Annotated in this window: 57 protein-coding genes (1 of these 57 only partly in view); 39 read left to right on the forward strand and 18 right to left on the reverse strand. The window is 67.0% G+C overall.

Annotation, left to right across the window (positions count from 1 at the left end):
• The first annotated feature begins 211 nt into the window (after positions 1-211).
• From pyrH to ABIC50_RS22635, 14 genes are all read left to right on the forward strand, one after another.
• Entirely contained in the window at positions 212-925 is a 714-nt protein-coding gene (gene pyrH / locus ABIC50_RS22570; protein ID WP_006752151.1) for a UMP kinase, read from the forward strand.
• A gap of 101 nt (positions 926-1026) precedes the next feature.
• Positions 1027-1587, forward strand: coding sequence for a ribosome recycling factor (gene frr / locus ABIC50_RS22575; protein WP_006752152.1), 561 nt, complete (start codon positions 1027-1029; stop codon positions 1585-1587).
• Between the two features lie 49 nt (positions 1588-1636).
• Positions 1637-2419 carry a polyprenyl diphosphate synthase gene (gene uppS, locus ABIC50_RS22580; protein WP_354166895.1) on the forward strand — a complete coding sequence of 261 codons (783 nt, stop codon included), beginning with the start codon at positions 1637-1639 and terminating at the stop codon, positions 2417-2419.
• The gene (locus ABIC50_RS22585) at positions 2413-3234 is read left to right on the forward strand and encodes a phosphatidate cytidylyltransferase (RefSeq protein WP_175675561.1); all 822 of its coding nucleotides are present in this window, start codon (positions 2413-2415) and stop codon (positions 3232-3234) included. The genes uppS and ABIC50_RS22585 overlap by 7 nt, the downstream gene beginning before the upstream one ends.
• Positions 3235-3249: 15 nt before the next feature.
• Positions 3250-4446 carry a 1-deoxy-D-xylulose-5-phosphate reductoisomerase gene (locus ABIC50_RS22590; protein ID WP_354166897.1) on the forward strand — a complete coding sequence of 399 codons (1197 nt, stop codon included), beginning with the start codon at positions 3250-3252 and terminating at the stop codon, positions 4444-4446.
• Positions 4447-4457: 11 nt separating this feature from the next.
• Positions 4458-5846: an RIP metalloprotease RseP gene (gene rseP, locus ABIC50_RS22595; RefSeq protein WP_175680251.1), complete on the forward strand. Its 1389-nt coding sequence runs from the start codon at positions 4458-4460 to the stop codon at positions 5844-5846.
• 64 nt (positions 5847-5910) lie between these two features.
• Positions 5911-8217 carry an outer membrane protein assembly factor BamA gene (bamA, locus tag ABIC50_RS22600; RefSeq protein WP_011657281.1) on the forward strand — a complete coding sequence of 769 codons (2307 nt, stop codon included), beginning with the start codon at positions 5911-5913 and terminating at the stop codon, positions 8215-8217.
• 63 nt (positions 8218-8280) lie between these two features.
• On the forward strand, positions 8281-8778 hold the full coding sequence (locus ABIC50_RS22605; RefSeq protein WP_041489826.1) for an OmpH/Skp family outer membrane protein: 498 nt from the start codon (positions 8281-8283) through the stop codon (positions 8776-8778).
• A 16-nt stretch (positions 8779-8794) separates the two neighbouring features.
• Complete coding sequence (lpxD, locus tag ABIC50_RS22610) at positions 8795-9904, forward strand: UDP-3-O-(3-hydroxymyristoyl)glucosamine N-acyltransferase (RefSeq protein WP_354166900.1); 1110 nt, start codon at positions 8795-8797, stop codon at positions 9902-9904.
• Positions 9905-10034: 130 nt separating this feature from the next.
• Positions 10035-10502, forward strand: a complete 468-nt coding sequence (gene fabZ / locus ABIC50_RS22615; protein ID WP_041491210.1) for a 3-hydroxyacyl-ACP dehydratase FabZ — start codon at positions 10035-10037, stop codon at positions 10500-10502.
• A gap of 67 nt (positions 10503-10569) precedes the next feature.
• Positions 10570-11358, forward strand: coding sequence for an acyl-ACP--UDP-N-acetylglucosamine O-acyltransferase (gene lpxA, locus ABIC50_RS22620; protein WP_012364129.1), 789 nt, complete (start codon positions 10570-10572; stop codon positions 11356-11358).
• A gap of 3 nt (positions 11359-11361) precedes the next feature.
• On the forward strand, positions 11362-12531 hold the full coding sequence (lpxB, locus tag ABIC50_RS22625; protein WP_011657277.1) for a lipid-A-disaccharide synthase: 1170 nt from the start codon (positions 11362-11364) through the stop codon (positions 12529-12531).
• Positions 12528-13181, forward strand: a complete 654-nt coding sequence (gene rnhB / locus ABIC50_RS22630) for a ribonuclease HII (protein ID WP_354166902.1) — start codon at positions 12528-12530, stop codon at positions 13179-13181. The genes lpxB and rnhB overlap by 4 nt, the downstream gene beginning before the upstream one ends.
• 294 nt (positions 13182-13475) lie before the next feature.
• Complete coding sequence (locus ABIC50_RS22635; RefSeq protein WP_354166904.1) at positions 13476-14258, forward strand: TrmH family RNA methyltransferase; 783 nt, start codon at positions 13476-13478, stop codon at positions 14256-14258.
• A 114-nt stretch (positions 14259-14372) separates the two neighbouring features.
• On the opposite strand, the gene ppsR is transcribed toward ABIC50_RS22635, so the two are convergent.
• Positions 14373-15188 (reverse strand): posphoenolpyruvate synthetase regulatory kinase/phosphorylase PpsR, encoded by an 816-nt coding sequence (ppsR, locus tag ABIC50_RS22640; RefSeq protein ID WP_011657274.1) that lies wholly within the window; start codon positions 15186-15188, stop codon positions 14373-14375.
• A 387-nt stretch (positions 15189-15575) separates the two neighbouring features.
• Between ppsR and ppsA the strand changes: the two genes are divergently transcribed.
• The 3 genes from ppsA (at position 15576) to ABIC50_RS22655 (ending at position 19544) form a co-directional block, all read left to right on the forward strand.
• Positions 15576-17975, forward strand: coding sequence for a phosphoenolpyruvate synthase (gene ppsA, locus ABIC50_RS22645; RefSeq protein WP_006752165.1), 2400 nt, complete (start codon positions 15576-15578; stop codon positions 17973-17975).
• A 165-nt stretch (positions 17976-18140) separates the two neighbouring features.
• Positions 18141-18575, forward strand: coding sequence for an NfeD family protein (locus ABIC50_RS22650; RefSeq protein ID WP_126228085.1), 435 nt, complete (start codon positions 18141-18143; stop codon positions 18573-18575).
• Positions 18576-18608: 33 nt separating this feature from the next.
• The gene (locus ABIC50_RS22655) at positions 18609-19544 is read left to right on the forward strand and encodes an SPFH domain-containing protein (RefSeq protein ID WP_011657272.1); all 936 of its coding nucleotides are present in this window, start codon (positions 18609-18611) and stop codon (positions 19542-19544) included.
• Positions 19545-19767: 223 nt separating this feature from the next.
• Here ABIC50_RS22655 and smpB read toward each other — a convergent pair whose 3' ends face one another.
• Positions 19768-20214, reverse strand: coding sequence for an SsrA-binding protein SmpB (gene smpB, locus ABIC50_RS22660; protein WP_006752168.1), 447 nt, complete (start codon positions 20212-20214; stop codon positions 19768-19770).
• 99 nt (positions 20215-20313) lie between these two features.
• On the opposite strand from smpB, the gene ABIC50_RS22665 reads away from it, so the two are divergent.
• Together ABIC50_RS22665 and ABIC50_RS22670 are read left to right on the forward strand one after the other, a co-directional pair.
• The gene (locus ABIC50_RS22665; RefSeq protein ID WP_011657270.1) at positions 20314-20751 is read left to right on the forward strand and encodes a type II toxin-antitoxin system RatA family toxin; all 438 of its coding nucleotides are present in this window, start codon (positions 20314-20316) and stop codon (positions 20749-20751) included.
• Positions 20752-20755: 4 nt separating this feature from the next.
• Entirely contained in the window at positions 20756-21079 is a 324-nt protein-coding gene (locus ABIC50_RS22670) for an RnfH family protein (RefSeq protein WP_354166906.1), read from the forward strand.
• A 63-nt stretch (positions 21080-21142) separates the two neighbouring features.
• Here the strand turns inward: ABIC50_RS22670 and ABIC50_RS22675 are convergent, their stop codons facing one another.
• Both ABIC50_RS22675 and ABIC50_RS22680 read right to left on the reverse strand, forming a co-directional pair.
• Positions 21143-22114: a DMT family transporter gene (locus ABIC50_RS22675; RefSeq protein WP_354166909.1), complete on the reverse strand. Its 972-nt coding sequence runs from the start codon at positions 22112-22114 to the stop codon at positions 21143-21145.
• Positions 22115-22301: 187 nt separating this feature from the next.
• Positions 22302-22985 carry a Vgb family protein gene (locus tag ABIC50_RS22680; protein WP_354166911.1) on the reverse strand — a complete coding sequence of 228 codons (684 nt, stop codon included), beginning with the start codon at positions 22983-22985 and terminating at the stop codon, positions 22302-22304.
• A gap of 92 nt (positions 22986-23077) precedes the next feature.
• On the opposite strand from ABIC50_RS22680, the gene ABIC50_RS22685 reads away from it, so the two are divergent.
• Positions 23078-24130, forward strand: a complete 1053-nt coding sequence (locus tag ABIC50_RS22685) for an RNA-guided endonuclease InsQ/TnpB family protein (RefSeq protein ID WP_354166913.1) — start codon at positions 23078-23080, stop codon at positions 24128-24130.
• A gap of 47 nt (positions 24131-24177) precedes the next feature.
• On the opposite strand, the gene ABIC50_RS22690 is transcribed toward ABIC50_RS22685, so the two are convergent.
• Positions 24178-25398: a helix-turn-helix domain-containing protein gene (locus ABIC50_RS22690; protein ID WP_354166914.1), complete on the reverse strand. Its 1221-nt coding sequence runs from the start codon at positions 25396-25398 to the stop codon at positions 24178-24180.
• 113 nt (positions 25399-25511) lie between these two features.
• On the opposite strand from ABIC50_RS22690, the gene ABIC50_RS22695 reads away from it, so the two are divergent.
• The 5 genes from ABIC50_RS22695 (at position 25512) to guaA (ending at position 31187) form a co-directional block, all read left to right on the forward strand.
• Positions 25512-26276, forward strand: a complete 765-nt coding sequence (locus tag ABIC50_RS22695) for a DUF899 domain-containing protein (RefSeq protein ID WP_354166917.1) — start codon at positions 25512-25514, stop codon at positions 26274-26276.
• Positions 26277-26306: 30 nt separating this feature from the next.
• A complete protein-coding gene (locus ABIC50_RS22700; RefSeq protein ID WP_354166919.1) occupies positions 26307-27128 on the forward strand; it encodes a copper chaperone in 822 nt (273 codons plus the stop codon).
• 265 nt (positions 27129-27393) lie between these two features.
• Positions 27394-28854, forward strand: coding sequence for an IMP dehydrogenase (gene guaB, locus ABIC50_RS22705; protein WP_006761441.1), 1461 nt, complete (start codon positions 27394-27396; stop codon positions 28852-28854).
• A gap of 6 nt (positions 28855-28860) precedes the next feature.
• Positions 28861-29460: a hypothetical protein gene (locus ABIC50_RS22710; protein WP_354166921.1), complete on the forward strand. Its 600-nt coding sequence runs from the start codon at positions 28861-28863 to the stop codon at positions 29458-29460.
• Positions 29461-29567: 107 nt separating this feature from the next.
• Positions 29568-31187: a glutamine-hydrolyzing GMP synthase gene (gene guaA / locus ABIC50_RS22715; RefSeq protein ID WP_175700498.1), complete on the forward strand. Its 1620-nt coding sequence runs from the start codon at positions 29568-29570 to the stop codon at positions 31185-31187.
• 110 nt (positions 31188-31297) lie between these two features.
• Here guaA and ABIC50_RS22720 read toward each other — a convergent pair whose 3' ends face one another.
• From ABIC50_RS22720 to ABIC50_RS22740, 5 genes are all read right to left on the reverse strand, one after another.
• A complete protein-coding gene (locus ABIC50_RS22720) occupies positions 31298-31618 on the reverse strand; it encodes a gamma-butyrobetaine hydroxylase-like domain-containing protein (protein WP_354166924.1) in 321 nt (106 codons plus the stop codon).
• On the reverse strand, positions 31618-32610 hold the full coding sequence (locus ABIC50_RS22725; protein ID WP_354166926.1) for a HEAT repeat domain-containing protein: 993 nt from the start codon (positions 32608-32610) through the stop codon (positions 31618-31620). Before ABIC50_RS22725 ends, ABIC50_RS22720 begins: the two co-directional genes overlap by 1 nt.
• Before the next feature lie 139 nt (positions 32611-32749).
• A complete protein-coding gene (locus ABIC50_RS22730) occupies positions 32750-32995 on the reverse strand; it encodes a 4Fe-4S dicluster domain-containing protein (protein ID WP_059943129.1) in 246 nt (81 codons plus the stop codon).
• Between the two features lie 11 nt (positions 32996-33006).
• On the reverse strand, positions 33007-34746 hold the full coding sequence (locus ABIC50_RS22735) for a fumarate reductase/succinate dehydrogenase flavoprotein subunit (RefSeq protein ID WP_354166928.1): 1740 nt from the start codon (positions 34744-34746) through the stop codon (positions 33007-33009).
• Positions 34743-35513, reverse strand: a complete 771-nt coding sequence (locus ABIC50_RS22740; protein WP_175714883.1) for a GntR family transcriptional regulator — start codon at positions 35511-35513, stop codon at positions 34743-34745. Before ABIC50_RS22740 ends, ABIC50_RS22735 begins: the two co-directional genes overlap by 4 nt.
• Before the next feature lie 313 nt (positions 35514-35826).
• Here ABIC50_RS22740 and ABIC50_RS22745 point away from each other — a divergent pair, with 313 nt between their 5' ends.
• From ABIC50_RS22745 to ABIC50_RS22800, 12 genes are all read left to right on the forward strand, one after another.
• On the forward strand, positions 35827-37044 hold the full coding sequence (locus ABIC50_RS22745) for an MFS transporter (RefSeq protein ID WP_354166931.1): 1218 nt from the start codon (positions 35827-35829) through the stop codon (positions 37042-37044).
• 283 nt (positions 37045-37327) lie between these two features.
• Positions 37328-37729 carry a DnaJ family domain-containing protein gene (locus ABIC50_RS22750; RefSeq protein WP_006760552.1) on the forward strand — a complete coding sequence of 134 codons (402 nt, stop codon included), beginning with the start codon at positions 37328-37330 and terminating at the stop codon, positions 37727-37729.
• A complete protein-coding gene (gene tadA / locus ABIC50_RS22755) occupies positions 37726-38307 on the forward strand; it encodes a tRNA adenosine(34) deaminase TadA (RefSeq protein ID WP_175762894.1) in 582 nt (193 codons plus the stop codon). Before ABIC50_RS22750 ends, tadA begins: the two co-directional genes overlap by 4 nt.
• A 109-nt stretch (positions 38308-38416) precedes the next feature.
• Entirely contained in the window at positions 38417-39355 is a 939-nt protein-coding gene (gene ldcA, locus ABIC50_RS22760; protein ID WP_175655556.1) for a muramoyltetrapeptide carboxypeptidase, read from the forward strand.
• 309 nt (positions 39356-39664) lie between these two features.
• The gene (locus ABIC50_RS22765; protein WP_354166934.1) at positions 39665-40369 is read left to right on the forward strand and encodes a GntR family transcriptional regulator; all 705 of its coding nucleotides are present in this window, start codon (positions 39665-39667) and stop codon (positions 40367-40369) included.
• Positions 40370-40518: 149 nt separating this feature from the next.
• Entirely contained in the window at positions 40519-42003 is a 1485-nt protein-coding gene (locus ABIC50_RS22770) for an NCS1 family nucleobase:cation symporter-1 (protein WP_354166937.1), read from the forward strand.
• A 10-nt stretch (positions 42004-42013) separates the two neighbouring features.
• Positions 42014-42850, forward strand: a complete 837-nt coding sequence (locus ABIC50_RS22775) for an aspartate/glutamate racemase family protein (protein WP_354166940.1) — start codon at positions 42014-42016, stop codon at positions 42848-42850.
• A gap of 150 nt (positions 42851-43000) precedes the next feature.
• The gene (puuE, locus tag ABIC50_RS22780) at positions 43001-43954 is read left to right on the forward strand and encodes an allantoinase PuuE (RefSeq protein ID WP_041491208.1); all 954 of its coding nucleotides are present in this window, start codon (positions 43001-43003) and stop codon (positions 43952-43954) included.
• Positions 43951-44472 carry a 2-oxo-4-hydroxy-4-carboxy-5-ureidoimidazoline decarboxylase gene (gene uraD, locus ABIC50_RS22785; RefSeq protein WP_011657193.1) on the forward strand — a complete coding sequence of 174 codons (522 nt, stop codon included), beginning with the start codon at positions 43951-43953 and terminating at the stop codon, positions 44470-44472. The genes puuE and uraD overlap by 4 nt, the downstream gene beginning before the upstream one ends.
• Before the next feature lie 69 nt (positions 44473-44541).
• Positions 44542-45555 (forward strand): allantoicase, encoded by a 1014-nt coding sequence (gene alc, locus ABIC50_RS22790; protein WP_354166943.1) that lies wholly within the window; start codon positions 44542-44544, stop codon positions 45553-45555.
• A complete protein-coding gene (locus tag ABIC50_RS22795) occupies positions 45552-46064 on the forward strand; it encodes an ureidoglycolate lyase (RefSeq protein ID WP_175737627.1) in 513 nt (170 codons plus the stop codon). The genes alc and ABIC50_RS22795 overlap by 4 nt, the downstream gene beginning before the upstream one ends.
• A 131-nt stretch (positions 46065-46195) precedes the next feature.
• Positions 46196-46606: an ACT domain-containing protein gene (locus ABIC50_RS22800; RefSeq protein ID WP_212071701.1), complete on the forward strand. Its 411-nt coding sequence runs from the start codon at positions 46196-46198 to the stop codon at positions 46604-46606.
• Between the two features lie 96 nt (positions 46607-46702).
• Here ABIC50_RS22800 and ABIC50_RS22805 read toward each other — a convergent pair whose 3' ends face one another.
• Positions 46703-47896, reverse strand: a complete 1194-nt coding sequence (locus ABIC50_RS22805; protein ID WP_006754395.1) for a urate hydroxylase PuuD — start codon at positions 47894-47896, stop codon at positions 46703-46705.
• A 53-nt stretch (positions 47897-47949) separates the two neighbouring features.
• Entirely contained in the window at positions 47950-48303 is a 354-nt protein-coding gene (gene uraH, locus ABIC50_RS22810) for a hydroxyisourate hydrolase (protein ID WP_011657188.1), read from the reverse strand.
• A 510-nt stretch (positions 48304-48813) separates the two neighbouring features.
• Here uraH and ABIC50_RS22815 point away from each other — a divergent pair.
• Positions 48814-50226, forward strand: a complete 1413-nt coding sequence (locus tag ABIC50_RS22815; RefSeq protein WP_006762468.1) for an 8-oxoguanine deaminase — start codon at positions 48814-48816, stop codon at positions 50224-50226.
• Positions 50227-50332: 106 nt separating this feature from the next.
• On the opposite strand, the gene ABIC50_RS22820 is transcribed toward ABIC50_RS22815, so the two are convergent.
• Both ABIC50_RS22820 and ABIC50_RS22825 read right to left on the reverse strand, forming a co-directional pair.
• On the reverse strand, positions 50333-51262 hold the full coding sequence (locus ABIC50_RS22820) for a LysR substrate-binding domain-containing protein (protein WP_006762467.1): 930 nt from the start codon (positions 51260-51262) through the stop codon (positions 50333-50335).
• A 214-nt stretch (positions 51263-51476) separates the two neighbouring features.
• Positions 51477-51686, reverse strand: a complete 210-nt coding sequence (locus ABIC50_RS22825; protein WP_006755984.1) for a dodecin — start codon at positions 51684-51686, stop codon at positions 51477-51479.
• 141 nt (positions 51687-51827) lie between these two features.
• On the opposite strand from ABIC50_RS22825, the gene ABIC50_RS22830 reads away from it, so the two are divergent.
• Positions 51828-52718 (forward strand): NAD(P)-dependent oxidoreductase, encoded by an 891-nt coding sequence (locus ABIC50_RS22830; protein WP_354166945.1) that lies wholly within the window; start codon positions 51828-51830, stop codon positions 52716-52718.
• A 77-nt stretch (positions 52719-52795) separates the two neighbouring features.
• Here the strand turns inward: ABIC50_RS22830 and ABIC50_RS22835 are convergent, their stop codons facing one another.
• The 4 genes from ABIC50_RS22835 to ABIC50_RS22850 form a co-directional block, all read right to left on the reverse strand.
• Positions 52796-53242, reverse strand: a complete 447-nt coding sequence (locus ABIC50_RS22835; protein WP_175656186.1) for a hypothetical protein — start codon at positions 53240-53242, stop codon at positions 52796-52798.
• A gap of 356 nt (positions 53243-53598) precedes the next feature.
• On the reverse strand, positions 53599-54030 hold the full coding sequence (gene mscL, locus ABIC50_RS22840) for a large conductance mechanosensitive channel protein MscL (protein WP_006760677.1): 432 nt from the start codon (positions 54028-54030) through the stop codon (positions 53599-53601).
• A 258-nt stretch (positions 54031-54288) separates the two neighbouring features.
• Positions 54289-55479 (reverse strand): tetratricopeptide repeat protein, encoded by a 1191-nt coding sequence (locus ABIC50_RS22845; protein WP_354166947.1) that lies wholly within the window; start codon positions 55477-55479, stop codon positions 54289-54291.
• Positions 55480-55556: 77 nt separating this feature from the next.
• Positions 55557-55749: the 3' portion of a PspA/IM30 family protein gene (locus tag ABIC50_RS22850; RefSeq protein WP_012364094.1), read on the reverse strand. The gene runs 488 nt beyond the window's last position; only the last 193 of its 681 coding nucleotides appear in the window; its start codon lies off the right edge, out of view; its stop codon occupies positions 55557-55559.

Raw genomic sequence — 55749 nt, forward strand, 5'->3', positions numbered from 1 at the left:
CACGACGCGCTGCCCGGCGCGCTGGGGGGGGCCCCAATGGGGGGGCCCCCCGCGGCGGCCCCCCCGCCCCCCCCGGCGGGCCCCCCCCCCCCCGCGCCCGGCGGCGCCGCCGGCCGGCCGGGAACCCCGGTCCGACCGTCGGCGCTTGCCCGAATCAGTATTTCGCCCCTACAGTTCGTGGTTGTCATCCTCTCGTCGCTCGGAAGCCCCTATGTCCAATGCCTATAAACGCGTCCTCCTCAAACTCTCCGGCGAAGCGCTGATGGGCGACGATGCCTTCGGCATCAATCGCGCGACGATCGAACGGATGGTGGCGGACATTGCCGAAGTCGTGGGTCTCGGTACGCAGCTTGCGGTCGTGATCGGCGGCGGTAACATTTTCCGCGGTGTCGCGGGCGGTGCGGCCGGGATGGACCGCGCGACGGCCGACTACATGGGGATGCTGGCGACGATGATGAACGCGCTGGCGCTGCAGGACGCGATGCGCCACGCCGGCATCGTCGCGCGCGTACAGTCCGCGCTGCGCATGGATCAGGTCGTCGAGCCGTACATCCGGCCCCGCGCGATCCGCCAGCTCGAGGAAGGCAAGGTCGTGATCTTCGCGGCCGGCACGGGCAACCCGTTCTTCACGACGGACACGGCCGCCGCGCTGCGCGGTTCGGAAGTGGGCGCCGAGGTCGTGCTGAAGGCGACCAAGGTCGATGGCGTATATTCTGCCGATCCGAAGAAGGATCCGTCGGCCACGCGCTACGCGACGATCAGCTTCGACGAGGCGATCAGCCGGAATCTGCAGGTGATGGACGCGACGGCCTTCGCGCTGTGCCGCGACCAGAAGCTGCCGATTCGCGTGTTTTCGATCAACAAGCCGGGCGCGCTCAAGCGTATCGTGCTGGGCGAGGACGAAGGTACGCTCGTCCACGTGTAAACTCCCGCGGATGCGGGCAAGCGGCGTGGGTCGCCGGCCGTGGTGCGTCGCGCGCCGGGCGGGGCCCGCGTTCTTTGAAGGTTGAAGGTTTGGAGGTTGAAATGAGTGTCGCTGATGTCAAGAAGGGCGTAGAGCAGAAGATGCAGCGCTCGATCGAAGCGTTCAAGAACGATCTGGCGAAGATCCGCACGGGCCGTGCGCATACCGGTCTGCTCGATCACGTGCAGGTCGACTACTACGGTTCGATGGTGCCGATCTCGCAGGTCGCGAACCTGACGCTCGTCGACGCACGCACGATCGGCGTGCAGCCGTGGGAAAAGAACATGGTCGCGAAGGTCGAGAAGGCCATCCGCGAAGCCGATCTCGGCCTGAACCCGGCGACGGCCGGCGACCTGATCCGCGTGCCGATGCCGGCGCTGACGGAAGAGCGTCGCCGCGAGCTGACCAAGGTGGTCAAGAGCGAAGGCGAAACGGCGAAGGTCGCGATCCGCAACCTGCGCCGCGACGCGAACGAAGCGCTCAAGAAGCTCGTGAAGGACAAGGAAATCTCGGAAGACGACGAGCGCCGTGCGAGCGACGACGTGCAGAAGCTGACGGACAAGCACGTTGCCGAAGTCGACAAGCTCGTGCAGAGCAAGGAAGCCGAGATCATGACGGTCTGACGACCGTCCTCGCGCGCCGCCTTCTTTCCGCATTACTGTCTCAACGGCCATGACCTATACAAGCTCTACTGTTCGCGTGCCTGACGTCGGCGCCGTGCCGCGTCATATCGCGATCATCATGGACGGCAACGGCCGTTGGGCGACCGAACGCCGCCTGCCGCGCGTCGCGGGGCACACCCGCGGCGTGGATGCCGTGCGGGCGGTGGTCGAAGGCTGCGCGCGCGCCGGCGTCGAATACCTGACGCTGTTCGCGTTCAGTTCGGAAAACTGGCGCCGGCCGAACGACGAAGTGTCGTTCCTGATGCGGCTGTTCATCACCGCGCTCGAGCGCGAGATCGGCAAGCTGCATGCGAACGGGATCCGCCTGCGGGTGGTCGGCGATCTCGAGCGCTTCGAGCCGCGCATCCGCGAACTGATCCGCCGCGCTGAAACCAAGACGGCGCGCAACACCCGCCTGACCCTGACGATCGCCGCGAACTACGGCGGCCGCTGGGACATCCTGCAGGCGACGAAGAAGCTCGTCGAGCAGGCCGTGCGCGAGGGCCGCGAGGTCGACGTGACCGAAGACGCGTTCGCGCCGCACCTGGCAATGGCCTATGCGCCGGAGCCCGATCTCTTCATCCGCACCGGTGGCGAGCAGCGCGTCAGCAATTTCCTGCTGTGGCAGCTCGCATACGCGGAATTCTATTTCACCGACAAATACTGGCCGGACTTCGACGGCGCGGCGCTCGCCGATGCGATCGCGTCGTATACCGAGCGCGAGCGCCGTTTCGGGCGCACCAGCGCGCAGCTCGAACCGCAAACGCAGAACGCCGATTCCCTTTCATGCTGAAGACCCGTGTGATCACGGCGGTCGTGATGCTGGCAGTGTTGCTGCCGGTGACGCTGTTCGCGCCGCTCACCGCGTTCGGCGCGCTGATCGGCGTCGTGCTCGTGTTCGCCGCGTGGGAATGGGCGCGCCTGCTGAAGCTCGGCGCGACCGGCGCCATCGTCTATGCGATCGTCGCCGCGGCCGCGCTCGCGGCGACCGCGCCGCTCGGCGTCGGTGCGTCGTCGTCCCGTCCCCTTTTCATGGCAGCGGGCGTGTTCTGGCTGCTGGTCGGCCCGTTCTCGCTGCGGCGCAAGCCGGAACTCGCGGGCGGCGTGTGGCGGGCGTTCCTGCTCGCGGCCGGGCTCGTCGTGTTCGCGGCCTGCTGGCATGCGCTCGTCGCGGCGCGTGCCGAGGGCGTTCCGTTCGTGTTGTCGCTGCTTCTGGTCGTCTGGCTGGCCGATATCGGTGCATACTTCGCGGGCAAAGCCTTCGGAAAGCGTAAACTGGCCATTACGATCAGTCCCGGGAAGAGCTGGGAAGGTGCGATCGGCGGCTGGTTCGCCGTGATGGTCGTCGCGGGTGTCGCGATGGCGGCGCACTGGTTCGAGCCGACCCTGTTTTCCGCATTCGCCACTCGCTACGGGATGCCCGGCGCGTGGGCCGCGTTGACGCTGCTGGTCGCCTACAGCGTGATCGGCGATCTGTTCGAGTCGCTGCTCAAGCGTCAGGCGGGCGTGAAGGATTCCAGCGGCCTGCTGCCCGGGCACGGCGGCGTGCTCGACCGTGTCGACGCACTGCTGCCCGTGCTGCCGCTCGCAATGCTGCTGCTTGGTTAAATCACTATTTCTGTTATGCAAAAACGTCTGACACTGCTCGGTTCCACGGGCTCGATCGGAGACAGCGCGCTCGACGTGGTCGCCCGCCATCCCGAGCGTTTCTCGGTCTATGCGTTGACCGCGCACCGCAACGGCGACAAGCTCGTCGAGCAGTGCCTGCGCTTCGCACCCGAAGTCGCGGTGGTCGGCGATGCGAACACGGCGGCGCACGTCGAGGCAAAGCTGCGCGCGGCGGACAGCAAGACCATCGTGCTGTACGGGCCGCAGGCGCTCGTCGACGTGTCGAAGAGCGACGGCTGCGACACCGTCGTCGCGGCGATCGTCGGCGCGGCCGGCCTGGCGCCGAGCCTCGCGGCCGCGCGCGCCGGCAAGCGCATCCTGCTGGCGAACAAGGAATCGCTCGTGATGTCGGGCGCGATCTTCATGGACGCCGTGCGCGACCATGGCGCGATCCTGCTGCCGGTCGACAGCGAACACAACGCGATCTTCCAGTGCATGCCGCGCGACGAGAACGAGCACGGCGGGATCTCGAAGATCATCCTGACCGCATCGGGCGGTCCGTTCCGCACGCGCGAGCCGGCCACGCTCGCCGACGTGACGCCGGACGAAGCCTGCAAGCACCCGAACTGGGTGATGGGCCGCAAGATTTCGGTCGATTCCGCGACGATGATGAACAAGGGCCTCGAGGTGATCGAGGCGCACTGGATCTTCGGTTTGGCCGGTGACCGGATCGACGTGCTGATCCACCCGCAGAGCGTGATCCATTCGCTCGTGTCGTACCGCGACGGCTCGGTGCTCGCCCAGCTCGGCAACCCCGACATGCGCACGCCGATCGCGCACGCGCTGGCGTTTCCGGAGCGCGTCGACGCCGGTGTCGACCAGCTCGACCTCGCGCAGATCGCGCAGCTGTCGTTCGAAAAACCCGATTACACGCGCTTCCCGTGCCTCGCGCTCGCGCTGAAGGCGCTTGAAGAGGGCGGTATCGCGAGCGCCGCGTTGAACGCGGCGAACGAAATCGCGGTCGAAGCGTTTCTCGAGCGCCGGATCGGCTTCATGGCGATTGCGGCCACCGTCGACGCGGTGCTCAATGCGCTGCCGAACCGCAGCCCGAACGGGCTCGACGACGTCCTTGCGGCGGATGCCGAGGCACGCCGCCTCGCCGCCGAGATCATTGCGAAAGCGCCTGCGCCACGCGTGGAGCGTACTGTCTGAATGAGGTGCTCATGAACGTGCTGGTCGAACTGATCGCGTTTGCGGTGGCGATCGGGGTGCTGGTCGTCGTGCATGAGTACGGACATTATCGCGTCGCGCGCTGGTGCGGCGTGAAGGTGCTGCGTTTCTCGATCGGTTTCGGCCAGCCCGTCGCGCGCTGGGTCAGCCGCCGGACGGGCACCGAATGGACGCTCTCCGCACTGCCGCTCGGCGGTTACGTGAAGATGCTCGACGAGCGCGAGCCGGGGGCGGACATCAAGCCCGAGGAGCTCGCCCAGGCGTTCAACCGGCAATCGGTGTTCAAGCGCATCGCGATCGTCGCCGCCGGCCCGATCGCGAACTTCCTGTTGGCAATCGTCCTGTTTTCCGTCGTATTCGCCACCGGGGTGACCGAACCGGCCGCGGTGCTCGCGCCGCCGGCCGCCGGCACGGTGGCGGCGCGCGCGGGCTTCGACGGCAACGAGACGATCGTCTCGATCCGTGACGTGCACGCAGGCGACGCGCAGGGCAGCGAGGCCGTGCCGGTGCGTTCGTGGTCGGATCTGCGCTGGAAGCTGCTAGCCGCCGCGTTCGATCATCGCGAGATCGTGCTCGGCGCGCGCGACGGCGGCGCGTCGACGTTCGACTTCCGCGTCGACCTGCGCAACGTTCCCGAAAGCGCGCTCGACGACGATTTCATGACGCACCTGGGCTTCGAGACCGGCGGCGGCACGCTGTCGGTGGCGTCGGTGCAGCCCGGCAGCGCGGCCGAGCGCGCGGGCCTGAAGGCCGGCGACAAGCTGCTCGCGCTCGACGGCAAGCCCATCGGCGGCGCCTCGCGCTTCATCGACGCGGTGAAGCACCACGCGGGGCAGCCGGTCGACTTGCGCGTGGAGCGCGGCGGTGCCACGCAGACGGTGTCGATCGTGCCGCAGGCGCAGCGCGACGACGAGACGGGCCAGCAGGTCGGCCGCATCGGCGCGGCGCTGTCGATGCACACGCCGTCGGTCGACGTGCGCTACGGGCCGATCGAGAGCCTGCGGCTCGGCGCGCACCGCACGTGGGACATCGCCGTCTATTCGCTGAAGATGTTCGGGCGCATGATCACGGGCAACGCGTCGCTGAAGAACCTGTCCGGTCCGGTGACGATTGCGGACTACGCGGGCAAGAGCGCGCGGCTCGGTCCGTCGGCCTTCCTGTCGTTCCTCGCCCTTGTCAGCATTAGCCTCGGGGTGTTGAACTTGCTGCCGATTCCCGTTTTGGACGGGGGGCATCTGTTATATTATCTGGTTGAAGCCGCGACCGGGAAAGCCGTTTCGGAGCGCTGGCAGCTGATTCTGCAAAGAGCCGGGTTGATCTGCATCGTCGCATTGTCGGCGATCGCGCTGTTCAACGACCTGGCTCGGTTAATCCATTTCTGAAGCGTCAGGCGGCGGCCAGTCGGCCGCCGCCTGATTTGATGCAGCTAAATATTGGGGATGCACGTTGTTCAAACCTCATCGCTTTGTACCTAAGACAGTTGCAGCGGCCGCGCTCGCCGCGCACGGCCTCGCGGCGCATGCAGCGGCACCGTTCGTGGTGCAAGACATCAAGATCGAGGGGTTGCAGCGCGTCGAAGCGGGTTCGGTGTTTGCCTACCTGCCGATCAAGCAGGGCGATACCTTCACCGACGACAAGGCATCCGAAGCAATTCGCGCGCTGTACGCGACGGGCTTCTTCAACGACGTGCGCATCGCGACCCAGGGCAACGTCGTGATCGTGCAGGTGCAGGAGCGTCCGGCCATCGCGTCGATCGACTTCACCGGCACGAAGGAATTCGACAAGGACAACCTGACGAAGGCGCTGCGCGCGGTGGGTCTGGCCGACGGCCGCTACTACGACAAGGCGCTCGTCGACAAGGCGGAGCAGGAGCTCAAGCGTCAGTACCTGACGCGCGGCTTCTACGCGGCCGAGGTCAAGACGACGATCACGCCGGTCGACGCGAACCGCGTGTCGATCCTGTTCGCGGTCGCCGAAGGCCCGAGCGCGAAGATCCGCCAGATCAACTTCATCGGCAACAAGGCGTTCAGCACCAGCAAGCTGCGCGACGAGATGCAGCTGTCCACGCCGAACTGGTTCTCCTGGTACACGAAGAACGACCTGTACTCGAAGGAAAAGCTCACGGGCGACCTCGAGGCCGTGCGCTCGTACTACCTGAACCGCGGCTACCTCGAGTTCAACATCGAGTCGACCCAGGTGTCGATCTCGCCCGACAAGAAGGACATGTACCTGACGGTCACGCTGCACGAAGGCGAGCCGTACACGGTGTCGGGCATCAAGCTGTCGGGCAACCTGCTCGATCGCGAAGCCGAACTCACCAAGCTGATCAAGATCAAGCCGGGCGATCGCTTCTCGGCCGAAAAGCTGCAGCAAACGACGAAGTCGATCGTCGACAAACTGGGCGAATACGGCTACGCATTCGCGACCGTCAACGCGCAGCCGGACATCGACCAGGCGAACCACAAGGTGAACCTGAACCTCGTCGTCGATCCGAGCCGTCGCGTGTATGTGCGCCGCATCAACGTGGTCGGCAACACGCGTACGCGCGACGAAGTCGTGCGCCGCGAAATGCGCCAGCTCGAAAGCTCGTGGTTCGATTCGAACCGCCTCGCGCTGTCGAAGGATCGCGTGAACCGTCTCGGCTACTTCACCAACGTCGACGTGACGACGGTGCCGGTCGAAGGCACGAACGACCAGGTCGACGTGACCGTGAAGGTCGATGAAAAGCCGACCGGCGCGATCACGCTGGGCGCGGGCTTCTCGTCGACGGACAAGGTGGTGCTGTCGGCGGGCGTGTCGCAGGACAACGTGTTCGGCTCGGGCACGAGCCTGTCGGTGAACGTCAACACCGCGAAGAGCTACCGCACGCTGACCGTCACGCAGGTCGACCCGTACTTCACGGTCGACGGCATCAAGCGGATCACGGACGTCTACTACCGCACGTACCAGCCGCTCTACTATTCGACGAGCTCGAGCTTCCGGATCATCAGCGCGGGCGGCAACCTGAAGTTCGGCATTCCGTTCTCGGAAGTCGACACCGTCTACTTTGGCGCGGGCTTCGAGCAGAACCGTCTCGATGTCGACTCGAACACGCCGCAGAGCTACCAGGATTACGTGAACCAGTTCGGCCGCGTGTCGAACACGGTGCCGCTGACCGTCGCGTGGTCGCGCGACGCGCGTGACAGCGCGCTGATCCCGAGCCGCGGCTACTTCACGCAGGCGAACGTCGAGTACGGCGTGCCGGTCGGCAAGATCCAGTACTACAAGGCCGACCTGCAGGCGCAGTACTACTATTCGTTCTCGCGCGGCTTCATCCTGGGCATGAACCTGCAAGGCGGCTACGGTAACGGTATCGGCAACCCGTACCCGATCTTCAAGAACTACTACGCGGGCGGTATCGGCTCGGTGCGTGGCTACGAGCCGAGCTCGCTGGGCCCGCGCGACACGAAGACGAACGACCCGATCGGCGGTTCGAAGATGCTGGTCGGCAACATCGAGCTGACGTTCCCGCTGCCGGGCACCGGCTACGACCGCACGCTGCGCGTGTTCACGTTCCTCGACGGCGGTAACGTGTGGGGCAACGCGCCGGGCGGCACGAGTACCGGCGCGAACGGCCTGCGTTACGGCTACGGTGTGGGTCTCGCGTGGATCTCGCCGATCGGCCCGCTGAAGCTGAGCCTCGGTTTCCCGCTGCAGAAGCATGAAGGCGACCAGTACCAGAAATTCCAGTTCCAGATCGGGACGGCGTTCTGATCGAACGCATACAACAGCAACGAGAGGGTAATTTTGCTAACCGGTAAGTTTTCGAAACGAGTGATGTGTGCGCTGACCGTTGCGCTGGCCTTGGGCGCGGCGACGGCGCATGCTCAGGACGTCGCCCGCATCGCGGCGGTCAATTCGGATCGGATCCTGCGCGAGTCGGCGCCCGCCAAGGTGGCGCAGACGAAGCTCGAAGCCGAGTTCGCGAAGCGCGACAAGGAACTGCAGGACCTCGCGGCGCGCCTGAAGTCGATGTCCGACTCGCTGGACAAGAACGGTGCGTCGCTGTCGGCGGCCGATCGTGCGCAGAAGCAGCGCGATCTCGCGCAGCTCGACACCGATTTCCAGCGCAAGCAGCGCGAGTTTCGCGAGGACCTGAACCAGCGCCGCAATGAGGAACTCGCGGCGGTGCTGGAGCGTGCGAACAAGGTCATCAAGCAGATCGCCGAGCAGCAGAATTACGACCTGATCGTGCAGGAAGCCGTATACGTCAGTCCGCGCATCGACATCACCGACAAGGTGCTCAAGGCGCTCGCGTCCGGCTCGACGAACTGAACGGAGCAGACGACGAATGGCATTGACGCTCGAGGAACTCGTAAAGCGGTTCGGCGGCGAGATCGCCGGCGACGCCCAGTGCAAGGTGAGCGGCCTCGCGCCGCTCGACCAGGCAGGCCCTCAGCAACTCGCGTTTCTCGCGAATCCGAAGTACCTGTCGCAGGTCGAGACGACCCGCGCCGGCGCGGTGCTGATCGCGCCGAAGGATCTCGAAAAGCTGCGCGCGGCCACTGACGGCCAGCCGGCCGGCCCGCAGTCGGCCGTCCCCCGCAATTTCATCGTGACGCCGAATCCGTACGCGTATTTCGCGCGCGTCGCGCAGATGTTCATCGATCTCGCCACGCCGCCGCGCGCGCCGGGCGTGCATCCGAGCGCGACGATCGATCCGGCCGCACAGGTTGCCGCGAGCGCGGTGATCGGTCCGCACGTGACGGTCGAGGCCGGTGCGGTGATCGAGGACGGCGTGCAGCTCGACGCGAACGTGTTCATCGGCCGCGGCACGACGATCGGCGCGGGTTCGCACCTGTATCCGAACGCATCGGTGTACCACGGCTGCAAGATCGGCCCGCGCGCGATCATCCATGCGGGTGCCGTGATCGGTTCCGACGGGTTCGGCTTCGCGCCGGATTTCGTCGGCGACGGCGATGCGCGCACCGGCAGCTGGGTCAAGATCCCGCAGGTCGGCGGCGTGACGGTCGGCCCGGATGTCGAGATCGGCGCGAACACGACGATCGATCGCGGCGCGATGGCGGACACCGTCATCGACGAATGCGTGAAGATCGACAATCAGGTCCAGATCGGCCACAACTGCCGGATCGGCGCCTATACGGTGATCGCGGGCAGCGCCGGCATCGCCGGCAGCACGACGATCGGCCGCCACTGCATGATCGGCGGGGCGGCGGGCATCGCCGGCCACGTGACGCTCGGCGACTATGTCATCATCACCGCGAAGTCGGGCGTGTCGAAGTCGCTGCCGAAGGCCGGCATCTACACGAGCGCATTCCCGGCCGTCGACCACGGCGAATGGAACCGGAGCGCCGCGCTCGTGCGCAACCTCGACAAGCTGCGCGAGCGCATCAAGGCGCTCGAAACCGCACTGGCCGCCCACGGCGGCACGGACGCCTGACCGACGCCATGCGAGACCAGAAACCGGGCACGGCCAGCGCTACCGGCCCGGTTTGTCAGACTGGGCCGCGCGGCGGCCCGCTTCAGCCTTTGCATCACCACCGCGCAGCCTCTGCGTGAGACGAACCATCATGAGCACTGAAAAAATCAATCTCGACATCCACAAGATCCTCACGCTGCTGCCGCATCGCTACCCGATTCTGCTCGTCGACCGCGTGCTCGAACTCGAGCCGCACAAGGGAATCAAAGCGCTGAAGAACGTGTCGATCAACGAGCCGTTCTTCCAGGGACACTTCCCGAAGCGGCCGGTGATGCCGGGTGTGCTGATCCTCGAGGCGCTCGCTCAGGCGGCTGCGCTGCTGACGTTCGCGGAAGAGCAGCCGAAGGATCCGGAAAACACGCTGTACTACTTCGTCGGCATCGACGGCGCGCGCTTCAAGCGCGTGGTCGAACCGGGCGATCAGCTGATTCTGAACGTGACGTTCGTGCGTTACATCCGCGGCATCTGGAAGTTCAAGGCGGTGGCGGAAGTGGACGGCAAGGTGGCGGCGGAGGCCGAACTGATGTGCACGGTCAAGACGGCCGACGCGGCGCCCTGAGCGACGCGGCACGCATGGATATCGTAACGCGAGCAACGCGACACATCATATCGAGAGGCAACGGCGCATGACCAGGATTCATCCCACCGCGATTGTCGAACCGGGCGCGCAGATCGACGAGTCCGTCGAGATCGGGCCGTATGCGATTGTCGGGCCGCACGTCACGATCGGCGCGCGTACGACGATCGGCTCGCACAGCGTGATCGAAGGTCACACGACGCTCGGCGAGGACAACCGCATCGGCCATTACGCGTCGGTCGGCGGCCGTCCGCAGGACATGAAGTACAAGGACGAGCCGACGAAGCTCGTGATCGGCAACCGCAACACGATCCGCGAATTCACGACGATCCACACCGGCACCGTGCAGGATGTCGGCGTGACGACGCTCGGCGACGACAACTGGATCATGGCCTACGTGCACATCGGTCACGACTGCCGCGTCGGCAACAACGTGATCCTGTCGAGCAATGCGCAGATGGCCGGTCACGTCGAGATCGGCGATTACGCGATCATCGGCGGGATGTCGGGCGTGCACCAGTTCGTGCGCATCGGCGCGCATTCGATGCTGGGCGGCGCGTCGGCGCTCGTGCAGGACGTGCCGCCGTTCGTGATCGCGGCCGGCAACAAGGCCGAGCCGCACGGCATCAACGTCGAAGGGCTGCGCCGGCGCGGGTTCTCTCCCGACGCGATCTCGGCGCTGCGCAGCGCGTACCGCCTGCTGTACAAGAACGGCCTGTCGCTCGAGGAAGCGAAGGTGCAGTTGCGCGAGCTGGCGGTCGCGGGTGGCGAAGGCGATGCAGCGGTCACCGCGTTCGTCGAGTTCATCGACGCGTCCCAACGCGGCATCATCCGCTAAGCGATGTCGCTCCCGACCAATCAGCTCAGGCTCGCAATGGTGGCCGGCGAGCCGTCGGGCGATCTGCTCGCGGCGTCGCTGCTCGGCGGGCTTCAAGAGCGGCTGCCCGCGTCGACCCGCTACTACGGGATCGGCGGGCAGCGGATGCTCGCGCACGGCTTCGACTCGCACTGGCAGATGGACAAGCTCACGGTGCGCGGCTACGTCGAGGCGCTGGGCCAGATTCCGGAGATCCTGCGGATTCGCGGCGAGTTGAAGCGCCAACTGCTCGCGGAGCGGCCCGACGCGTTCATCGGCGTCGACGCGCCCGACTTCAACTTCAGCGTCGAGCAGGCCGCGCGCGATGCGGGCATCCCGTCGATCCACTTCGTGTGCCCGTCGATCTGGGCGTGGCGCGGCGGGCGGATCAAGAAGATCGCGAAGTCCGTCGACCACATGCTGTGCCTGTTCCCGTTCGAACCGGCGATCCTCGACAAGGCGGGCGTCGCATCGACGTACGTCGGTCATCCGCTCGCCGACGAGATTCCGCTCGAGCCCGACACGCACGGCGCGCGCATTGCGCTCGGCCTACCGGCAGACGGCCCGGTGATCGCGGTGCTGCCGGGCAGCCGGCGCTCGGAGATCGGACTGATCGGCCCGACGTTCTTCGCGGCGATGGCGCTGATGCAGCAGCGCGAGCCCGGCGTACGGTTCGTGATGCCGGCGGCGACGCCTGCGCTGCGCGAACTGCTGCAGCCGCTCGTCGACGCGCATCCGCAACTCGCGCTGACGATCACCGACGGCCGCTCGCAGGTCGCGATGACGGCCGCCGACGCGATCCTCGTGAAGAGCGGCACCGTCACGCTGGAAGCCGCGCTGCTGAAGAAGCCGATGGTGATCTCGTACAAGGTGCCCTGGCTGACCGGGCAGATCATGCGCCGGCAGGGTTATCTGCCGTACGTCGGCTTGCCGAACATCCTGGCGGGACGCTTCGTCGTGCCCGAGTTGCTGCAGCATTTCGCGACGCCCGAGGCGCTCGCCGATGCGACGCTTACGCAGCTGCGCGACGACGCGAACCGCCGCACGCTGACCGAAGTCTTTACCGAAATGCATCTGTCGCTGCGTCAGAACACGGCCGCGAAGGCCGCCGAAGCGGTCGTGCGCGTGCTCGAGCAACGCAGGGGGCGCGCATGACGGCCATCCGTGTGCCACGCCGCCGCGCGTCGGCCGATCTGCAAGGCGGTTTCGACTTCAGTCGGCCCGACGAGATCGTCTGCGGCGTCGACGAAGCGGGCCGCGGCCCGCTCGCGGGGCCGGTCGTGGCCGCCGCGGTGATCCTCGATCCCGCACGGCCGATCGATGGGCTCGACGATTCGAAGGCGCTGTCCGCGAAGAAGCGCGACGCGCTGTACGACCTGATCGTCGCGCGCGCGAGCGCGTATTGCGTCGCGTCGGCCAGCGTCGACGAAATCGACACGCTGAACATCCTGCACGCGACGATGCTGGCGATGAAGCGGGCCGTCGAGGGCCTGTCGGTGCTGCCGACGCTTGCCCAGATCGACGGCAACCGCTGTCCGACGCTGACGGTGCGTGCCGAGGCGATCGTCAGCGGCGACGCGCTCGTGCCGAGCATCTCGGCCGCGTCGATACTCGCGAAGGTCACGCGCGATCGCATGCTCGTCGATCTGCATGAACGCTTCCCGGTGTACGGCTTCAACGTGCACGTGGGTTACAGCACCCCGAAACACCTTGCCGCGCTGCGCGAGCACGGCCCGTGCGAAGTGCATCGGCGCTCGTTCGCGCCTGTGCGCGAGGCGCTCGACCTGATGACCGGTTCCCGCTGAGAACGGGCTTGCGCCGGCCGCCAGAAGGGTCGAGCGCGAGGGAAGGGGCACGGCGAATACCTCGCGTATTCGCCGCGAGCATGACGCCACGATCGGCCTTTCCGGCGGCCCCGCCGGAAAGGGATTTTTTAGTTTCGTGAACGTGCGTTGCCGGCCGCATGGCGACGGCGCGCGTCGCGGGTTCGGCGCGGCCCAACGGCGCGCCGAGCTTGTTACACGCGCCCGACGGCACGCCCTTCGGGACAGCCGGCAACGCACGTTCGCACGCCCGCGATGAGCGGGAACAGGCCCCTGATGAAGAGCATTACATCCCGCGACAACCCGCTGTACAAGCGCCTGAAGGCGCTCGCGGGCTCGACGTCTCACCAGCGGCGCGGCGGCCAGGCGCTGCTCGAAGGTTTCCATCTCGCCGGCGCGTATCTCGATACGGGCGCGACACCGGAGCTGTGCGTCGCGACCGAAGGCGCGCTCGCGCACGCCGAAGCGCAGGCGATCATCGCGCGCATCGACGCGCAGCGGGTCGTCACGCTGCCCGACGCGCTATTCGGCCAGTTGTCGAACGTGGTCAGCGGCGTCGGTTTCCTGCTGCTCGTCGACCGGTCCGTGCAGCCGCTGCCCGAGCGCGTCACGCACACGTCGGTCGTGCTCGACGGCGTGCAGGACGCCGGCAACGTCGGCTCGATCCTGCGCAGCGCGGCGGCGGCCGGCGTGCGGCACGTGTTCTGCGCGCCGGGCACCGCGTATGCGTGGTCGTCGAAGGTGCTGCGTTCGGGGATGGGCGCGCACTTCCTGCTGTCGATCCACGAGGATGTCGAGCCGGATGCGCTCGCCGCGCGGCTCGACGTACCGGTCGCGCTGACGGATTCGCACGGCGCGCAAGCGGTCTTCGACTGCGATCTGGCCGGGCCCGTCGCCTGGGTGTTCGGCAACGAGGGCGCCGGCGTGTCGGCGTTCTGGCGCGATGCGGCCACGCATCGCGTGACGATTCCGCAGCCCGGTGGAATGGAGTCCCTGAATGTCGCGGCCGCGGCGGCGGTGTGCCTGTTCGAGCAGGTGCGGCAGCAGCGGCGCGCATGACATGACGCCGTGACGCACGGCGTTGCTGGCGCGTATCCCGCATCACGAAAAAAGGCCGCGTAAGCGGCTTTTTTGCTGTTGGCGGCGGCCTGACGGCGGCCGGTGCGCCGGTCGTCAGTACGACTGCCGGTCGAGACGGATTTCCTGCAGGATCGTCGTCGCGATTTCCTCGATCGACTTGTGCGTCGACGACAGCCACTTGATCCCTTCGCGTCGCATCATCGCCTCGGCCTCGTTGATCTCGTAGCGGCAGTTCTCCGGCGCCGCGTACTTGCTGCCGGGGCGGCGTTCGTTGCGGATCTCCGACAGGCGCTGCGGGTCGATCGACAGCCCGAACAGCTTGTCGCGATGCGGTGTCAGCGCCGACGGCAGCTTGCCGCGCTCGAAGTCTTCCGGAATCAGCGGATAGTTGGCCGCCTTCACGCCGTACTGCATCGCGAGATACAGGCTCGTCGGCGTCTTGCCGCTGCGCGACACGCCGACCAGGATCACGTCGGCTTCGGACAGGTTGCGGTTCGACTGGCCGTCGTCGTGCGCGAGCGAGAAGTTGATCGCCTCGATCCGCGTCTTGTATTCCTCGGTATCGGCGTTCTGGTGGCCGCGGCCCATCGCGTGGCTCGACTTCAGCTCCAGTTCCTGCTCGAGCGGCTCGACGAAGCGCTGGAACATGTCCAGCACGAGCGCGTTCGAGCGCTTGACGATGTCGTTCGACTCGCTGTCGACCAGCGTCGTGAAGACGATCGCGCGGCGGCCGTCGTGCACGGCGGCGTCGTTGATCTTCTCGACGGTCGCATAGGCTTTCTCGAGCGAGTCGACGAACGGCAGGCGCACGAGACGGAATTTCTGGTCGAACTGGGAGAGGATCGAATGCGCGAAGGTTTCGGCAGTGATCCCGGTGCCGTCGGAGACGATGAAAACGGTAGGCAGCATGAATCTGGGCGTCGAGCGTGAAGGGCGGTTGCGCGGGCGGCTGGAGGTTCGCCTCCAGACGCGGAGACAAGGTCGCGCCACATCCGGCAGCCGGCACGGTAGAATAGCGGCAACCTGTTGGATAAGCAATTGCAGGGGCAGGATACGAACGGCGCCCCAGGCTTGGCCGCTCGATTCGAAAACTCCCGGCAAGTTCGGCGATTCGTCTGAATATATCGCCCTTCTGCCGGGATTTTTGCAAATCGGGTCGGACGATTTTTCGCTGATCTTTCGCCCACGCGATTGTTTCTCCAACAGGTTGCGCAAGACGCGCCGCGCCTTTTTGCAGGCGCCCGCGTCCGAGCCCACTTGCGCAATCGAGCATTTTTTTCACACTTAGGGGCTTGTATGACTAACGCAGCAAACGTCGCAAAGGACCAGGCGTATGTAATCCCGTTCGAGCAGTTGCGGATGACCGATGTGGAGATCGTGGGCGGCAAGAATGCGTCGCTCGGCGAGATGATCAGCCAGCTTTCCGAAGCAGGCGTTCGCGTACCCACCGGTTTCGCCACGACCGCGCTCGCCTTCCGTGATTTCCTCAAGCACAACGATCTGACCGATCGCATCGCCAAGCGTCTCGAGTCGCTCGACATCGACGACGTGAAGGCGCTCGCCGAAGCCGGTGCCGAAATCCGCAAATGGATCGTCGATGCGCCGATGCAGGCACGTCTCGAAGAGGAAATTCGCGCCCAGTTCGAAATCCTGAAGAGCGGCTCGCCGGCCGAGCTGTCGTTCGCCGTGCGTTCGTCCGCGACCGCGGAAGACCTGCCCGACGCGTCGTTCGCCGGTCAGCAGGAGTCGTATCTGAACGTCGTCGGCATCGACGACGTCCTCGATCGCATGAAGCACGTGTTCGCGTCGCTCTACAACGACCGCGCGATCTCGTATCGCGTGCACAAGGGCTTCACGCACGCCGAGGTCGCACTGTCGGCCGGCGTGCAGCGCATGGTCCGCTCGGACGTCGGCGCGGCCGGCGTGATGTTCACGATCGACACCGAATCGGGCTTCAAGGACGCCGTGTTCATCACGTCGAGCTACGGCCTGGGCGAAACCGTCGTGCAGGGCGCCGTGAACCCGGACGAGTTCTACGTGTTCAAGACGACGCTCGCGCAGGACAAGTACCCGATCATCCGCCGCTCGATCGGCTCGAAGCTGATCAAGATGGAATTCACGCAGCCGGGCGAGCCGGGCCGCGTGAAGACGGTCGACGTGCCGCACGAGCAGCGCAACCGCTACTCGATCACCGACGAAGACGTGATCGAGCTCGCGAAGTACGCGGTCATCATCGAGAAGCACTACCAGCGTCCGATGGACATCGAGTGGGGCAAGGACGGCCGCGACGGCAAGATCTTCATCCTGCAGGCACGTCCGGAAACGGTGAAGAGCCAGGCGAGCGGCAAGGCCGAGCAGCGCTTCAAGCTGAAGGGCCAGTCGCAGGTGCTGGCGACGGGCCGCGCGATCGGCCAGAAGATCGGCGCGGGCCCCGTGCGCGTGATCCAGGATCCGTCGGAAATGGAACGCGTGCAGCCGGGCGACGTGCTGGTGGCCGACATGACCGACCCGAACTGGGAGCCGGTGATGAAGCGTGCGGCGGCGATCGTCACGAACCGTGGCGGCCGCACCTGCCACGCGGCGATCATCGCGCGTGAGCTCGGCGTGCCGGCAGTCGTCGGCTGCGGCGATGCGACCGACGTGCTGAAGGACGGCGCGCTCGTCACCGTGTCGTGCGCGGAAGGCGACGAAGGCAAGATCTACGACGGGCTGCTCGAGACGGAAGTCACGGAAGTGCAGCGCGGCGAGCTGCCGGAAATCCCGGTCAAGATCATGATGAACGTCGGCAACCCGCAGCTCGCGTTCGACTTCTCGCAACTGCCGAACGCTGGTGTTGGCCTCGCGCGTCTCGAGTTCATCATCAACAACAACATCGGCGTGCACCCGAAGGCGATCCTCGAGTACCCGAACATCGACCAGGACCTGAAGAAGGCGGTCGAGAGCGTCGCGCGTGGTCACGCGTCGCCGCGCCAGTTCTACGTCGACAAGCTGACTGAAGGCGTCGCGACGATCGCCGCGGCGTTCTATCCGAAGCCCGTGATCGTGCGTCTGTCCGACTTCAAGTCGAACGAGTACAAGAAGCTGATCGGCGGTTCGCGCTACGAGCCGGACGAGGAAAACCCGATGCTGGGTTTCCGCGGCGCGTCGCGCTACATCGCGGAAGACTTCGCGCAGGCGTTCGAGATGGAGTGCCGTGCACTGAAGCGCGTGCGCGACGAGATGGGCCTGACCAACGTCGAGATCATGGTGCCGTTCGTGCGTACCGTGAAGCAGGCGGAGCGCGTGGTCGGCCTGCTCGAGAAGTTCGGCCTGAAGCGCGGCGAGAACGGCCTGCGCCTCGTGATGATGTGTGAAGTCCCGACCAACGCGATTCTTGCCGAAGAGTTCCTGCAACACTTCGACGGTTTCTCGATCGGTTCGAACGACCTCACGCAGCTCACGCTCGGCCTCGATCGCGACTCGGGCATGGAACTGCTGGCCGTCGACTTCGACGAACGCGACCCGGCCGTCAAGTTCCTGTTGAAGCGTGCAATCGATACCTGCCTGCGGATGGGCAAGTACGTCGGCATCTGCGGCCAGGGCCCGTCCGATCACCCGGACTTCGCGCAGTGGCTGACCGACGAAGGCATCGTGTCGATCTCGCTGAACCCGGACACGATCATCGATACGTGGCAGGCGCTCGCCAACCGGAAGTAACGGTCGGTCATGCAGCCTTGACGAAAGGGCGGCCCGCCGCTCTTTCGATGAAGGCAGAATGCAAGGTTCATGCTATAAACACCCCGGTAGGCACCGGGGTGTTTTTGTTTGTACTCACCGAACCGCGAACATGGCGAGCGTGAGGGCGTTTTTCGGGAGACCACAATGATGTCGGGGCATCTGTTCTGGTGGGTCGGAGTCGGCGTGCTGGTCGTCGCCGAATTGCTGACCGGCACGTTCTATCTGCTGATGATCGCGCTCGGCTTTCTCGCGGGCGCGCTGCTGCAGCTCGCCGGTTTCGCGCTGCACGTGCAGGTCGCGGCGGCCGCCGCGGTCGCGATCATCGCGATGATCGTGCTGCGTCGCTCGGGGCTCGGGCGCAAGCAGAAACGCGACACGTCGGCGAATCCGGACGTCAATCTCGATATTGGCTCGACCGTGACGGTCGACGCGTGGCATGACGGCCGCGCGCGCGTGCAGTATCGCGGCGCCGACTGGGACGTCGAGCTCGCGACCGGCGAGCGAGACGATGCACACGAGTATCAGGTGAGTGCCGTGCGCGGCAACAGCCTCGTCGTCGTCGCGAAACCCGCGCGCTGATCATCCACGGATAAAACAAGGAGAGAACATTTCATGGATTCGCTGATCATTTGGGTCGTCCTGCTCGTCATCGCCATCGTGATCGTGTCGAAAACGGTGAAGATCGTGCCGCAGCAGCATGCGTGGGTGCTCGAACGATTCGGGCGCTATCATGCGACGCTGTCGCCCGGTCTCAATATCGTGCTGCCATTCGTCGACCGGATCGCCTATCGGCACGTGCTGAAGGAAATTCCGCTCGACGTGCCGAGCCAGGTCTGCATCACGCGCGACAACACGCAGTTGCAGGTCGACGGTGTGCTGTACTTCCAGGTCACCGATCCGATGAAGGCTTCGTACGGGTCGAGCAACTTCGTGCTCGCGATCACGCAGCTCGCGCAGACGACGCTGCGCTCGGTGGTCGGCAAGCTCGAACTCGACAAGACCTTCGAGGAGCGCGACTTCATCAACCACAATATCGTGTCGGCGCTCGACCAGGCCGCCGCGAACTGGGGCGTGAAAGTGCTGCGCTACGAGATCAAGGATCTGACGCCGCCGAAGGAGATCCTGCACGCGATGCAGGCGCAGATCACCGCCGAGCGGGAAAAGCGCGCGCTGATCGCCGCATCCGAAGGCCGCAAGCAGGAGCAGATCAACCTCGCGTCGGGCGCGCGCGAGGCCGCGATCCAGAAGTCCGAAGGCGAGCGGCAGGCCGCGATCAACCGGGCGCAGGGCGAGGCGTCCGCGATTCTCGCGGTGGCCGAGGCGAACGCGCAGGCAATCCAGAAGATCGCGGGCGCGATCCAGTCGCAGGGCGGGATGGACGCCGTGAACCTGAAGGTCGCCGAACAATATGTCGGCGCGTTCTCGAACCTCGCGAAACAGGGCAACACGCTGATCGTGCCGGCGAACCTGTCGGATCTCGGCACCGCGATCGCGTCCGCGCTGACGATCGTCAAGAACGCGGTGCCCGCCGAGGGCGGGAAGGGCTGAGCGTACGCGCGGTTCCCGACGCCGACGGGCGGGGCATGGCCCGCGCATGCGGCGAATCGTCGCACGGCGGAATCGCGATCCCTTTTGCGTGGTGACGGGCGGCGCAGGGTGTCATCCGGGGTGCTGATCGGCCGCCAGATCGCCACCCGCCCGAATCACGCGATACAAAGCAACACGGCCCGCTTCGAGCGGGCCGTGTCGTTTGCGATGCGGATCGGGTGCGTCAGGTACCGGCGCGCATGATGCGGGCCTTTTCGCGTTCCCAGTCGCGCTTCTTCTCGGTTTCGCGCTTATCGTGCAGCTTCTTGCCCTTCGCGAGCGCGATGTCGCATTTCACGCGACCGCCCTTGTAGTGGAAGTTCAGCGGCACGAGCGTGTAGCCGCGCTGCTCGACCTTGCCGATCAGTTTCTTGATTTCCTCGCGGTGCAGCAGCAGCTTGCGCGTGCGGACCGGATCGGGGTGGATGTGCGTCGAGGCTTCGGGCAGCGGGCTGATATGGGTGCCGATCAGGAAGATCTCCGCGTTCTTGACGACGACGTAGCCTTCCTTGATCTGGCCGCGCCCGGCGCGCAGCGCCTTGACTTCCCAGCCCTCCAGCACGAGCCCCGCCTCGTAGCGTTCCTCGATGTGATAATCGAAGTGCGCTTTCCTGTTGTCGATGATGCTCATGAAAGGATTGGGCCAACTCGTTTAAAATCACGATTTTAGCAAAGCGGGGCGAGAATCGCCCGGCCTTGCGTTCTCACTTCGAGCGATGCCGCGCGATTTATGGCAGATGTCCAGAAAACAGTATTGATCCGTCATTCGGCGGAACAGATGTTCGACCTCGTCACCGACGTGGCCGATTACCCCAATTTCCTGCCCTGGTGCGGCGGCGTCGAGATTCGCCGTCAGGACGACCGCGGGATGGAAGCGCGCATCGACATCAACTTCAAGGGTATCAAGCAGCATTTCGCGACGCGCAACACGCAGCAGCGCCCGACGCGGATCGACATGGAGTTCGCGGACGGCCCGTTCAAGAAGTTCACGGGCTCGTGGCGCTTCATTCCGCTGCGCGCCGATGCGTGCAAGATCGAATTCGCGCTGCACTACGAGTTCTCGAGCATCCTGCTCGAGAAGATCATCGGGCCGGTGTTCAGCCATATCGCGAACACGTTCGTCGATTCGTTCGTGAAGCGCGCCGACCAGCGCTACGGGAAGGGGTGACACGATGCTGTCGATCGAAGTCTGCTATGCGCTGCCGGATCGCCAGACGCTGATTCCGGTGTCGCTGCCCGAAGGCGCGACCGTGCGCGCGGCGATCGACGCGAGCGGGGTGCTCGCGCTGCACCCGGAGATCGATCTCGCCCACGCGAAAACCGGCGTGTTCGGCAAGCTCGCGTCCCTCGACACGCCGCTCGCCGACCACGATCGCGTCGAGATCTACCGACCGTTGATCGTCGATCCGAAGCTCGCACGCCAGCGGCGCGTCGACAAGACCCGCCGCGAGGGCTCCGTCGAGGGCCGCAAGTGGATGCACAAGGACGCGCGCTGACGCATTGCTGCAGCGTCGTTCCCGTACTTTCGTTCCGATTCGTCAGACCAGCCGCGGACGCGCTCAGTGGGCCGTGACGTTCGCGCGGCCGGGCGTAGCGCCTCCCGCGTGCGTGTCGCCGTGGCGGCGCACCGACGCGTAGACGCCCGCCAGCAGCAGCGCGAGCGCCGCGATTTCGAGCGTGCGCGGCATCCGGTGGTCGTAGATGAACGCGTAGAGCATCGCGAACACGGTTTCGAACACGATCAGCTGGCCCGACAGCGTGAGCGGCAGCCGCTTCGACGCCGCGTTCCACAGTCCGTTGCCGAGCCACGACGCGCCGATCGCCAGCGCGAGGTTCAGCAGCCAGAACAGCTGCCAGCGTGATGTCGGGACGGCCGCCTGCGCCATGCCGGCCGGCAGCGCGAGGATCGCGAGCCAGCAGAGACCGCCGATCAGGCCCGTCACGACACCCCACAGCACCGACCACTCGTTGCCGCCGAAATGATGGTGGCGCTGCAGGTAGCGCGCGTTCGCAACCGCGTACCAGGTCCAGCTTGCCAGCGCGCCGCATGCGCACGCGATGCCGGCGAGTTTCTGGCCGAGCGTCGTCGCGTGCGCGGCTTCCGAGGTGAAGAGGTCGACGTTGATGCAGACGATGCCGGCGATCACCAGCGCGAGCGGCGCGGCGAGCCGCCGCAGCGGCACCGCGCCATGGTCGCCGAGGCCCGCGAGCGTGACGGTCACGGGCAGCACGCCGACGATCAGCGAGCTGGGCGCGATGCCGATCAGGTGCACCGCGCCGGACAGCAGCATGTAGTACGCGACGTTGCCGACGAGCGCGAGCTTCACGAGCGCGACGAGATCCTCGCGCGTCAGCCGCGCGAGCAGCGAGCGGGCGGCCGGCAAGGCCGCCGCCAGCGACACGAGGCCGTACATCGCATAGCGGCCCGCGCTCAGCAGCAGCGGCGAGAAGTCGGTCATCAGCCGCGGCACGAGAAACACCATGCCCCACAACGCGCCTGCCAGGACGCCATACACCACACCGCGCTGCATCGACTGCTCCGAACGAAAGACTGACGAGCGCGCATCTTAGCGATGGCGACGCGAGCGCGTCTTGTTCATTCCTGCACTCGGAAGCGGGTGGCGTTCGGGATCGGCCGCGAGATCTGCCGCGATCCGGTCCTGTTTGCCGCGGGTCGCGGATCGCGGCGGGCAGGCAGGCCCTTCGACGACCGGCGGATCAGCCCTCGGCCGGTTCGGCCGCCGCCGTACTGTCGCCCGCCGCGGATGACCGCGCGGGGCGGCGCACGGCGCGCAGCTTGCCGCTGTTGCCGCCGCCGCAGTAGAACGTGTCGCGACCGTCGGACTCCAGCCCCGACACGCCGACGCCAGGCGGCATGTCGACCTGCTCGAGCACCTGACCGGTGCGCGGGTCGATCCGTCGCAGCTCGCTCTCGTCGGCCTCCCAGGTGCCGTGCCACAGCTCGCCGTCGACCCACGTCACGCCGGTAACGAAGCGGTTCGATTCGATCGTGCGCAGCACGGCGCCCGATTGCGGATCCACCTGATGAATCTTGCGCTCGCGGTATTGGCCGACCCACAGCGTGCCTTCGGCCCACGCGAGCCCGGAATCGGCGCCGCCGCCGGGCGCGGGTATCGTCGCGAGCACGCGGCCCGAATCGGGATCGATCTTCTCGATGCGGTCCTCGACGATCTGGAACAGGTGGCGCCCGTCGAACGCGGTGCCCGCGTGCGCGGCGACGTCGAGTGTGCGTACGGTCGTGCCGCGCTCCGGGTCGAGCGCGTTCAGCTTGTCGCCGGACGCGAACCACACGTGCTGCCCGTCGAACGTGACGCCGTGCACGCCGTCGCCGCCCGGAAACGGGCCGTATTCGCGGAGGATGTTTGCGGTGGAGCGTTTCATCAGAATTTGCTCCGAGAAACCCCGCCATTGATGGCGGGAAGGAAAGGCGTGCTGTTGACAGGCAGCTTCTTCCACGGGTTAGGATCACCGGCATGATCCTTGTCTACCGCTACCGGGTGAAGTCGCTCAACGGACTGCTCAACAAGCAGAGCCGTGCGGTGAACTACGTCTGGAACTTCTGCAATGACACGCAGCAGCACGCGCTCAAGTGGAGCAAGAAATGGCCGACGGGTTTTGAACTGAACGTGTTGACCACCGGCAGTAGCAAGGAACTCGGCATCCACTCCGGCACGATCAACGCGACGTGCGAGCAATATGCGAAGTCGCGCAGTCAGCACCGGCGACCTTACTTGCGCTATCGGGGCAAAAAGTCTCTTGGCTGGGTGCCGCTGAAGGGCCGTGACCTGAAGCGCGAGGGCGATGCGTTCCGTTTCGCCGGCAACACGTTTCGCGTATTCAACAGCCGGCTGCTTCCCGAAGGCAAGATCAAGGACGGGACCAACTTTGCGCAGGATGCGCGTGGCAACTGGTTTCTCAACATCGTGATCGAGATGCCCGATGTGCAGGCCCGCCCAATCCGTTCCGGCGTCGGCATCGATCTCGGCCTGAAAGACTTCGCCACACTTTCGACCGGCGAGAAGCTGCCCAATGACCGATTCGGCCGACGCGCGGCGGAGAAACTGGCGAAAGCGCAACGGGCGCGAAAGTACAAGCGGCATATCGCGAAGTTGCACGCCAAGGTCGCGAATGCCCGTGCCGATTTCCAGCATAAGCTCGCGCTCGATCTGGTGCGGCGTTTCGATTACCTCGCGGTCGGCAACGTGTCGGCCGCGAAGCTCGCCAGAACCAGGATGGCGAAGAGCGTCTACGACGCGTCCTGGTCGTCCTTCCGAAACAAGCTCCGCTACAAAGCGATCGCGCACGGAGCCAGGTTCGAGGAAGTCGACGAAAGCGGTTCTACCCAGTCCTGTTCGTCGTGCGGGTCGAGAGACAGCACGACGCGGCCGAAAGGTATCGCGGGACTGCGAATGAGAGAGTGGGCCTGCGATGGCTGTGGTGTCGTGCATGATCGTGATATCAACGCTGCGCTGAACATTCTCCGATGCGGACGTGCATCGCCAGGTGTGGGAATCACCTGCCTTTAGGCGGGTGAGGACGTCAAGTCTGTCGCCTCGTCGTTGGTGTACCCATCCTAGTCGCCCGGCAGCGGCGCGGGGAGTAACAAGGTCGTCGCGAAACCGGGCAGCGGCGGCGTCATCCAGCGACGCGCGCGACCGCGGCCGAGCGCCTGCACCTTGTCCGCTTCGGCGAGTGTGTCGAGCGCACGCTGGACGGTGCGCTGGCTCGCACCGAGCGCGAGGGCGAGAGCGGAACTCGACCACGCCTCGCCGTCCGCGAGCAGCGCGAGCACGGCCGCGTGGCGGTCGTCGACGGGGCGCGCGAGCACGACGGTCTCGCGCGGGCCGAGCGGTTCGAGCGCGAAGCCGTGCGGCGTCGCGGTGACGTTCGCGAGCGGCCGCAGCATCGCGCGCAGGCGGCCGATCTCGACGCGCAGGCGGGCGCGATGCGATTCGTCCGCGTGTTTCGCGCGAAACGCCGCGGCGACGAGTGCGTTTCTCGACACGTCGCCGGGCCATGCCTCGCCGAGCAGGCGGGCGAGCACGAACAGCACCGGGCGGCGCGCGAGCGACACGGTCGTGCGCGCGTCGCGCACCGCGTGGCGGCATGCATCGACGACGAGTGTGTTCGATTCCAGCAGCGCCTCGACCTCGTCGAGCAGCACGAGCCGCGACGCGCCGCGCGCAATGAGCCGCGCGGCCGGCGTATCGAGCACGCGCGCGGCCGTGTCGACTTCGGCCGTCAGCGCGGCGATGCCGGCGTCCCGTGCGGCCGCGCGCGCACGGGCGAGCGCCAGGCGCGCCGCGTGCGGGCGGATGCGGCGCATCGCGATGCCGGCCGCGATCAGTTCGTGCGCCGCGCGCGACGCGGCCGGTAGCGGTGCGGGATCGAGGCTCGCGAGCCGGCGTTCGGCGTCGTCGACGTGCCCGATCAGCAGCAGCCGGCGCACGACGAGATAGCGCGCATGCGCGGCGTTCGCGTGGTCGCCGTGCGCGTCGAGCGTCGCGCAGGCAGCGTCGAGCGACCGCGACGGCCAGCCGAGATCCCGCGACGCCAGCGCGATCTCGGCTTCCGCGACGACGCAGCGCGCCCGCGCGACGGCCTCTTTCGCGCCGAATGCGCGAGCCGCGCCCCGCACGAGCGCCCGCGCACGCTCGAAGTCGCCGAGTTGCGCCATCGCGATGCCGCGCAACGCGAGCGCCGGCGCGTCGTCGCGCAGCGCGACGCGGTTCAGCGCGCCGAGCGGGTCGCCCGCCGCGAGCGCGCGTGCCGCGGCCGTGATCAGCGAATCCATCCGAATCCCGACACAGTTGTCACTCCCTGCCGTCCGATGCCCGGCCCTAATCTAGCACCACGCACACGGCAGATGCGCCGTGCCCGGATCCCTGTCCCAAGGAGGAACCCGCAATGACGAACCATCTCACCGGAACACGCACCGAATGGCTGGCTGCACGCCGCGCGCTGCTCGACGCGGAAAAGGCACTGACACGGCAGAGCGACGAGCTCGCGCGGCGGCGCCAGGCGCTGCCGTGGGTGCGCGTCGACAAGACCTACCGGTTCGATACCGAGCACGGCCCGGCGACGCTCGACGATCTGTTCGGCGGCCGCTCGCAACTGCTCGTCTATCACTTCATGTTCGGCCCCGACTACAAGGCCGGCTGCCCGTCGTGCTCGGCGCTGGCCGATGGCTTCGACGGCTTTGCGGTCCACCTCGCGAACCACGACGTCACGCTCGCCGCGGTGTCGCGCGCGCCGCTCGCGAAGCTGCTCGCGTACCGGCAGCGGATGGGCTGGCGCTTTCCGTGGGCGTCGTCGGACGGCGGAGACTTCAATTTCGACTTCAACGTGTCGTTCACCGAAGCGCAGCAGCGCGCGGGCGACGTCGAATACAACTACGCACGGGCCGGCCACGCGATGGACATGGACCCGCCGCCGGCCGCCGTCGCGCAGTTCGCGGCGACGTGCGGCACCGACGCCGCTACGTACTCGCGCGACCGGCCAGGGATGAGCGCGTTCGTGCGCGAGGACGGCGTCGTCTATCACACGTATTCGACCTACGCGCGCGGGCTCGACGGACTGTGGGGCATGTACCAGTGGCTCGATCGCGCGCCGCTCGGGCGCAACGAGACCGGCGTGTGGTGGCGTCGCCATGACGAATACGCACGCGGTTGAGCGCGGGTCGAGCGGCAACGGGAGCGCGTGATGGGCATCGCGACGAAACCGGCTGCGACCGGCGCTGCGGGCGGCGGCCGGCTCGCGTTGGGCGCCGCACTCGCCGCGGTGTTCGCCGCCGCCGTGTGGGCGACGCTCGCGCAGCACGCGTCGATGGATGCGATCGGCGGCATGCCGATGGCGGGTGGCTGGACGCTGTCGGCCGGGTGGCTCAGGCCGTGCGGATGGCGGGCAGGGCACGCGTTCGCCGGGTTCGCCGGCATGTGGGGCGCGATGACGGTGACGATGATGCTGCCGGTGCTGGCGCCGGTGCTCTGGCGATACCGGCAAAGCCTCGGCCCGGTGGGCGACGCGCGTGCGGCAGGGTTCGTCGCGATTGCGGGCGCCGGGTATTTCTCGGTGTGGATGGCCATCGGTGCGGTGGTGTTTCCCGTCGGCGCTGCGTTGGCGGCGGCCGCCACGCGGCTCTTCGCACTCGCTGCCGCAATGCCGTTTGCGGCCGGCGCGGTCATGCTTGGCGCCGGCGTGCTGCAGTTTTCCGGCTGGAAGATGCGCCGGCTGGCCTGCTGCCGGCATGCACCCGATGACGAAGGTGCGCGGCGGGCAGGGGCCGGCGCCGCGTGGCGGCACGGCGTGCGGGCCGCGCTGCGGTGCGGCGCGTGCTGCGGGAACCTGATGGCCGTTGCACTGGCGGCCGGCATGATGGATCTCCGCGTGATGGCCGTCGTGACGGTGGCCATCGCCGCCGAGCGGCTGGTTCCCGCCGGCGAGCGCCTCGCGCGGATCGTCGGAGGCGTCGCGACCGGCGCCGGCGCAATGATGATCGCGTGCGCCGCGGCGGGGCTCGCCTAGCGGTGCTCGCGGCCGCCAACGCGCATCGAGCGGGGGCGCCGTCGGTTGCCGCGTCGTACGGCAACGACGCGCGCTCGGCCCGAATCCCGGCCGGCTGCGCGAATGGGTCGATGCCCGGGTGAAACGAAAAGCGATCGAAAACGAACCGAACGGCGATCCGAACGATTCGGCCCCCGAACGCTCGAAGGCGGCTAACCCGTTGTTCGTGTTGTGAAAATTCGCAGCGCTTCGCGTATAATTCGCTTTTGCGCCCATAGGATTTGCCATGCGTCTGATCCAAAAAGCACTCACTTTCGATGACGTGCTCCTCGTTCCCGCCTTCTCCGACGTTCTCCCGCGTGACACCAGCCTGAAGACCAAGCTGACCCGCAACATCTCCCTGAACATGCCGCTCGTGTCCGCCGCGATGGACACGGTCACCGAAGGTCGCCTCGCGATCGCGATGGCGCAGCAGGGTGGTGTGGGTATCGTCCACAAGAACCTCACGCCGGCCGAGCAGGCCCGCGAGGTCGCGAAAGTCAAGCGTTTCGAATCGGGCGTCGTGCGCGACCCGATCACGGTCCCGCCGCAGATGAAGGTGCGCGACGTGATCGCGCTGTCGCGTCAGCATGGCATCTCGGGCTTCCCGGTCGTCGAAGGCCCGCAACTCGTCGGCATCGTCACGAACCGCGACCTGCGTTTCGAATCGCGCCTCGACGAACCGGTCAAGTCGATCATGACGCCGCGCGAGCGTCTCGTCACGGTCAAGGAAGGCACGCCGCTCGCCGAAGCGAAGGCGCTGATGCACAGCCACCGCCTCGAGCGCGTGCTGGTCGTCAACGACGCGTTCGAACTGCGCGGCCTGATGACCGTCAAGGACATCACGAAGCAGACCGAACACCCGGATGCGTGCAAGGACGAACACGGCAAGCTGCGCGCAGGCGCGGCGGTCGGCGTCGGCCCCGACAACGAAGAGCGCGTCGAGCTGCTGGTGCAGGCCGGCGTCGACGTGATCGTCGTCGATACCGCGCATGGTCACAGCAAGGGCGTGCTGGAGCGCGTGCGCTGGGTCAAGCAGAACTTCCCGCACGTCGAGGTGATCGGCGGCAACATCGCGACGGCCGCTGCCGCGAAGGCGCTCGTCGAATACGGCGCGGACGCGGTCAAGGTCGGTATCGGCCCGGGCTCGATCTGCACGACGCGGATCGTCGCGGGCGTCGGCGTGCCGCAGATCAGCGCGATCGCGAACGTGTCGGAAGCGCTGAAGGGCACCGGCGTGCCGTGCATCGCCGATGGTGGCGTGCGTTTCTCGGGCGACGTGTCGAAGGCCCTCGCGGCCGGCGCGAACGCGGTGATGATGGGCAGCATGTTCGCGGGCACCGAAGAGGCGCCGGGCGACGTGTTCCTGTATCAGGGCCGTCAGTACAAGTCGTATCGCGGCATGGGTTCGGTCGGCGCGATGAAGGACGGCGCGGCGGACCGCTACTTCCAGGACAACTCCGCGAACATCGACAAGCTCGTGCCGGAAGGCATCGAAGGCCGCGTCGCGTACAAGGGCTCGGTCAACGCGATCCTGTTCCAGCTGGTCGGCGGCGTGCGTGCGAGCATGGGCTACTGCGGCTGCCGCACGATCGACGAGCTGCACGACAAGGCCGAATTCGTCCAGATCACCGCGGCGGGCATGCGCGAGTCGCACGTGCACGACGTGCAGATCACGAAGGAAGCACCGAACTACCACGTGGACTAAGCGCCGATGAAACCGCTGCTGCGAGCCGTGCTGATCGTCGATGCCATGCTGCTGCTGGGGTTCGGCGTGCTGTTCGTGCTGACACCCTGGCAGGCGCTGTTCAATGCGCTCCAACTCGCGAACATCCAGCCGGCGATGCTCGGCCAGGCGTTCGGCATCGCGCTGCTCGGGCTCGCGTGGCTCGCGTTCCATGCGGCGGTCAACGGCGAACTCACGACGCCCGTCGCGCGCGTGGTCGGTCATGTGAACTGGCTGATCGGCGTGCTGACGGTCGTGTGGTCGTTCGGCACCGGCAACGGTCCCGCGCTCGCGGCCGCCGGCCGCGTGCTGTCGGCGCTGGCCGGTATTGCGCTGATCGTGCTCGGCCTCGGCGGCGTGCGGCTCGCATCGGCCGTGCGGCGGCGCGAGAAGGCGCTGGTGCTCGAGACCCGCGACGCGAAGCGTCCGGCCGAACCGGCGCCGGCGTCCGCACCGCAGCAGCGGGTCGAACCGGTCGTCAGCCGGCCGGTCGCGCCTGCGGCGCCCGCCGCGGCAGCCACGCCGGCCGCAGCCGACCGATTGTCAGGCAGCGTCGCATTCGACGCGCGCCCGCCGTCGCGGGATTGACCGGCGATGCGTCGCGCGAGCCGCCTGCCGCCCGACGCCGTTGTCCATGTTATTGACGCAGCGCTTCATGCGCTGCTTTTCTTATTCTCTTCATCCCGTCCGCAGCCATGCACGACAAAATCCTGATTCTCGACTTCGGTTCGCAAGTCACCCAACTGATCGCGCGCCGCGTGCGCGAAGCGCACGTCTACTGCGAAATCCACCCGAACGACGTGTCCGACGACTTCGTCCGCGAGTTCGCGCCGAAGGCGGTGATCCTGTCGGGCAGCCACGCGAGCACGTATGAAGACCACCAACTGCGCGCGCCGCAGGCCGTTTGGGATCTCGGCGTGCCGGTGCTCGGCATCTGCTACGGCATGCAGACGATGGCAGTGCAGCTCGGCGGCAAGGTCGAGTGGAGCGACCACCGCGAATTCGGCTACGCGGAAATGCGCGCGCACGGCCATACGCGCCTGCTCGACGGCATCGAGGATTTCACGACGGCCGAAGGCCACGGCATGCTGAAGGTCTGGATGAGCCATGGCGACAAGGTGGCCGAGCTGCCGCCGGGCTTCGCGCTGATGGCGTCGACACCGAGCTGCCCGATCGCCGGCATGGCCGACGAGGCGCGCGGCTACTACGCGGTGCAGTTCCACCCGGAAGTCACGCACACGGTGAAGGGCCGCCAGATCATCGAACGCTTCGTGCTGCAGATCGCCGGCGCGAAGCCCGACTGGATCATGAGCAACCACATCGAGGAAGCCGTCGCGAAGATTCGTGAGCAGGTCGGTGACGAGGAAGTGATTCTCGGCCTGTCGGGCGGCGTCGATTCGAGCGTCGCGGCTGCGCTGATCCACCGCGCGATCGGTGACCAGCTGACCTGCGTGTTCGTCGACCACGGCCTGCTGCGCCTGAACGAGGGCAAGATGGTGCTCGACATGTTCGAGGGCCGCCTGCATGCGAAGGTCGTGCACGTCGACGCATCCGAGCAGTTCCTCGGCCACCTGACCGGTGTGACCGATCCGGAAGCGAAGCGCAAGATCATCGGCCGCGAATTCGTCGAGGTGTTCCAGGCCGAAGCGCAGAAGCTGTCGAAGGCGAAGTGGCTCGCACAGGGCACGATCTATCCGGACGTGGTCGAGTCGGGCGGCACGAAGACGAAGAAGGCGACGACGATCAAGAGCCACCACAACGTCGGTGGCCTGCCGGAAACGCTGGGCCTGAAGCTGCTCGAACCGCTGCGCGACCTGTTCAAGGACGAAGTGCGCGAGCTGGGCGTCGCGCTCGGCCTGCCGCCGGAGATGGTGTACCGCCATCCGTTCCCGGGCCCGGGCCTCGGCGTGCGGATCCTCGGCGAAGTGAAGCGCGAATACGCGGACTTGCTGCGTCGCGCGGATGCGATCTTCATCGAGGAACTGCGCGGCACGACCGCGACGGCGCAGGACGCGGCAGCCGGCCTGTGCGGCGAGGCCGACGTCGGCAAGACCTGGTACGACCTGACGAGCCAGGCGTTCGCGGTGTTCCTGCCGGTGAAGTCGGTCGGCGTGATGGGCGATGGCCGCACGTACGACTACGTGACGTCGCTGCGCGCGGTGCAGACCACCGATTTCATGACCGCGCACTGGGCGCACCTGCCGTACGCGCTGCTCGGCCGCGCGTCGAACCGGATCATCAACGAGGTGCGCGGGATCAACCGTGTGGTGTACGACATCTCGGGGAAGCCGCCGGCGACGATTGAGTGGGAGTGATGCGGCGCCGAGGCGTGCCTCGGTAGCCAATCACGGCATCGGATGATGCGAACGCCCGGCAGGGGAACCTGCCGGGCGTTTTTTTGTGCCGTGCGAGCCGTGCTGGCATCTCACGGCTGCGTCGACAAGCACGCGCTCGCATCCGCCCCGTCTTTACCGAGTTCCGCCAGATACGGCCACGGATAGATGCCGCGTGCATGACCGTCGCCGAACAACAGGCGGATGCCGTAGCCGGCCGCTTCCACGCCGTCCAGCGTCAGACCGGGTTGCGCGTCGACCCGACCGCCACCGAGACGGATCTTCCGGCAAGCGGCGCACGGGCAATCGCTGCGCAACCGCGCGTAGCCGATGCGTTGCGTGTCGCCATCCGGCCAGCGCAGCACCAACGCACGCGCCGCATGATCGACGCGGATTTCAGTCGGCATCGTCATCACGCGTCATCTCCGACCTGCGCGATCGCGATCCGCACGGCCTTGCGCACCTCGGGATCGCGATCGTCAAGGGCGTCGCGCAGCGCGGGCAGCGTCGCCGAATCGCGCAGTTCGCCAAGCGCGAGCGCCGCCTCCTTGCGCAGGTTGCTGATCGCATGCGACAGCAGCCCGACGATGGCCGGCGCCGCAGCCGCGTCGCGCAATTGCCCCAGTGCGCGCACCGCACGCAAGCGCACCTGCCAGTAATCGTCGTCGAGCGCGGCGACGAGCTGGGCGCGTGCGGCCGCGACACGCAGCTTGCCGAGCGTCGCGGCGGCTTCCTCGCGTACCTGCCATGCGGCGTCGCGCAGCGCCGCCAGCAACGCGGTGACGACGGCCGCGTCGCCGGGCGCCGCGAATCCCACCGCTCCGATCGCGATGCGCCGCACGTCCGCATGCGTGTCGGTGGTTGCGATGCGCGCGAGCGGCGGCAGTGCGCGCGCGTCCTTGAGCCAGCCGAGCACGGCGACAGCCTCGGCGCGCACGGCCGCCACGGGCGCGTCGAGCGCGCGCAGCGCCGGCGCGAACGCGGCGGGATCGCGCAGTTCGCGCAAGCCGCGCAGCACGGCGACGCGCACGAACGGTTCGGCGTGTTCGGCCCAGCGGCACAGCACGGCGCCCGACGCGACGTCCTTCAGTTCGGACAGGCCTTGCGCGGCGAGCGCGCGCACGCCGTCGTCGGGGTCGAGCAGCGCACGGCACAGCGCGTCGACGACATCGGGTTGTTCCCACGCGGCAAGCACGCGTGCGGCTTCGCCGCGCACGTCCGCGGACGGATCGTCGCGCAGCGCCGCAACGAAGGTCGGCACGAACTCGGGATCCTCGAGATCGGCGAGTTCGAGCAGCGCAATGCGGCGCACCGATGCATCGGCTGCAGCAACGCGTGAGACGAGCGAGGCATGGTCGGAATCGTGTGCGCCGGGCGGCGGGAAAGCAGGGGAAGAAACGGTCATGGGCGAAAACTCGGAGCAGTCAGGAGCGTGAGGTCAAGCAATGCCAGGCAGTGGCGCTGGATGTCGACGCACGCGCAGCGCAGGTTTCATGTGTCGTGAGCACGGTAGTGGGAAAGCGCCGCGCCGGCGGCGCGCGGGATCAGCGCAGCAGGTAAGGAATGTCCACCTTGACCGCGCCGGTCGGGCAATCGCGTTCGCATGGCATGCAGTACCAGCATTCGTCGAACTGCATGTACGCCTTGCCCTTGGTCACGTCGATCGCGAGCAGGTCGAGCGGGCACACGTCGACGCAGACGGTGCAGCCCTTGTCGGCGATGCAGCGGTCCTCGTCGATCGTCACGGGCGCGCTGCTGCGCAGGAGGATGTCGTGCGGGGTATGGGGCATGGCAAGGTTCCTCAAAGGGCGGCCGCGCGTGCGGCCGGTTCGCGGATGCGCAACTGCGCGTACGCGCTGCGTTCGTCGTCGGCGAGCGGCACGACGTAGGGTTCGACCGACCGCTTCTCGCTGCGCATCGTGCCGTCGACGCTTTTGCGCAGCCAGGTGTGGCAGAACCAGTCGGCGTCATTGCGATGCGGGAAGTCGACGCGATGGTGATACAGTCCCCAGCGGCTCTCGGTGCGGAACAGCGACGCCCGCGCGGCCATCTCGGCGCAGTCGCGGATCGCGCGCACTTCGGCCGCGCGCATCAGTTCATGCGGGTGATTCGCCTTGATTTCTTCGATATCCTCAGTAATTCCGTCAAAACGTTGCAAGCCGATTTCCATCTTGCGCGTCACCTGCGGTGGCTGAAGATAGTCGTTCACCATGCGGCGCAGCTTGTATTCGACCTGCGCCGGCGCGAGGCCGCGCTCGCGCGTGAGCGGCGCGAGCACGCGCGTGCGTTCGGCGGCGACCTGTTCGTCGTCCACCGGCGCGTGAGCGCGGCCGGCCACGTAGTCGGCGGCGTTCTGCCCGGCGAACCAGCCGTAGGTGAACGCGCCGAGCATGTAGTTGTGCGGGACGGCCGCCATGTCGCCGGCCGCGTAGAGACCCGGCACGGTCGTTTCCGCGCGCGCGTTCACGTACACGCCGGACGCGCTGTGGCCGCTGCAGAAACCGATCTCGGAGATGTGCATCTCGACCATCTGGCGCCGGTAGTCGGTGCCGCGTCCCGCATGGAAGCGGCCGCGGCTCGGCCGCTCGTTCGTGTGCAGGATCTGCTCGATGGTCTGGATCGTTTCCTCGGCGAGGTGGTCGAGCTTCAGGAACACCGGACCGTTGCCGCTTTGCAGTTCCTGGTAGAACTCCCACATCATCTGGCCGCTCCAGTAGTCGCACTCGATGAAGCGTTCGCCCTTGCCGTTCGCGGTGAAGCCGCCGAGCGGGCCCGTCACGTACGCGCAGGCCGGGCCGTTGTAGTCCTTGATCAGCGGGTTGATCTGGAAGCACTCGAGGTTCGCGAGCGCCGCGCCCGCGTGATACGCCATCGCGTAGCCGTCGCCCGCGTTGGTCGGGTTCTCGTACGTGCCCATCAGGTAGCCGGAGGCCGGCAGCCCGAGACGGCCGGCCGCGCCGCAGCACAGGATCACGGCCTTCGCGCGGATCACGTGAAAATCGGCGGTGCGGCAGTCGAAGCCGAGCACGCCGCTCGCGCGGCCCTGCGCATCGGTCAGCACGCGCGTCGCGACGATCCGGTTCGTGATCGCGATGCGCGCGCGCTTCAGCTGCCGGTACAGCACCTTCTTGATGTCGTGTCCTTCCGGCATCGGCAGCACGTACGAACCCATGTGGTGGACCTTCTTCACCGCGTAGTCGCCGGTGCCGTCCTTTTCGAACTTCACGCCCCAGCGGTCGAGCTGCTCGATCGTCGCGAAGCTGTGCGTCGCATACGCATAGACGGCTTCCTGGTCGACGATCCCGTCGTTGGCGATCGTGATCTCGCGCGTGTACTGCTCGGGCGTCGCATGGCCGGGGATCACCGCGTTGTTCAGGCCGTCCATCCCCATCGAGATCGCGCCGCTGCGTTTCACGTTGGCCTTCTCCAGCAGCAGCACGCGCAGCGACGGGTCGCGCTCCTTGGCCTTGATCGCGGCCATCGGGCCGGCCGTGCCGCCACCGACCACGACGATGTCGTATTCGAGTACATGGGTATTCATTGCGGGTTCCTTGCAGGTTGGAGCGCCTTCTGCCGATCGATGCGCAACCGGTACTGGAAGGCGTCGCCGCGGAAGTACAGGTGTTCGTAGTCGATCGGCGTGCCCGACGCGTCGTGCGTCAGGCGCTCGATCCGCAGCACGGGGCTGCTTTCCTCGACGCGCAGCGCATCGACGATGTCATCGTCGGCGAGGATCGCGTCGATCGAGACGTCGGCGTGGCCGAGCGGCACGCCGCAGTCGTTCTCGAGGATCAGGAAGATGTCGCGGGTCGCGAGATCCGCGCCCGCGAGCCGCTTGCCGAGCGCCTCGGGCACCCACGTCTGCTCGAGCGACACGGGCTCGCGGTTGAGCAGCCGCACGCGGTGGATCTCGACGAGCGGCGCGCCTTCCGGCACGTTCAGCTTCGTCGCGAGATGACGGTCGGCTTTCACGGTGCGAACGCTGCGCAGCTGGTTGACGATCTCGTAGCCCATCGACGACATCGCCTCGGCGAAGCCCTGCAGCGACGTCACGTTCTGGAACGCCTTCGGCTTCGACACGAAGGTGCCCTTGCCGTGCAACTTGAACAGCAGGCCTTCCTTCTGCAGATCGCCGAGCGCCTGGCGCACGGTGATGCGGCTCACGTCGAACATCGCGCACAGTTCGTGCTCGGACGGCATCCGGCTGTGCGGCGCATAGGAGCCGTCGAGGATCCGTGCGCGCAGCGTGTCCTTGATCTGCACGTAGAGCGGGGCGGCCGACAGCGGCACGACGTTGGGTGGGGTCATCGGTCAACTTGTTATGACAAGATGGCTCGAGTGTAGTGAGCGCGCTTGCGCGTCCCAACCAACGATTTCTGATTTCGACTTTCCGATTCAGGAAAAGGGGGGTGGCGGCGCGACCGATGCGCGTCGGGATCTGCCCCTTGTCGGTCGCTCAAATCCGAGTACCGGCCGACGATCGGACATTCACGCGGCCCGGCGTCGTGCGTGTCGATTTGCCGGCACGCCGTTCGTCGTGTTGATATCGACCGGGCTGGCCGGGCGGCCGCGGTCCGGTTCCTCATCGATGCCTGTACGACGAAGAGAAAGGAGAGACCAGATGCCTGATTCCCGCTATCGCTGGGTGATCGTCGCCGCGGGCGGCCTGATGGGCTGCATCGCGATCGGCGCGATGTTCTCGCTGCCCGTGTTCCTGCGGGCCATTGCACGCGACACCGGCTGGTCGATGACCGGCATTTCCGCCGCGATGACGCTCGGCTTCATCGCGATGGCTTTCGCGAGCATCGGTTGGGGCAGCCTGTCGGACCGCATCGGCACGCGCGCGGTGGTCGTGACGGGCGCCGTGCTGCTGTCGGCGAGCCTCGCGCTCGCGAGCCGTGCACCGTCGCTGCTCGCGTTCCAGCTGATTTTCGGGCTGGCCGTCGGCAGTGCGACGGCCGCGGTGTTCGCGCCGATGATGGCTTGCGTGACCGGCTGGTTCGACACGCACCGCAGCCTCGCGGTATCGCTGGTGTCGGCCGGCATGGGCATGGCGCCGATGACGATGTCGCCGCTCGCGGCCTGGCTCGTGTCGGGCCACGACTGGCGCACGTCGATGCTGGCGATCGCCGCGCTGGCCGCCGTCGTGATGATTCCGGCGTCGCTGCTCGTGCGCCGTGCGCCCGCGCTCGATGTGCCGCCCGCCGGGCCGACGCCGGCAGGCGGGCCCGCGACCGCGCCGCTGTCGGTCGGCGGCGCGTTGCGCTCGCCGCAGTTCCTCGTGCTGCTGCTGACCAACTTCTTCTGCTGCGCGACGCACTCCGGCCCGATCTTCCATACGGTCAGCTACGCGGTGACCTGCGGGATCCCGCTGATCGCCGCGGTGTCGATCTACAGCGTCGAGGGGCTCGCCGGCATGGGCGGACGCATCGCGTTCGGGCTGCTGGGCGACCGCCTCGGCGCGAAGCGCATGCTGGTGGCGGGGCTGCTCGCGCAGGCGCTGGGCGCGCTCGGCTATTACTTCGTGCGCACGCTGGACGGGTTCTACGTGGTCGCGACGCTGTTCGGCTTCATCTATGCGGGCGTGATGCCGCTCTATGCGGTTCTCGCGCGCGAGAACTTCCCGCTGCGGATGATGGGCACCGTGATCGGCGGCTGCGCGATGGCCGGCAGCCTTGGGATGGCGGCGGGGCCCGTCGCCGGCGGTCTGATCGTCGATGCGCTGGGCAGCTACGGCTGGCTGTACCTCGGATCGTTCGCGATCGGCATCGGCGCGTTCCTCGTCGCGATGATGTTCCGGCCGTTTCCCAAGGAGCGCTCGCAGCCGGTCGCCGCGTGACCTGGCTGCCCCGAAATGGCGATTTCGGCGGGATGACGACTGCTGGTTCGCGCCGACGAAAATAAAAAAAGCGGGGGCGGCGGCGCATGCACAAATCAGGCCAGACTCGCGCCAAATCCTCGCGAAGCCTGCTGCGGCGCAGCACAGCGGCAAGTCGCGCCGATCGGCATGCATGCGCGCCGATTCGGCCCCTAAAACCACAATATCGAGCATCCGTTCGAATGGCCTGTCATACGCGCGTCACCCTGCTAGAATTCGGCTGCCGCATTGTTCCGAATGACTGATGAGACTGCTTGACGCACTGGTCGAACAACGAATCGCCGCCGCCGCCGCGCGGGGCGAGTTCGACGATTTGCCGGGTACCGGCGCGCCGCAGGCGCTGGATGACGACCTGCTCGTACCCGAGGAGGTGCGGGTGGCCAACCGTATCCTGAAGAACGCGGGCTTCGTGCCGCCGGCTGTCGAGCAACTGCGCGCGCTGCGCAATCTGCAGGACGAACTGCAGGCGGTCAGCGACCGCGCCGCGCGCTGCCGGCTGCAGGCGAAGATCCTCGCGCTCGACATGGCGCTCGAATCGCTGCGCGGCGGCCCGATGGTGATGCCGCGCGACTATTGCCGGCGCATCGCGGAGCGCCTCTGCGAACGCGGGCTCGACGACATGCCCGCCGAAGCGGGGCCGATGTGAGCGTCGACGCGCTGCACGACGCGGCAGCCGGATCCGCAGCCTCTACCGATTCTCCCGTTCCCGAAGCCGCACCCGTGTCGGCGCGCGACCTGCATTTCATGCGTCTCGCGCAGGCCGCGGCCGAAGAGGCGCGCGCGGCCGGTGAAGTGCCGGTCGGCGCCGTGCTGGTGTGCGGCGACGAGGTGATCGCGCGCGGCTTCAATCATCCGATCGGCGGGCACGACCCGTCGGCCCATGCGGAAATGGCCGCGCTGCGCATGGCCGCGCAGCATCTGCAGAATTACCGAATGCCCGGCTGCGAGCTGTACGTGACGCTCGAGCCATGCCTGATGTGCGCGGGCGCGATCATGCACGCCCGCATCGCACGGGTCGTCTACGGCGCCGCCGATCCGAAGACGGGCGCATGCGGCAGCGTGATCGACGCGTTCGCGAATCCGCAGCTCAACCACCATACCGAGGTGACCGGCGGCGTGCTCGCCGACGAGTGCGGCGCCGCGCTGAAGTCGTTCTTCGCGGAACGCCGCCGCGCGCTGCGTGAAGCGCGGCTCGCTCGCGACGCCGAAGCCGGCGCGTCATAAGCGCCCCCGAACGCGCCCGTTCCCCGAAGCGGGGCGGGCTGCCCGGTTCCGTGAACCCGAGACGGTTCGGACCCTCTAAGCAGGTTTGACGACCCTGAACCCTTCCGCCATGTCCTTCCAGCCCGCCGCGTCCTACACCATCCGCCTGCTGGCGCCGTCCGGTTATCCGCACGATCCCGACGCGATCAATCGCGCGCTCGAACGCCTGAGCGGCGCGCAGCAGCGCATCGAGAACATCGAGGCGACGCAGCGCCGCTTTCAGCGTTTCGGCGGGACCGACGGCGAGCGGGCAGGCGACCTGAATCGCCTGGCGGATCCGGAGCGCGCGCTGCCGGACATCGGGCTCGCGGTGCGCGGCGGCTACGGTGCCGCCCGCATCCTGCACGGGCTCGACTATCGCGGGCTCGAGCGCCGCCTGCGCGACCAGCCGATTGCGCTGGTGGGGCACAGCGACTTCACCGCGATCCAGCTCGCGCTGTACGCGAAGGCGCGCATCAAGACCTTCGGCGGCCCGATGCTGTCGGCCGACTTCGGCGCGGAAACGCTGAGCGACTTCACGATGCAACACTTCTGGCAGACGCTGTCGCAGCCGACCACGACGATCATCACCGAAGCGCCGCAGGTGCAGACCGTGAACGTGACGGGCACGCTGTGGGGCGGCAATCTCGCGATCCTGACGTCGCTCGTCGGCACGCCGTACATGCCCGATATCGAAGGCGGCATCCTGTTCATCGAGGACGTCAACGAGCAGCCGTTCCGGATCGAACGGATGATCTACCAGCTGCATCTGTCGGGGTTGCTCGCGCGCCAGCAGGCGCTCGTGCTCGGGCAGTTCACGGGCGCGCGGCCGTTCGACTACGACAACGGCTACGACATGCAGGCGATGATCGACCAGGTGCGCTCGGTGATCGGCATCCCGGTCGTCACGGGGCTGCAGTTCGGTCACGTGCCCGACCTGCTGACGCTGCCGTTCGGCGCGCACGCGCAGCTCGTCGCGAATGCGCACGGTTTCCGGCTTACGCTGTCGGACTATCCGCATCTCGGCTAAGCCGGACAGGCACCATCGAAAGGCGGGGGTTTTCCCGCCTTTTCTTTGGGTATATGCGCAACTAACGGTCGCAAATTTTCATCGCCGCCGATCGGGCTTGTCTTATGGCATGCACCATTTTTGTCAACAAAATAGCCGGAAGGGTATACGCCGTGATCCGCCTTGAATAAGCCTGAAATGCTTGCCGTGCCTGACTTTCGTGCGCCGCGCACGGATCTGGCGCGACCGCGTGCACACGGATTGTGCGCATTTCGAGAAAAGAATTGTTGACAATCTTTATGTCCATCCTAGGATGAGGACCATCACACGATGCAGATCATGAACGAGCCCGATTCCCATGCGTCCGGCACAGCCGGCCCCGAAGCGATCGCCGAGCGGATCCGCACCGCGATCCTCGAGCATCGGCTCGCGCCCGGCGCGAAGCTGACGGAGGCGCAGCTCTGCGACGTGTTCAGCGTGAAGCGCGGGACGATCCGGCAGGCGCTCGCTCTGCTCGCGGCCGACAAGCTGGTCGATCTCGAGCCGAACCGCGGTGCGTTCGTCGCGAGTCCGACGCTGCAGGACGTGCACGAGGTGTTCGAGATGCGCCGGATCATCGAGCTGGCCGTCGTCGAGCGGCTCGCGACGGGGCCGGGCGCGAAGCGGCTGAAGGGCGTCGCCGTGCTGATCGACAAGGAACGCAAGGCGTTCGAGCGGCACGATTTCGCGGCGTGGATCCGCCTGTCGGGCGAATTCCATACGGCGCTCGCAGCGCTGACGGGCAATGCGACGCTCTGCGAGTGCCTCGACGGGCTCGTCGCACGCTCGACGCTGATGTCGGCGCTGTACGAATCGCACGGACGCAGCCCGTGCTCGTGCGACGACCACGACGAGATCCTGAGCGCGCTGGAAGCGGGGGATCCGAAGCGGGCGGTGACGCTGATGGCGCACCACCTGCAGCATGTCGAACTGAAGATGCTGGACCGGCCCGCGCAAGGGCAGGTCGATTTGCGCGAAGTGTTCGGCGGCGCCTGAGCGGCGACGCGAACCGGCCCGCGCGCCACACGACGAGAGCAATGCAGGCCGGCGGTTTGCGCCGCCGGCCGCCAGTCCGACTCCGGGCGACGATCCGGAGCGATATCGATGACGGTGGAGCGGCCGGGCGGCCGCGTCAAGGAGAAGTCATGGCTCAGTTCAGTGTGGCGCACGACAGCGCGTATCCGGCGGAAGAAGGCGGCGAGGGCGGCGGTTCCGCGTTGCCGGACGGTTACAGTCGACGTTTGTACAACGAAGATTTGGCACCCCTAAAGAATCAGACATGGGGTTCGTACAACATCTTCGCGTTCTGGATGTCGGACGTGCACAGCGTCGGCGGCTACGTGTTCGCGGGCAGCCTGTTCGCGCTCGGGCTGACGAGCTGGCAGGTGCTGATCGCGCTGATCGTCGGCATCACGATCGTGAACCGGCTGTGCAACCTGATCGCGCGCCCGAGCCAGCAGATCGGCGTGCCGTATCCGGTCGCGTGCCGCGCGACGTTCGGCGTGCTCGGCGCGAACGTGCCGGCCGTGATCCGCGGGCTGATCGCGATCGCGTGGTACGGCATCCAGACCTATCTCGCGTCCAGCGCGCTCGTGATCGTCGTGCTGAAGTTTTTCCCGCAATGGCTGCCGTACGCGGACGTCCATCGTTACGGCTTCCTCGGGCTGTCCGCGGTCGGCTGGGCCGGCTTCATGCTGCTGTGGGTGCTGCAGGCGTTCGTGTTCTGGAACGGGATGGAGACGATCAAGAAGTTCATCGACTTCGCGGGCCCGGCCGTCTACGTCGTGATGTTCATCCTGGCCGGCTACATGGTGTGGCGCGCGGGCTGGCGCAACATCGGCCTGAACCTCGGCGGCGTCAAGTATCACGGCGCGGAAGTGATTCCGGTGATGATCACGGCCGTGTCGCTCGTCGTGTCGTACTTCTCCGGGCCGATGCTGAACTTCGGCGACTTCTCGCGCTACTGCCGCTCGTTCGGCGACGTGAAGCGCGGCAACTTCTGGGGGCTGCCGGTCAACTTCCTTGCGTTCTCGCTCGTCACGGTGATCACGACGGCCGCGACGCTGCCGGTGTTCGGCGAACTCATCACCGACCCCGTCGCGACGGTCGGCCGCATCGATCATCCGACCGCGGTGATCCTCGGCGCGCTGACGTTCACGATCGCGACGATCGGCATCAACATCGTCGCGAACTTCGTGTCGCCCGCGTTCGACTTCTCGAACGTCGCGCCGCGGCTGATCAGCTGGCGCGCGGGCGGGATGCTCGCCGCCGTCGCGTCGATCTTCATCACGCCGTGGAACCTGTTCAACAACCCGGCCGTGATCCACTACACGCTCGACGTGCTCGGCGCGTTCATCGGCCCGCTGTACGGCGTGCTGATCGCCGACTTCTACCTCGTCAAGCACGGCCGCCTCGTGCGCGACGACCTCTACACGATGTCGGAGAGCGGCACCTACTGGTACACGGGGGGCGTGAACCGCCGCGCGCTCGTCGCGCTGCTGCCGGCCGCGGTGATCGCGGTCGTCTGCGTGATGGTGCCGGGCTGGCAGGCCGCCGCGAACTTCTCGTGGTTCATCGGCGCGGGGCTCGGCTTCGTGTTCTACCGGCTGCTCGTGAGCACGAAGGCCTGAGGAGCGCGCGATGAAGATCAAGCTGATCAATCCGAATACGACGCAGCGGATGACGGATGCGATGGGCCGCTGCGCGCGTGAAGTCGCGGCCGCGGGCACCGAGATCGTCGCGGTGAGCCCGCCGATGGGGCCGCCGTCGATCGAAGGCTATTACGACGAGGCGCTCGCGACGCCCGGGCTCCTCGCCGAGATCGCGCAGGGCGAGCGCGACGGCTGCGACGCGTACGTGATCGCGTGTTTCGGCGATCCGGGCCTGTATGCGGCGCGCGAGGTCGCGCGCGGGCCGGTGATCGGGATCGCCGAAGCGGCGATGCACGCGGCGAGCGTGCTCGCGCCGGGCTTTTCGGTCGTCACGACGCTCGCGCGCACCTGCGGGATGGCATGGCATCTCGCCGAGCGCTACGGGATGAAGCGCTTCTGCCGCAACGTGCGCGCGACCGACGTCGCGGTGCTCGAGCTCGACCGGCCGGGCTCGGCCGCGCGGCGGATCATCGTCGACGAATGCCGGCGCGCGCTCGACGAGGACGGCGCCGACGCGATCGTGCTCGGCTGCGCGGGGATGGCCGAATTCGCGCACGAGATCGAGCAGCAGATCGGCGCGCCGGTCGTGGAAGGCGTGACGGCGGCCGTCAAGTGGGCCGAGGCGCTCGTCGCGCTGCGCCTCGCGACCGCGAAGCGCGGCGACTATGCGCGGCCGCTGCCGAAGCGCTATGACGGCGAATTCGCGCGCTTCAGCCCGGCGGAGGACGCGTCGCCGGCCGCGGCGGCCGCCGGCACGGCGCGCAGCGGCACCGCCGAGCCGGAACGGATGCCCAATTTGCCGCAACCGCACATACACACCGTCTGACCTGCACTATCTGCGCCGCTGTATGGGCGCGTCTGCACCTTTTCGCTACACTGGGCCGTCATCGCATCGGCCCGCGCGGGCGGCCTCCGGCACACGCGCGGCTCGATGCGAACCCATTATTCCGGCAGGCTTTCGTCGCACCTCGAACCCATGTCCCTCGATCCCAACTATCCTCGCGACCTGATCGGCTACGGCCGCCATCCCGTGCAGGCGAACTGGCCCGGGCGCGCCCGCGTCGCCGTGCAATTCGTGCTGAACTACGAGGAGGGCGGCGAGAACTGCGTGCTGCACGGCGATCCGGCCTCCGAGCAGTTCCTGTCCGAAATCGTCGGCGCGGCCGCGTATCCGGACCGCCACATGAGCATGGAGTCGATCTACGAATACGGTTCGCGTGCCGGCGTATGGCGCATCCTGCGCGAATTCGAGAAGCGCGGGCTGCCGCTGACGGTCTTCGGCGTCGGCATGGCGATCGAGCGCCATCCGGAACTCGCGCGCGCATTCGTCGAGCTCGGTCATGAGATCGCGTGCCACGGCTGGCGCTGGATCCACTACCAGAGCATGACGCCCGAACTCGAGGCCGAGCACATGCGCCTCGGGATGGAAGCGATCGAGCGCGTGACGGGCGAGCGTCCGCTTGGCTGGTATACCGGCCGCGACAGCCCGAACACGCACCGTCTCGTCGCGGAATATGGCGGCTTCCTGTACGACTCCGACAACTATGGCGACGACCTGCCGTTCTGGATGGACGTCGCCGTGTCGGGCGGCGGCACGTCGCCGCAGCTGATCGTCCCGTACACGCTCGATACGAACGACATGCGCTTCGCGACGCCGCAGGGCTTCAACACCGGCGAGCACTTCTTCGACTACCTGCGCGACGCATTCGACGTGCTGTACGCCGAGGGCGACGAAGCGCCGAAGATGCTGTCGATCGGGATGCACTGCCGGCTGCTGGGCCGGCCGGGGCGTTTTCGCGGGCTGCAGCGTTTCCTCGACCACATCGAGCAGCACGATCGCGTATGGGTGACGCGCCGTGTCGATATCGCGCGTCATTGGCGTGAGCATCATCCGTATCAGCCCAATCATCGAAACGAAGGGAAAGCATGAAGGCGATGCGTTACACGTTGGATCAACTGAACACGATGGCGCCGAGCGCATTCGTCGCGGCGCTGTCAGGGATCTTCGAACATTCGCCGTGGGTGGCCGAGGTCGCCGCGGCCGAGCGGCCGTTCGCGAGCATCGACGCGCTGCACAAGACGATGTCGGATGCGGTCGAGACGGGCGGCGAAGCGCGCCAGCTCGCCCTGATCAACGCTCACCCGGAGCTGGCCGGCAAGGCCGCCGTACGCGGCGAGCTGACGGCCGAGTCGACGCGCGAGCAGAGCGGCGCGGGTCTCGACCAGTGCACGCAGGAAGAGTTCGACAAGCTGCTGACGCTGAACCGCACGTATCGCGAGAAGTTCGGTTTCCCGTTCATCCTCGCGGTGCGCGGCTATGACCGGCACGGCATCATCGCGAACTTCGAGTCGCGCGTGAATCATTCGCGCGCCGAGGAGCTGCGCGCGAGCCTCGATCAGATCTACCGGATCGCGCGCTTTCGCCTCGACGACCTGATCGACGCCTGACACAACACGGCCTGCTGCGTCGCAGCGGCCTGACACCGCCTCACCGCCTCACTGAAACAAGGAAACATCATGGCTGTTCCGCTTCTCGATCCCGACGCACCCGATTTCACGCGGCGCTACGTGAACCTTGCCGACCCGCGTCTCGGTGCGCAGGCGCTCGAGGCCAGCGACGACTTCTTCGCGCCGAAGGAGCGGATGCTGAACCACGAGCCGGCGGTGTTCATCCCCGGCAAGTACGACGATCACGGCAAGTGGATGGATGGCTGGGAGACACGCCGCAAGCGCACGACGGGCTATGACTGGTGCATCGTCAAGCTCGCGCGGCCGGGCGTGATCAAGGGTTTCGACATCGACACGAGCCACTTCACCGGCAACTTCCCGCCGGCCGCGTCGATCGAGGCCGCGTACGTGGCCGATGGCGCGCCGACGCATGCGACCGAGTGGGTCGAGATCGTGCCGTCGACGACGCTGCAGGGCAACAGCCATCACTACGTCGAAGCGAGCGACGCGCGTGCGTTCACGCACCTGCGCGTGAACATCTATCCGGACGGCGGCATCGCGCGCCTGCGCGTGTACGGCCAGCCGCAGCTCGACTGGGCCGGCGCGAGTGCGACCGAGCAGTTCGACCTCGCGGCGATGGAAAACGGCGGCTACGTGGTGGCCGCGAACAACCAGCACTTCGGCGTCGCGTCGAACCTGCTGCTGCCGGGCCGCGGCGTGAACATGGGCGACGGCTGGGAAACCCGGCGTCGCCGCGAACCGGGTAACGACTGGGCGATCATCGCGCTCGCGCAGCCGGGCGTGATCCGCAAGATCGAAGTCGATACCGCGTTCTTCAAGGGCAACTACCCGGACCGCTGCTCGATCCAGGCCGCGTACGTGTCGGGCGGCACCGACAGCTCGCTGATCACGCAGTCGATGTTCTGGCCGGTGCTGCTCGGCGAACAGAAGCTGCAGATGGACAAGCAGCATTACTTCGAACACGAAATCGCGTCGCTGGGCCCGGTGACGCACGTCCGCCTGAACATCATTCCGGACGGTGGCGTATCGCGCGTGCGTCTGTGGGGGACGCTCGACAAATGAAGACGCTTGCCATCGAACCGCTGACCCGGGAAGCGTTCGCGCCGTTCGGCGACGTGATCGAGACGGAGGGCGCGAAGCAGATTCCGATCAACCTCGGCACGACGATCCGCTTTCACGATCTCGCGAAAGTCGATGTGGCGGACGAAGGCGGCCGCACGCTCATCAACCTGTTCCGCGGTCAGCCGCGCACGCTGCCGTTCGAGGTGAAGATGCTCGAGCGCCATCCGCTCGGCAGCCAGGCGTTCGTGCCGCTGAACGAGCAGCCGTATCTCGTCGTCGTCGCGCCGGCGGGCGATCTCGATCCGTCGAAGATCCGCGCGTTCGTGACGAGCGGGTGGCAGGGCGTCAACTATGCGAAGGGCGTGTGGCATCACCCGCTGATCGCACTCGGCGGCGTCAGCGACTTCATCGTCGTCGATCGCGGCGGTGAAGGCCTGAACCTGAATGAGCAGGACCTGCAGGAATCGCTGTGGCTCACCGAGGACGCGCTGGATGCGCTGACGGCCTGAGAGCCGGATTGCTGCCGTTGCCGTTCGAAGCATCAAGGAAACCCGCGCGCCGCGCGGGTTTTTTTATGCGTGCCGCGTGCTATCGTGCTCGCATCGCCACCGCCCGAAGTCCGGTTCCGGACCCGATCCCGATGAGTCACCCTGAAAACGACCTCGCCGTCCTGCTGCGCACGATGCAGCCCGGGCTGCATCGCGGTGCCTTCGCATTCGTCGCACTGCCGGCCGATGCCGAAATATCGTTATCCGAAACGATCGCGACGTTCCGCGAAGCGGAAGGCATGACGGTCGTGGTCGACGAAGAGACTGCGGCACGTCGCGGCTGGCCGGTGCTGTTTCGCGCCGCGTGGATCACGCTGACCGTGCATTCGGATCTCGCGGCGGTTGGCCTGACGGCCGCGTTCGCGCGGGCATTGGGCGCGGCCGGCATCAGCTGCAACGTGATGGCTGCTGCGTATCATGATCACATCTTCGTGCCGTTCGACGACGGCCCGCGCGCGCTCGATGCGCTCGTCGCGCTGCAGCGCGACGCGATGCGCGGCTAGCGGGCGACGCGTTTCGCACAGGCAAAAAAACGGGCCCGTTTCCGGGCCCGCGAACGGAGAGGATGCGCCGGCAACCGACCGCCGGCGCCCGGCGGCTTACTTGACCGCGCCACCCTCGAACCAGGCGGCGAGCTTCACGCGCTCGTCGTCGGTCATGTGCGTGACGTTGCCGATCGGCATCGCCTTCAGGCGCACGGCCTGTTCGTAGATACGCTGCGCATTCTTCGACACTTCGTCCGGCGTGTCGAACATCACGCCGGCGGGCGCGCTGCCCATCAGCGTCGGCTTGGCCGAGTGGCACTCGACGCAGCGCTGCTGCAGGATCGGCATGATGTCGTTGATCACGATCTTCGGTGCGTTTGCCGCCTGCGCTTCAGGTGCGACCGGCTTCGGCATCGTCCACACGAGCGCGCCCGACAGCAGCGCGACGCCGCCGATCGGCAGGTACCACAGCTGCTTGCCGCGGTGACGCATCACGAAGAACTGACGGATCAGCGCGCCGGCCAGCATGATCAGCACGAGCACGACCCAGTTGAACTTGTTCGTGTACGTCATCGCATAGTGGTTCGACAGCATCGCGAACACGACCGGCAGCGTGAAATACGTGTTGTGCACCGAGCGCTGCTTGCCGCGCTTGCCGTAGATCGGGTTCGGTTCTTCGCCCTTGAGCATCTTGTCGACCATCTTGCGCTGGCCCGGGATGATCACGAAGAACACGTTCGCCGACATGATCGTCGCGAGCATCGCGCCGACGATCAGGTACGCCGCACGGCCCGCGAAGATGTGGCACGCGAGGTACGCGGCGACGACGACGTAGAGGCCCACGCAGATGCCGAGCACGCGATCGTTGGTGCCGAGGATGCGGCACAGCGAGTCGTAGACGATCCAGCCGGCCGCGAGGAAGCCGAGCGCGGATGCGACGGCGACTACCGGGCCCATGTCGAGCACGCTCTTGTCGATCAGGTAGGTGTTCGGTGCGAGCAGGTACAGCACGAAGAACAGCGAGAAGCCCGACAGCCAGGTCGTGTACGACGGCCACTTCGACCAGTGCAGGTCATCCGGCATTTCCGGCGGGGCGACCGTGTACTTCTGCATGTTGTAGAAACCGCCGCCGTGGACGTGCCACAGCTCGCCGAACACGCCGCGCTTGCGCTGGTTCGCGTCGGTCGGCGGTTTCAGGCTGTTGTCGAGCGCGACGAAATAGAACGACTCGCCGATCCACGCAATGGCGACGATGACGTGCAGCCATCGCAGCGCGAGGTTCAGCCAGTCGGTGATGAAGCCTTCCATGAAACTCCTCCAGACTCAGATCGTTATCTTTGATGCGGGCGCCGATGCGTGTGTCAGCTGCCGCGATAGGTGCTGTACGACCACGGCGACACGAGCAGCGGCACGTGGTAGTGCGACGCGGTGTCGGCGATGCCGAAGCGCAGCACGACGCGGTCGACGAAACGGGGTTCGGGCACCTTCACGCCGAGCGACGCGAAGTAGTCGCCGGCGTGGAAAACGAGTTCGTATTCGCCGGCGGCGAGCGCGGCGCCTTCGAGCAGCGGTTCGTCGCAGCGGCCGTCGCTATTGGTCAGCACGGTCTTGATCGCGCGGCGCGATTCGCCGTCCAGCGCGTAGAGGTCCACCTTGATGGCAGCGCCGGGACGACCGTGCGCCGTATCGAGTACGTGGGTAGTGAGCTTTCCCATTCGTTGTGTCCTTGTGTGAATGCGAGGTTCGGCGGCGACTCGATCCATTGACTGTGCGGCGGATCGAGGCTCCACGTCACGTGGCTACATACCCGTCGGCGAGAGTGAAGCGAGCGCCGTGCAGGCATTGTAAAAAGGTTCCCCGCGCAAATACGGGCGCGATATCAAAGATAATGCGCCGCGCATGAACCGCTGTCGACGGCACGCCGGGATCCGCCCGCGGCCTGCGATTCCGGGGCTTGGCGCCCCCTGCGCGGCGTACCATATCGAAACCGTGAAGCGCGGTATTCGGGTTCGCGCATTGTGCGCGGCGCGCGCTTGGGCGATGCTGCCGCCGTGCGCGTCGGGCCGTGAGCCCGCGCGCACCCCGAAGACGGCGTGCACGCCGGGTAACCGGGCCAGCGCGTTCGAACGGACGCAGGCACCGGGGCGTGCCGCGAATCAGCGTTCGAACGGCTTTGTGAACGTCACCGGGAGCGGCTCCCGGCGGCAGAACGACGCGGAGAACGCATGAACCTCGAGCAGCACGCCGGCGCACGCGCGCCACAGCCATCCTCATCCCGCCCGAAAACCCTGCTGGTCAAGCACGCCGACGTGCTCGTGACCATGGACGACACGCGCCGCGAACTGCGCGACGCGGGGCTCTATATCGAAGACAACCGGATCGTCGCGGTCGGCCCGAGCGCCGAGCTGCCGGATAGCGCCGACGAAGTGCTCGACCTGCGTGGCCACCTGGTGATCCCGGGGCTCGTGAACACGCACCATCACATGTACCAGAGCCTCACGCGCGCGGTGCCGGCCGCGCAGAACGCCGAGCTGTTCGGCTGGCTCACGAACCTGTACCGGATCTGGGCGCACCTGACGCCCGAGATGATCGAGGTGTCGACGCTGACCGCGATGGCCGAGCTGCTGCAGTCGGGCTGCACGACGTCGAGCGACCATCTGTACATCTACCCGAACGGCAGCCGGCTCGACGACAGCATCGGCGCCGCGCAGCGGATCGGCATGCGGTTTCACGCGAGCCGCGGCGCGATGAGCGTCGGCCAGCGCGACGGCGGGCTGCCGCCCGACTCGGTCGTCGAGCGCGAGCCCGACATCCTGCGCGACGCGCAGCGCCTGATCGAGACCTATCACGACGAAGGCCGCTACGCGATGCTGCGCGTGGTCGTCGCGCCGTGCTCGCCGTTCTCGGTGAGCCGCGGCCTGATGCGCGACGCGGCCGTGCTGGCCCGCGACTACGGCGTGTCGTTGCACACGCACCTGGCCGAGAACGTCAACGACATCGCGTACAGCCGCGAGAAGTTCGGGATGACGCCGGCCGAATACGCGGAAGATCTGGGCTGGGTCGGCCACGACGTGTGGCATGCGCACTGCGTGCAGCTCGACGATGCGGGCATCGGCCTGTTCGCGCGCACCGGCACCGGCGTCGCGCACTGTCCGTGTTCGAACATGCGGCTCGCGTCGGGCATCGCGCCGGTGAAGAAGATGCGTCTCGCGGGCGTGCCGGTCGGGATCGGCGTCGATGGTTCCGCGTCGAACGACGGCGCGCAGATGGTCGCGGAAGTGCGGCAGGCGCTGCTGCTGCAGCGGGTCGGCTTCGGGCCCGATGCGATGACCGCGCGGGAAGCGCTCGAGATCGCGACGCTCGGTGGCGCGAAGGTGCTGAACCGCGACGATATTGGCGCGCTGAAGCCCGGCATGGCTGCGGACTTCGCCGCGTTCGACCTGCGCCAGCCGCTGTTCGCGGGCGCGCTGCACGATCCGGTCGCGGCGCTCGTGTTCTGCGCGCCGTCGCAGACGGCGTACACGGTGGTGAACGGGAAAGTGGTGGTGCGGGAAGGGCGGCTCGCGACGCTCGATCTGCCGCCCGTCATCGAGCGCCACAACGCTCTTGCGCACGCCCTCGTGGAGGCGTCGCGCTGACGCACGGGCGCGGGGCGCGCGCCGCGCGCCGCGGATCAGGCGCGCGGCGGCGGTTGCGGCTGCCAGACCGTACCGCGACGGCCTGACCGGCGCGCGCCGTGCGCGATCAAGCCTCGATCAGCGTGCGGGTCGCTTCGGCGACGAGGCTGCGCAGCCAGCGCACTTCGTCGGAATAGTGGCAGCGTTCGTGCCACAGCTGGTAGTACTGCATCGGCGGGAAGTCGAGCGGCGCCGGCACGACCGACAGCGGCAGGAACTTCGCGTAATGATCGGCGAACAGGCGCGTCGTCGTGAAGATCAGGTCGGACTTCACCAGCACGTACGGTGCGAGGTTGAAGTACGGCAGCGTGACGACCACGTGGCGCTTGAGCCGCTCGCGCGCGAGGTGCACGTCGATCGCGCCGCGCTGGCCGACCGAGTACGGCGTCGGCGCGAGATGCGGCGCGTTCAGGTACTGGTCGAGCGTGAGCCCGCCACGCTTCGCGAATGGGTGCGTGTTGCTCATCAGGCAGACGATTTCGTCGACGAACAGGTTCGACAGGTGCAGCTGTTCGGGCGGCTCGGGCCAGTTGCCGACGACGATGTCGAGCTTGCCGTCTTCCAGCGCGAGCTCGTAGTCGAACGCGGGGCCGAGCGAGTGGAACTCGAGCGTCGCATTCGGCGCGGCCTGGCGGAAACGTTCGACGACGGTCGGCACGAACAGCACGTTCAGGTAGTCGGGGCAGCCGATCCGGTAGCAGCGAATCGACGTGGCCGGGTCGAAATTGTGCTGCTGGAACTTGATGCGCTCGATTTCACGCAGGGCGTTCTGCACCGGTTCGAGCAGGCGCAGCCCGTATTCGGTCGGGACCATGCCGGACTTGCCGCGCACGAGGAGCGGGTCGCCGGTGATGTCACGCAGGCGCCGCAGCGCGGCGCTGATCGCCGGTTGCGACTGGTTCAGTTTGACGGCCGCGCGCGTGACGCTGCGCTCCATCAACAAGGTGTGCAAGACGCGCAAGAGGTACGTGTCGATCGCCTCGCGTTGCTGACTCATGATATCTCCGTTTATATGTCCGGGCTGATCGATGGGGCGTGGGGGTATATGGTTTTTAATATGAACGAAAACCAGCGTCAAGAGATGGATACCCGCGGACGCCCGCCGGCCGGGCCTCGACACGGGGCCCGAACGGGGCGTCATGCAGGCGGGCGCGGCGTCGCGCGGATGCGCATTGCACGCATCCGGTGGTCAGGGCACCGCGCGCGGTGCGTCAGTCGTCGATGCGCATGCCGACTTTCAGCGTGACCTGCCAGTGGATGACCTGGTCGCCTTCGATGTGGCCGCGTGTTTCGGTCACCTGGAACCAGTGCAGGTTATGCAGCGTCTTGCCGGCTTTCGAGATCGCGTTGCGGATGGCGTCGTCGCACGATTGGCGCGACGAGCCGGTCAGTTCGATCAGCTTGTAGACGTGGTCGCTCATGATGCGCTCCCTGGTGTGTCGGTATGTGGTCGGTATGGCCGGCGAAAGTGGCGGCGCCGAAGCGGCGCCGCGCGTGTCCGGCTTCTTGAGTGATAGGTATGATGGGCGGCAAGTGCAACCTCAATTGGAGGCGGGAATATCGTGGAAGTCGGATTTTGCGGACCGGGATTGATGGGCGCGCCGATGATTCGGCATTTGCTGGCGGCAGGCCACCGGGTCAGCGTATGGAACCGGACGCGCGGCAAGGCTGAAGCGCTTGAAAAGGATGGCGCGCAGGTGGTCGACACGCCGCGCGAACTGGCCGAGCGCGTCGACACGGTGTTCATGTGCGTGCTCGATGGCCGTGCGGTCGGCGACGTCGTGTTCGGCGAGCACGGGCTGCTTGCCGGCGATGCGAACGCACGCCGCCTGAAGCGCATCGTCGATCATTCGAGCATTCCGCCGGCCACGACGCGCGACTATGCGGCGCGCGCGGCCGCGCTCGGCGTCGGCTGGATCGACGCGCCCGTGTCGGGCGGCGTGCCCGGCGCGCAGGCCGGTACGCTCGCGGTGATGGCGGGCGGCGGCGCGGCCGACCTCGACGCGGTGCGGCCGCTGATCGACGCGTACGCGTCGCGCATCACGCACATGGGCGACGCGGGCGCGGGCCAGACCGCGAAGCTGTGCAACCAGGCGATCGTTACCGCGACGGTGACCGCGATCGCGGAAGCGGTCGGCCTGGCGCAGGCGAGCGGCATCGACGCCGCGCGTCTGGCCGATGCGCTGGCGGGCGGGTGGGCCGACTCGGTGCTGCTGCAGACCTTCGTGCCGCGCATGACGTCAAGCGGCCACCCGTCGATGGGTGCGCTGAGCACGTTCCAGAAGGATGTCGATGCGATCGCCGACGCTGCGCGCGACACGGGCGCGGTAATGCCCGTGTCGGCCACGGTGCAGCAGGTGCTGCGCCTGGGCGCCGCGCAAGGCCTCGCCGGCGCCGATTTCGCCGCATTCATCGACATCGTCCGGCCCGGCAACGGGCGGACGGCGCGGTGAGCGCGCGGCGGCGGTGAAGCGGGAAGCCTGAATGGCCGATGGGCCGCCCGGAGGCGGCCCATCGTGTCGGTGTCGGTTCAGCCGAGGGAGCGCGGTGTCGTGTCGCCGGCGTTCTGGCGTCCGAGGCCGCCGCGCAGGCTTGCCTTCGTGCCTGCACCAAATTCGGGCAGGATGCGCGCGCGGGCGCGGCTCGCGAACACGAGGAAGCCGAAGCCGTTCGCCTCGTACCAATAGCCGCCGTTCTCGAGGCCGTCGAGCGGCTGTTCGAGCGCGTTGGCGATCGATTCCATGCAGCGCTTGCGCAGTTCGGCGATGGCCGGATAGGGCGGCTGTGCGCCGCGCACGCTGCACAGGAGCACGTCGAGGCCGGGCAGCACATGCGCATACAGGACGGGTTCGTCCTGCGCACGGGCGCGGGCAATCTTGGTGTCGAGCTGCGCAAACGGTTTCGAATGGCGCAATACCGCGAGGAATGACTCCTGGCCATCCTGCTGCGCGCGTCGACGTTTTTTCGGGAAGGACATAAACACTCGCCTCAAAAACAATTGCAAGAAATGCGGCACTTTCATGCGACCCACTCCCGGCTATGTACGCCGCATGTCGATCCTTTATAGCACACGAAAATGCTGCACTCGTGCGGTACGACGATCAATGTCTCCCGTCGACCCGCTTGCCACGATGATCGACACAGCCAGCGTCTCGGCGCCCGTACTGTCGTTTAGTCTCCATCATAGACCTGCTTTTCCCGCGCGTGCATTCGTGCGTCACAAAAAAGTGAGATAAGCGTCGCGCGGCGGCGTGCGGCACGCGCATGCGTGCGGCGCACGCATGAAAAAGGCCCGCATTTTGCGGGCCCGGCAGATGCAGCGTGGCGCGGTGCTCAGCGTTGCTTGAGCGAATCGCGGATCTCGCGCAGCAGCACGATGTCTTCCGGCGTCGCGGCCGGCGCGGCTTCTTCCGGCTTGCGCAGCTTGTTGATGAATTTCACCATCAGGAAAATGATGAACGCAAGGATCACGAAGTTGATCGCCACGGTGATGAACGAGCCGTAGCCGAACGCGGCGACGCCCGCGGCCTGCAGATCCTTGAACGAATCGGGATTACCCTTGAACGTCGGGGGGATGGTGCCGAGCAGAACGAACTTGTTCGAGAAATCCAGACCGCCGGTCAGCACGCCGATCACCGGCATGATGAGGTCTTTCACGACCGAGTCGACGATCTTCGAGAACGCGCCGCCGATGATCACGCCGACGGCGAGATCCATCACGTTGCCTTTGACGGCGAACTCCTTGAATTCCTTGATTATGCTCATGAGCGGCTTTCTCCTGATTGAGGCTAGGGGAAGGCGTGCCGCGACGCGCAGGGCTGCGAAACGTCGGATGGGATCGGAGGCACGCCGATGGCCGCATGATAGCGAACGTGCCCCATTGCCGGTAGCCCATCTTGAAATGATTGACAAATCCGGCGGCGGGGCGGCCGGCGATCCGGCCGCCGGCGAGAGCGGGAGTGAAAGGACGCGCGGCGTGAGAGGCGGGCGTCGCGCGATGCGTCGACGCCCGCGTGCGAATGCTCAGGTGTTGTCGTCGGTCCAGCCGTCGTCGTTGCTGCCGAGATCGACACCGCCGCCGCCGTTGCCATCGCTCCAGTTCGAATCGTCGCCGCGACCGAAGTCGAAGCCCGGATCGTTGTTCTCCGGGCGCCGGCGCTGGTCGTCGACGATCACGTCGCGCTCGACCACGCGCTCGCGCCCGCCCGACATCGCTTCACCGAGCAGCACGCCGGTCAGCAGCCCGCCCATCCCGCCGGCGAAACCGCCGCCTTGCTGGACCACGACGGGCGGCTGCTGTTGCGGATACGGTTGTGGGGGATACGGCTGTTGCGGGTATGGCGGTTGCTGATACGGCTGGCCTTGCGTGCCGGTCATGCGATCGGCTTCCTGCGCATACACGGAGCCGCTACCGTTCGCCGGCGCCGCGGGCTGCGCGGCCGGATCGGGGCGGCCTTCGACGCGTGCCTTCACGCTCGCATGCCGCTGCTCGAGCTCGTCGATGCGATACGGCGGCACCGGGTTCTTGCCGTTCGACAGCGCTTCGACGAGCGTGCGTGCATCGGTCTCGATGCCTTCGAGCTCGCCGGTGAGCGCGGCGGCGCCGGGCGCCGTCGACAGCTTCGCGTCGAGTTTCAGCGGACGAATGTCGTTCAGCACGTCGGTCGCGCGCTTCAATTGCGTGCGGCGTTCGTCGTCGGCGCGGCCGTCGTCGGCCGAGCGCGCGCGCCGCAGCGTCCAGCGCAGCACCAGCGCGATGAGTGCGACGATCAGCGCGATGCCGATCCACATGCCGGTCGACGGACCGTGTTTCGCGACCGGCGCGGCCGGTGCGAGCGACGACTGCAACGAGCCGGCCTGCGTGGCCGACGGTGTGTTGCCGCTCACGCGCGCGGCGTCCGCGCGAATGCGCGATTCGGTCTGCGCGAAGCGCGACGCATCGGTGAAGCGCAGTTGCGGATCGAGCGACTTCGCCCGCTGCAGTTGCGCGAGCGCGTCCGACGCGCGGCCTTCGCGGTCCAGCACCTGCGCGTACAGGTAGTGCGCATGCGCGTTGTTCGGGTGGGCGTCGATGACTTGCGACAGCTGCGAGTCCGCGCGCTGCCAGTCGCGCTGGGCGATCGACTGCTCGACTTGCTGCAGCGACGGGACTGCGAATGCCGCGGACGACAGCAGCATCAGCGAGCAGCCGAGTGCGGCGAGAGATTTCTTCATGGTCGAACCGGGCGCGAGCGCCCGTCTCCTGACGATCGATGCGCGCCGCGAGCCTGCGGCCCGCGGCGCGGTTGCCGTTACTGCGCGGGCGTGTCGAGCTGCTTCTTCAGCGCGGCGAGGCGGTCTTCCACCGACGGGCCCTTGTTCAGCGCGGCGAGCTTGTCCTCGAGCGCCTTGCCGCTCGACGTGTCGGCCGAGTTCAGGCGGGCGTCCGAGCGCGCGTTCTGCAGCGCGACCTTGTCCTCGAGCTTCTGGAAGTCCTCGGACAGG

Origin of the sequence: Burkholderia sp. 567 (assembly GCF_040545115.1) — a bacterium.
Taxonomy (GTDB): Bacteria; Pseudomonadota; Gammaproteobacteria; order Burkholderiales; family Burkholderiaceae; genus Burkholderia; species Burkholderia ambifaria.

Bases quoted from the DNA above. Each gene is read 5' to 3' on its own strand.
- pyrH (WP_006752151.1), top strand. From the start codon at position 212: ATGTCCAATGCCTATAAACGCGTCCTCCTCAAACTCTCCGGCGAAGCG.
- frr (WP_006752152.1), top strand. From the start codon at position 1,027: ATGAGTGTCGCTGATGTCAAGAAGGGCGTAGAGCAGAAGATGCAGCGC.
- uppS (WP_354166895.1), top strand. From the start codon at position 1,637: ATGACCTATACAAGCTCTACTGTTCGCGTGCCTGACGTCGGCGCCGTG.
- ABIC50_RS22585 (WP_175675561.1), top strand. From the start codon at position 2,413: ATGCTGAAGACCCGTGTGATCACGGCGGTCGTGATGCTGGCAGTGTTG.
- ABIC50_RS22590 (WP_354166897.1), top strand. From the start codon at position 3,250: ATGCAAAAACGTCTGACACTGCTCGGTTCCACGGGCTCGATCGGAGAC.
- rseP (WP_175680251.1), top strand. From the start codon at position 4,458: ATGAACGTGCTGGTCGAACTGATCGCGTTTGCGGTGGCGATCGGGGTG.
- ABIC50_RS22605 (WP_041489826.1), top strand. From the start codon at position 8,281: ATGTGTGCGCTGACCGTTGCGCTGGCCTTGGGCGCGGCGACGGCGCAT.
- lpxD (WP_354166900.1), top strand. From the start codon at position 8,795: ATGGCATTGACGCTCGAGGAACTCGTAAAGCGGTTCGGCGGCGAGATC.
- fabZ (WP_041491210.1), top strand. From the start codon at position 10,035: ATGAGCACTGAAAAAATCAATCTCGACATCCACAAGATCCTCACGCTG.
- lpxA (WP_012364129.1), top strand. From the start codon at position 10,570: ATGACCAGGATTCATCCCACCGCGATTGTCGAACCGGGCGCGCAGATC.
- lpxB (WP_011657277.1), top strand. From the start codon at position 11,362: ATGTCGCTCCCGACCAATCAGCTCAGGCTCGCAATGGTGGCCGGCGAG.
- rnhB (WP_354166902.1), top strand. From the start codon at position 12,528: ATGACGGCCATCCGTGTGCCACGCCGCCGCGCGTCGGCCGATCTGCAA.
- ABIC50_RS22635 (WP_354166904.1), top strand. From the start codon at position 13,476: ATGAAGAGCATTACATCCCGCGACAACCCGCTGTACAAGCGCCTGAAG.
- ppsR (WP_011657274.1), bottom strand. From the start codon at position 15,188: ATGCTGCCTACCGTTTTCATCGTCTCCGACGGCACCGGGATCACTGCC.
- ppsA (WP_006752165.1), top strand. From the start codon at position 15,576: ATGACTAACGCAGCAAACGTCGCAAAGGACCAGGCGTATGTAATCCCG.
- ABIC50_RS22650 (WP_126228085.1), top strand. From the start codon at position 18,141: ATGATGTCGGGGCATCTGTTCTGGTGGGTCGGAGTCGGCGTGCTGGTC.
- ABIC50_RS22655 (WP_011657272.1), top strand. From the start codon at position 18,609: ATGGATTCGCTGATCATTTGGGTCGTCCTGCTCGTCATCGCCATCGTG.
- smpB (WP_006752168.1), bottom strand. From the start codon at position 20,214: ATGAGCATCATCGACAACAGGAAAGCGCACTTCGATTATCACATCGAG.
- ABIC50_RS22665 (WP_011657270.1), top strand. From the start codon at position 20,314: ATGGCAGATGTCCAGAAAACAGTATTGATCCGTCATTCGGCGGAACAG.
- ABIC50_RS22670 (WP_354166906.1), top strand. From the start codon at position 20,756: ATGCTGTCGATCGAAGTCTGCTATGCGCTGCCGGATCGCCAGACGCTG.
- ABIC50_RS22675 (WP_354166909.1), bottom strand. From the start codon at position 22,114: ATGCAGCGCGGTGTGGTGTATGGCGTCCTGGCAGGCGCGTTGTGGGGC.
- ABIC50_RS22680 (WP_354166911.1), bottom strand. From the start codon at position 22,985: ATGAAACGCTCCACCGCAAACATCCTCCGCGAATACGGCCCGTTTCCG.
- ABIC50_RS22685 (WP_354166913.1), top strand. From the start codon at position 23,078: ATGATCCTTGTCTACCGCTACCGGGTGAAGTCGCTCAACGGACTGCTC.
- ABIC50_RS22690 (WP_354166914.1), bottom strand. From the start codon at position 25,398: ATGGATTCGCTGATCACGGCCGCGGCACGCGCGCTCGCGGCGGGCGAC.
- ABIC50_RS22695 (WP_354166917.1), top strand. From the start codon at position 25,512: ATGACGAACCATCTCACCGGAACACGCACCGAATGGCTGGCTGCACGC.
- ABIC50_RS22700 (WP_354166919.1), top strand. From the start codon at position 26,307: ATGGGCATCGCGACGAAACCGGCTGCGACCGGCGCTGCGGGCGGCGGC.
- guaB (WP_006761441.1), top strand. From the start codon at position 27,394: ATGCGTCTGATCCAAAAAGCACTCACTTTCGATGACGTGCTCCTCGTT.
- ABIC50_RS22710 (WP_354166921.1), top strand. From the start codon at position 28,861: ATGAAACCGCTGCTGCGAGCCGTGCTGATCGTCGATGCCATGCTGCTG.
- guaA (WP_175700498.1), top strand. From the start codon at position 29,568: ATGCACGACAAAATCCTGATTCTCGACTTCGGTTCGCAAGTCACCCAA.
- ABIC50_RS22720 (WP_354166924.1), bottom strand. From the start codon at position 31,618: ATGACGATGCCGACTGAAATCCGCGTCGATCATGCGGCGCGTGCGTTG.
- ABIC50_RS22725 (WP_354166926.1), bottom strand. From the start codon at position 32,610: ATGACCGTTTCTTCCCCTGCTTTCCCGCCGCCCGGCGCACACGATTCC.
- ABIC50_RS22730 (WP_059943129.1), bottom strand. From the start codon at position 32,995: ATGCCCCATACCCCGCACGACATCCTCCTGCGCAGCAGCGCGCCCGTG.
- ABIC50_RS22735 (WP_354166928.1), bottom strand. From the start codon at position 34,746: ATGAATACCCATGTACTCGAATACGACATCGTCGTGGTCGGTGGCGGC.
- ABIC50_RS22740 (WP_175714883.1), bottom strand. From the start codon at position 35,513: ATGACCCCACCCAACGTCGTGCCGCTGTCGGCCGCCCCGCTCTACGTG.
- ABIC50_RS22745 (WP_354166931.1), top strand. From the start codon at position 35,827: ATGCCTGATTCCCGCTATCGCTGGGTGATCGTCGCCGCGGGCGGCCTG.
- ABIC50_RS22750 (WP_006760552.1), top strand. From the start codon at position 37,328: ATGAGACTGCTTGACGCACTGGTCGAACAACGAATCGCCGCCGCCGCC.
- ldcA (WP_175655556.1), top strand. From the start codon at position 38,417: ATGTCCTTCCAGCCCGCCGCGTCCTACACCATCCGCCTGCTGGCGCCG.
- ABIC50_RS22765 (WP_354166934.1), top strand. From the start codon at position 39,665: ATGCAGATCATGAACGAGCCCGATTCCCATGCGTCCGGCACAGCCGGC.
- ABIC50_RS22770 (WP_354166937.1), top strand. From the start codon at position 40,519: ATGGCTCAGTTCAGTGTGGCGCACGACAGCGCGTATCCGGCGGAAGAA.
- ABIC50_RS22775 (WP_354166940.1), top strand. From the start codon at position 42,014: ATGAAGATCAAGCTGATCAATCCGAATACGACGCAGCGGATGACGGAT.
- puuE (WP_041491208.1), top strand. From the start codon at position 43,001: ATGTCCCTCGATCCCAACTATCCTCGCGACCTGATCGGCTACGGCCGC.
- uraD (WP_011657193.1), top strand. From the start codon at position 43,951: ATGAAGGCGATGCGTTACACGTTGGATCAACTGAACACGATGGCGCCG.
- alc (WP_354166943.1), top strand. From the start codon at position 44,542: ATGGCTGTTCCGCTTCTCGATCCCGACGCACCCGATTTCACGCGGCGC.
- ABIC50_RS22795 (WP_175737627.1), top strand. From the start codon at position 45,552: ATGAAGACGCTTGCCATCGAACCGCTGACCCGGGAAGCGTTCGCGCCG.
- ABIC50_RS22800 (WP_212071701.1), top strand. From the start codon at position 46,196: ATGAGTCACCCTGAAAACGACCTCGCCGTCCTGCTGCGCACGATGCAG.
- ABIC50_RS22805 (WP_006754395.1), bottom strand. From the start codon at position 47,896: ATGGAAGGCTTCATCACCGACTGGCTGAACCTCGCGCTGCGATGGCTG.
- uraH (WP_011657188.1), bottom strand. From the start codon at position 48,303: ATGGGAAAGCTCACTACCCACGTACTCGATACGGCGCACGGTCGTCCC.
- ABIC50_RS22815 (WP_006762468.1), top strand. From the start codon at position 48,814: ATGAACCTCGAGCAGCACGCCGGCGCACGCGCGCCACAGCCATCCTCA.
- ABIC50_RS22820 (WP_006762467.1), bottom strand. From the start codon at position 51,262: ATGAGTCAGCAACGCGAGGCGATCGACACGTACCTCTTGCGCGTCTTG.
- ABIC50_RS22825 (WP_006755984.1), bottom strand. From the start codon at position 51,686: ATGAGCGACCACGTCTACAAGCTGATCGAACTGACCGGCTCGTCGCGC.
- ABIC50_RS22835 (WP_175656186.1), bottom strand. From the start codon at position 53,242: ATGTCCTTCCCGAAAAAACGTCGACGCGCGCAGCAGGATGGCCAGGAG.
- mscL (WP_006760677.1), bottom strand. From the start codon at position 54,030: ATGAGCATAATCAAGGAATTCAAGGAGTTCGCCGTCAAAGGCAACGTG.
- ABIC50_RS22845 (WP_354166947.1), bottom strand. From the start codon at position 55,479: ATGAAGAAATCTCTCGCCGCACTCGGCTGCTCGCTGATGCTGCTGTCG.